General features: G+C 65.0%; 56 protein-coding genes and 3 pseudogenes (2 of these 59 running past the window's edge). 33 read left to right on the forward strand and 26 right to left on the reverse strand.

Features of this window, described 5'->3' with window-relative positions; translation table 11 throughout:
* The 3 genes in view from GFS60_RS31885 to GFS60_RS31895 are tightly spaced (at most 14 nt apart) and all read right to left on the reverse strand, a layout consistent with a single transcriptional unit that may run on beyond the window.
* A protein-coding gene (locus GFS60_RS31885; RefSeq protein WP_159928226.1) for an ImmA/IrrE family metallo-endopeptidase crosses the window boundary here: on the reverse strand, positions 1–29 show its start. Its footprint begins 532 nt before the window's first position; only the first 29 of its 561 coding nucleotides appear in the window; it begins with the start codon at positions 27–29; the stop codon falls past the left edge of the window.
* Positions 30–43: 14 nt separating this feature from the next.
* Entirely contained in the window at positions 44–478 is a 435-nt protein-coding gene (locus tag GFS60_RS31890) for a hypothetical protein (protein WP_159928228.1), read from the reverse strand.
* A gap of 6 nt (positions 479–484) precedes the next feature.
* Entirely contained in the window at positions 485–1,195 is a 711-nt protein-coding gene (locus GFS60_RS31895) for a helix-turn-helix domain-containing protein (protein ID WP_159928230.1), read from the reverse strand.
* Between the two features lie 389 nt (positions 1,196–1,584).
* Between GFS60_RS31895 and GFS60_RS31900 the strand changes: the two genes are divergently transcribed.
* The 20 genes from GFS60_RS31900 to GFS60_RS31995 all read left to right on the forward strand — a co-directional run bounded on the left by GFS60_RS31900 (position 1,585) and on the right by GFS60_RS31995 (position 21,103).
* Positions 1,585–2,913, forward strand: a complete 1,329-nt coding sequence (locus GFS60_RS31900; RefSeq protein WP_236603596.1) for a hypothetical protein — start codon at positions 1,585–1,587, stop codon at positions 2,911–2,913.
* Positions 2,914–2,999: 86 nt separating this feature from the next.
* Entirely contained in the window at positions 3,000–3,983 is a 984-nt protein-coding gene (locus tag GFS60_RS31905; RefSeq protein WP_159928232.1) for a hypothetical protein, read from the forward strand.
* Between the two features lie 70 nt (positions 3,984–4,053).
* Positions 4,054–5,754 carry a cutinase family protein gene (locus GFS60_RS31910; protein ID WP_159928234.1) on the forward strand — a complete coding sequence of 567 codons (1,701 nt, stop codon included), beginning with the start codon at positions 4,054–4,056 and terminating at the stop codon, positions 5,752–5,754.
* A gap of 90 nt (positions 5,755–5,844) precedes the next feature.
* Positions 5,845–6,504: a hypothetical protein gene (locus GFS60_RS31915; RefSeq protein WP_159928236.1), complete on the forward strand. Its 660-nt coding sequence runs from the start codon at positions 5,845–5,847 to the stop codon at positions 6,502–6,504.
* A 47-nt stretch (positions 6,505–6,551) separates the two neighbouring features.
* Positions 6,552–6,857: a hypothetical protein gene (locus tag GFS60_RS31920; protein ID WP_159928238.1), complete on the forward strand. Its 306-nt coding sequence runs from the start codon at positions 6,552–6,554 to the stop codon at positions 6,855–6,857.
* Positions 6,858–6,862: 5 nt separating this feature from the next.
* Complete coding sequence (locus tag GFS60_RS31925) at positions 6,863–7,132, forward strand: hypothetical protein (RefSeq protein WP_159928240.1); 270 nt, start codon at positions 6,863–6,865, stop codon at positions 7,130–7,132.
* A 17-nt stretch (positions 7,133–7,149) separates the two neighbouring features.
* Positions 7,150–7,788, forward strand: a complete 639-nt coding sequence (locus GFS60_RS31930; RefSeq protein ID WP_159928242.1) for a hypothetical protein — start codon at positions 7,150–7,152, stop codon at positions 7,786–7,788.
* Positions 7,788–8,600, forward strand: coding sequence for a hypothetical protein (locus GFS60_RS31935; RefSeq protein ID WP_159928244.1), 813 nt, complete (start codon positions 7,788–7,790; stop codon positions 8,598–8,600). The genes GFS60_RS31930 and GFS60_RS31935 overlap by 1 nt, the downstream gene beginning before the upstream one ends.
* Entirely contained in the window at positions 8,597–10,129 is a 1,533-nt protein-coding gene (locus tag GFS60_RS31940; RefSeq protein WP_159928246.1) for a hypothetical protein, read from the forward strand. The genes GFS60_RS31935 and GFS60_RS31940 overlap by 4 nt, the downstream gene beginning before the upstream one ends.
* 60 nt (positions 10,130–10,189) lie before the next feature.
* The gene (locus GFS60_RS31945; protein ID WP_159928248.1) at positions 10,190–10,933 is read left to right on the forward strand and encodes a hypothetical protein; all 744 of its coding nucleotides are present in this window, start codon (positions 10,190–10,192) and stop codon (positions 10,931–10,933) included.
* The gene (locus GFS60_RS31950) at positions 10,930–12,429 is read left to right on the forward strand and encodes an SCO6880 family protein (protein WP_159928250.1); all 1,500 of its coding nucleotides are present in this window, start codon (positions 10,930–10,932) and stop codon (positions 12,427–12,429) included. Before GFS60_RS31945 ends, GFS60_RS31950 begins: the two co-directional genes overlap by 4 nt.
* Before the next feature lie 16 nt (positions 12,430–12,445).
* A complete protein-coding gene (locus GFS60_RS31955; protein WP_159928252.1) occupies positions 12,446–14,272 on the forward strand; it encodes an ATP/GTP-binding protein in 1,827 nt (608 codons plus the stop codon).
* Positions 14,269–14,568, forward strand: coding sequence for a transposase (locus GFS60_RS31960; protein ID WP_109336454.1), 300 nt, complete (start codon positions 14,269–14,271; stop codon positions 14,566–14,568). The genes GFS60_RS31955 and GFS60_RS31960 overlap by 4 nt, the downstream gene beginning before the upstream one ends.
* Entirely contained in the window at positions 14,565–16,205 is a 1,641-nt protein-coding gene (locus tag GFS60_RS31965; protein ID WP_159928254.1) for a peptidoglycan DD-metalloendopeptidase family protein, read from the forward strand. The genes GFS60_RS31960 and GFS60_RS31965 overlap by 4 nt, the downstream gene beginning before the upstream one ends.
* A gap of 10 nt (positions 16,206–16,215) precedes the next feature.
* Positions 16,216–16,794, forward strand: coding sequence for a hypothetical protein (locus GFS60_RS31970; RefSeq protein ID WP_159928256.1), 579 nt, complete (start codon positions 16,216–16,218; stop codon positions 16,792–16,794).
* A gap of 54 nt (positions 16,795–16,848) precedes the next feature.
* On the forward strand, positions 16,849–18,657 hold the full coding sequence (locus GFS60_RS31975) for a type IV secretory system conjugative DNA transfer family protein (RefSeq protein ID WP_159928258.1): 1,809 nt from the start codon (positions 16,849–16,851) through the stop codon (positions 18,655–18,657).
* A 52-nt stretch (positions 18,658–18,709) separates the two neighbouring features.
* Positions 18,710–19,462 carry a hypothetical protein gene (locus tag GFS60_RS31980; RefSeq protein WP_159928260.1) on the forward strand — a complete coding sequence of 251 codons (753 nt, stop codon included), beginning with the start codon at positions 18,710–18,712 and terminating at the stop codon, positions 19,460–19,462.
* 91 nt (positions 19,463–19,553) lie between these two features.
* Positions 19,554–19,991 (forward strand): hypothetical protein, encoded by a 438-nt coding sequence (locus tag GFS60_RS31985; RefSeq protein ID WP_159928262.1) that lies wholly within the window; start codon positions 19,554–19,556, stop codon positions 19,989–19,991.
* Positions 19,992–20,091: 100 nt separating this feature from the next.
* Positions 20,092–20,289: an antitoxin VbhA family protein gene (locus tag GFS60_RS31990; RefSeq protein WP_159928264.1), complete on the forward strand. Its 198-nt coding sequence runs from the start codon at positions 20,092–20,094 to the stop codon at positions 20,287–20,289.
* Between the two features lie 7 nt (positions 20,290–20,296).
* A complete protein-coding gene (locus GFS60_RS31995) occupies positions 20,297–21,103 on the forward strand; it encodes a Fic/DOC family protein (protein ID WP_159928266.1) in 807 nt (268 codons plus the stop codon).
* 11 nt (positions 21,104–21,114) lie between these two features.
* Here GFS60_RS31995 and GFS60_RS32000 read toward each other — a convergent pair whose 3' ends face one another.
* The gene (locus GFS60_RS32000; protein WP_159928268.1) at positions 21,115–21,336 is read right to left on the reverse strand and encodes a hypothetical protein; all 222 of its coding nucleotides are present in this window, start codon (positions 21,334–21,336) and stop codon (positions 21,115–21,117) included.
* On the opposite strand from GFS60_RS32000, the gene GFS60_RS32005 reads away from it, so the two are divergent.
* Entirely contained in the window at positions 21,335–24,400 is a 3,066-nt protein-coding gene (locus tag GFS60_RS32005) for a DEAD/DEAH box helicase (protein WP_159928270.1), read from the forward strand. The genes GFS60_RS32000 and GFS60_RS32005 overlap by 2 nt on opposite strands.
* A 124-nt stretch (positions 24,401–24,524) precedes the next feature.
* Here GFS60_RS32005 and mobF read toward each other — a convergent pair whose 3' ends face one another.
* Positions 24,525–29,222, reverse strand: coding sequence for a MobF family relaxase (gene mobF, locus GFS60_RS32010; protein WP_159928272.1), 4,698 nt, complete (start codon positions 29,220–29,222; stop codon positions 24,525–24,527).
* Positions 29,223–29,610: 388 nt separating this feature from the next.
* On the opposite strand from mobF, the gene GFS60_RS32015 reads away from it, so the two are divergent.
* The gene (locus GFS60_RS32015) at positions 29,611–30,093 is read left to right on the forward strand and encodes a hypothetical protein (protein ID WP_159928274.1); all 483 of its coding nucleotides are present in this window, start codon (positions 29,611–29,613) and stop codon (positions 30,091–30,093) included.
* 762 nt (positions 30,094–30,855) lie between these two features.
* On the forward strand, positions 30,856–31,035 hold the full coding sequence (locus GFS60_RS32020) for a hypothetical protein (RefSeq protein WP_159928276.1): 180 nt from the start codon (positions 30,856–30,858) through the stop codon (positions 31,033–31,035).
* Between the two features lie 178 nt (positions 31,036–31,213).
* Here the strand turns inward: GFS60_RS32020 and GFS60_RS32025 are convergent, their stop codons facing one another.
* Positions 31,214–32,215 (reverse strand): DUF4192 domain-containing protein, encoded by a 1,002-nt coding sequence (locus GFS60_RS32025; protein ID WP_159928278.1) that lies wholly within the window; start codon positions 32,213–32,215, stop codon positions 31,214–31,216.
* Between the two features lie 535 nt (positions 32,216–32,750).
* Positions 32,751–33,278, reverse strand: coding sequence for a hypothetical protein (locus tag GFS60_RS32030; protein ID WP_159928280.1), 528 nt, complete (start codon positions 33,276–33,278; stop codon positions 32,751–32,753).
* A 577-nt stretch (positions 33,279–33,855) separates the two neighbouring features.
* Between GFS60_RS32030 and GFS60_RS32035 the strand changes: the two genes are divergently transcribed.
* Both GFS60_RS32035 and GFS60_RS32040 read left to right on the forward strand, forming a co-directional pair.
* Entirely contained in the window at positions 33,856–34,281 is a 426-nt protein-coding gene (locus tag GFS60_RS32035; protein ID WP_159928282.1) for a hypothetical protein, read from the forward strand.
* A 273-nt stretch (positions 34,282–34,554) separates the two neighbouring features.
* On the forward strand, positions 34,555–35,058 hold the full coding sequence (locus GFS60_RS32040; protein WP_159928284.1) for a hypothetical protein: 504 nt from the start codon (positions 34,555–34,557) through the stop codon (positions 35,056–35,058).
* Between the two features lie 8 nt (positions 35,059–35,066).
* Here GFS60_RS32040 and GFS60_RS32045 read toward each other — a convergent pair whose 3' ends face one another.
* Together GFS60_RS32045 and GFS60_RS32050 are read right to left on the reverse strand one after the other, a co-directional pair.
* Positions 35,067–35,789: a hypothetical protein gene (locus GFS60_RS32045; RefSeq protein WP_236603598.1), complete on the reverse strand. Its 723-nt coding sequence runs from the start codon at positions 35,787–35,789 to the stop codon at positions 35,067–35,069.
* A gap of 152 nt (positions 35,790–35,941) precedes the next feature.
* Positions 35,942–36,178: a hypothetical protein gene (locus GFS60_RS32050; RefSeq protein ID WP_159928288.1), complete on the reverse strand. Its 237-nt coding sequence runs from the start codon at positions 36,176–36,178 to the stop codon at positions 35,942–35,944.
* A gap of 129 nt (positions 36,179–36,307) precedes the next feature.
* On the opposite strand from GFS60_RS32050, the gene GFS60_RS32055 reads away from it, so the two are divergent.
* Positions 36,308–37,645, forward strand: a complete 1,338-nt coding sequence (locus GFS60_RS32055; protein ID WP_236603599.1) for a hypothetical protein — start codon at positions 36,308–36,310, stop codon at positions 37,643–37,645.
* Positions 37,646–37,899: 254 nt separating this feature from the next.
* Here the strand turns inward: GFS60_RS32055 and GFS60_RS32060 are convergent, their stop codons facing one another.
* The 14 genes and pseudogenes from GFS60_RS32060 to GFS60_RS32125 form a co-directional block, all read right to left on the reverse strand.
* Positions 37,900–38,304, reverse strand: coding sequence for an Lsr2 dimerization domain-containing protein (locus tag GFS60_RS32060; protein WP_159928290.1), 405 nt, complete (start codon positions 38,302–38,304; stop codon positions 37,900–37,902).
* Positions 38,305–38,427: 123 nt separating this feature from the next.
* Positions 38,428–38,668, reverse strand: a pseudogene (locus tag GFS60_RS32065) (transposase); the annotation flags it as partial.
* 90 nt (positions 38,669–38,758) lie between these two features.
* Entirely contained in the window at positions 38,759–39,091 is a 333-nt protein-coding gene (locus tag GFS60_RS32070; RefSeq protein WP_159928292.1) for a hypothetical protein, read from the reverse strand.
* Positions 39,092–39,230: 139 nt separating this feature from the next.
* Entirely contained in the window at positions 39,231–39,533 is a 303-nt protein-coding gene (locus GFS60_RS32075) for a hypothetical protein (RefSeq protein WP_159928294.1), read from the reverse strand.
* On the reverse strand, positions 39,523–39,681 hold the full coding sequence (locus GFS60_RS32080) for a hypothetical protein (protein WP_159928296.1): 159 nt from the start codon (positions 39,679–39,681) through the stop codon (positions 39,523–39,525). The genes GFS60_RS32075 and GFS60_RS32080 overlap by 11 nt, the downstream gene beginning before the upstream one ends.
* A gap of 127 nt (positions 39,682–39,808) precedes the next feature.
* Complete coding sequence (locus GFS60_RS32085; RefSeq protein WP_159928298.1) at positions 39,809–39,997, reverse strand: hypothetical protein; 189 nt, start codon at positions 39,995–39,997, stop codon at positions 39,809–39,811.
* Positions 39,994–40,548, reverse strand: a complete 555-nt coding sequence (locus tag GFS60_RS32090) for a DnaB-like helicase N-terminal domain-containing protein (protein WP_159928300.1) — start codon at positions 40,546–40,548, stop codon at positions 39,994–39,996. The genes GFS60_RS32085 and GFS60_RS32090 overlap by 4 nt, the downstream gene beginning before the upstream one ends.
* Positions 40,549–40,605: 57 nt before the next feature.
* The gene (gene nrdH / locus GFS60_RS32095) at positions 40,606–40,839 is read right to left on the reverse strand and encodes a glutaredoxin-like protein NrdH (protein ID WP_159929103.1); all 234 of its coding nucleotides are present in this window, start codon (positions 40,837–40,839) and stop codon (positions 40,606–40,608) included.
* A 491-nt stretch (positions 40,840–41,330) separates the two neighbouring features.
* Positions 41,331–41,696: a hypothetical protein gene (locus GFS60_RS32100; RefSeq protein WP_236603600.1), complete on the reverse strand. Its 366-nt coding sequence runs from the start codon at positions 41,694–41,696 to the stop codon at positions 41,331–41,333.
* Between the two features lie 271 nt (positions 41,697–41,967).
* On the reverse strand, positions 41,968–42,570 hold the full coding sequence (locus tag GFS60_RS32105; RefSeq protein WP_159927971.1) for a DUF6262 family protein: 603 nt from the start codon (positions 42,568–42,570) through the stop codon (positions 41,968–41,970).
* Complete coding sequence (locus GFS60_RS32110) at positions 42,567–45,188, reverse strand: tyrosine-type recombinase/integrase (protein WP_236603571.1); 2,622 nt, start codon at positions 45,186–45,188, stop codon at positions 42,567–42,569. The genes GFS60_RS32105 and GFS60_RS32110 overlap by 4 nt, the downstream gene beginning before the upstream one ends.
* On the reverse strand, positions 45,185–46,393 hold the full coding sequence (locus GFS60_RS32115; protein WP_201453678.1) for a tyrosine-type recombinase/integrase: 1,209 nt from the start codon (positions 46,391–46,393) through the stop codon (positions 45,185–45,187). The genes GFS60_RS32110 and GFS60_RS32115 overlap by 4 nt, the downstream gene beginning before the upstream one ends.
* A gap of 154 nt (positions 46,394–46,547) precedes the next feature.
* Positions 46,548–47,024 (reverse strand): hypothetical protein, encoded by a 477-nt coding sequence (locus GFS60_RS32120; protein ID WP_159928304.1) that lies wholly within the window; start codon positions 47,022–47,024, stop codon positions 46,548–46,550.
* 242 nt (positions 47,025–47,266) lie between these two features.
* Positions 47,267–48,157 carry a hypothetical protein gene (locus GFS60_RS32125; protein WP_201453689.1) on the reverse strand — a complete coding sequence of 297 codons (891 nt, stop codon included), beginning with the start codon at positions 48,155–48,157 and terminating at the stop codon, positions 47,267–47,269.
* Between the two features lie 318 nt (positions 48,158–48,475).
* Here GFS60_RS32125 and GFS60_RS32130 point away from each other — a divergent pair.
* From GFS60_RS32130 to GFS60_RS32145, 4 genes and pseudogenes are all read left to right on the forward strand, one after another.
* Positions 48,476–48,745 (forward strand): annotated as a pseudogene (locus tag GFS60_RS32130) (transposase); the annotation flags it as partial.
* Between the two features lie 305 nt (positions 48,746–49,050).
* Positions 49,051–50,112 (forward strand): LamG-like jellyroll fold domain-containing protein, encoded by a 1,062-nt coding sequence (locus tag GFS60_RS32135; RefSeq protein WP_159928306.1) that lies wholly within the window; start codon positions 49,051–49,053, stop codon positions 50,110–50,112.
* A 2-nt stretch (positions 50,113–50,114) separates the two neighbouring features.
* Entirely contained in the window at positions 50,115–52,214 is a 2,100-nt protein-coding gene (locus GFS60_RS32140) for a hypothetical protein (RefSeq protein ID WP_159928308.1), read from the forward strand.
* Positions 52,215–52,782: 568 nt separating this feature from the next.
* Positions 52,783–53,038: pseudogene (locus tag GFS60_RS32145) on the forward strand (recombinase family protein); the annotation flags it as partial.
* A 192-nt stretch (positions 53,039–53,230) separates the two neighbouring features.
* Here GFS60_RS32145 and GFS60_RS32150 read toward each other — a convergent pair.
* Positions 53,231–53,674 (reverse strand): hypothetical protein, encoded by a 444-nt coding sequence (locus GFS60_RS32150; RefSeq protein WP_159928310.1) that lies wholly within the window; start codon positions 53,672–53,674, stop codon positions 53,231–53,233.
* Positions 53,675–53,803: 129 nt separating this feature from the next.
* Between GFS60_RS32150 and GFS60_RS32155 the strand changes: the two genes are divergently transcribed.
* Positions 53,804–54,199, forward strand: a complete 396-nt coding sequence (locus tag GFS60_RS32155; protein ID WP_442972211.1) for a hypothetical protein — start codon at positions 53,804–53,806, stop codon at positions 54,197–54,199.
* Here GFS60_RS32155 and GFS60_RS32160 read toward each other — a convergent pair.
* Positions 54,196–55,069 (reverse strand): IS5 family transposase gene (locus GFS60_RS32160; RefSeq protein ID WP_236603601.1). Its coding sequence is split into 2 segments (ribosomal slippage): positions 54,196–54,703 and positions 54,702–55,069, totalling 876 coding nucleotides; the frame shifts between segments, so codons are not numbered across the junction. The two genes, GFS60_RS32155 and GFS60_RS32160, sit on opposite strands and share 4 nt — an antisense overlap.
* Before the next feature lie 206 nt (positions 55,070–55,275).
* Positions 55,276–55,824, reverse strand: coding sequence for a recombinase family protein (locus tag GFS60_RS32165; protein ID WP_328799842.1), 549 nt, complete (start codon positions 55,822–55,824; stop codon positions 55,276–55,278).
* A gap of 257 nt (positions 55,825–56,081) precedes the next feature.
* On the opposite strand from GFS60_RS32165, the gene GFS60_RS32170 reads away from it, so the two are divergent.
* The gene (locus GFS60_RS32170; protein WP_159928314.1) at positions 56,082–56,447 is read left to right on the forward strand and encodes a hypothetical protein; all 366 of its coding nucleotides are present in this window, start codon (positions 56,082–56,084) and stop codon (positions 56,445–56,447) included.
* A gap of 25 nt (positions 56,448–56,472) precedes the next feature.
* Positions 56,473–56,511, forward strand: the 5' portion of a protein-coding gene (locus GFS60_RS32175; protein ID WP_236603602.1) for a hypothetical protein. It continues 201 nt past the right edge of the window; the window shows 39 of its 240 coding nt (coding positions 1–39); it begins with the start codon at positions 56,473–56,475; its stop codon lies beyond the right edge, outside the window.

Below are 56,511 nucleotides of genomic sequence, written 5' to 3' on the forward strand. Positions count from 1 at the left end.
TCTTCGTCCTCGCCAGCAAGTTCGTTCACGATTCCCTCGTCGTCTACTTGGTTGTTCGGCGGCCATCTTCGGCGGCCTCGATCTCGCCAAGTAGCTCGTGGAGTTCGTCTCGCGCTTCCGGACTGAGATCCTCGGTAGACGAACGGAAGCCCCCGACTAGGACCGTCTTCGTGTCACGCTGCACTAGCAAGGTCTTGAGATTGTTGAAGTACTCGACGTACTGCGCCGGTTCATCGGAAAGGTAGACGGGTTCATCCCAGCCGAGCGCTTCCGCGATAGCGATTGCCACTGCGGGATCAGGTAAGCGGTGCCCGATGCGAATGTCTTCGACCTCGTCGGCGGTCAACGCCATGCCGGTACGTCGCGACACTTCTGCGGCAATATCTGCGTACGGTGCCGGGGAGTTCGCGCTCTTGCACCACAGGACGAACAACAGATCGAGGCGTTGAAACAACGGGATTTCACGATATTTGCTCATGGTTGTTCAGCTCTTTCTTGCTTGTAGTACTCGCTGCTTGGCATTCCAGCGCTGATGGAACGCGTCGCGGGTGACCTCGTCGAGGTCTTGTTCCTTGCCTGCGAGCCAACGGCGGTAGAGCTGTTCCTCTGCTACCTCGGGGTCAGCGCTCTGCACTGAGCTGGAGAGGTGCTCACGGTAGGCCATTTCGACAGCTGGAGTAAGCACGCGACCTGGCCCTCCAGCGCGTTCGAGAACCTCTGTCGCGTAGGCGGCACTGAGTTTTCGGATGATGCTAGCCAGTTCGTCGGCGGCCTTCTCGGCGGTCGGCAAACAGGATGCTGGCAGATCCTGGCGGGTAAGGACGTCGTAGACGACATCGGACGTGGTCAGCAGTCCTCGTACGAGTTCGACTGAAATCTCAAGCTTGCTGAAATTGAGCGGATTTGCCGGCGCAGAGAGTTCTGAGTTCTCTGCTGACTCGGTATCGAGTGGATCAGGTTCGCCACCCGCCAGTGTTCGGGCCGCGCTACCGGGGGCCCACCTCAGCCCCTCGTCTAACCGCCGCAGGGTCCGCGCCCTTGGCGGGGCCGTTTTCGAGGTCGGATTCTCGATTCGCGCCAGGGTCGTGTCGGCGGGACCGCCAGCTGCGTGTACCTGGTCCCGAGTCAGACCCAACCACCTTCTCCGTGCAGCGACGACAGCGCCGAATTTCTCGAGCTCACGGTGGTTGGGCATGCATTCACAGTAAATGCGGACCCGGCCCCAGAAGGAACCACCCGCCGAAGAAGCCATTCGACTACCCGTATGATGCCTATATGATGCTTGTAAATATACCAAACGTTGCTTCTGTGGGGTAGCTTGACGCAGGGGTTGTCCCTACCGACAGAGCCCTGCGGCCCTATTTCCACTGTGAGACCGGCTCGACCCCGCGTCGTTTTCACGTACGAGCGGCGGCACGTTAATGAGAAGGAGATCGACTGATGGCGGATCACGATGTGGCTCCAGAGCCTGTCTGCCTGGGGTCTGTAGCAGCTCGTCCCTCGAGATGGGCAGGGCCGTAGTACCCGTCCTCGTTCTCCTAGCAGCCCAATGGTGGTTGCACCACCGAAAGAGAAGGAAACAAGATGACGCATAACAGATATGGCGGCCGCCACCGTCACCGCATGGAGCGAGTGACGGTCGCGGGAACTATTCCAGTGGTCATCGCTTTGACGTTGGGCGGCGTTGCTCAAGCAGAACCGGACGCCCAGCCGGGTGTATCGGTGGAGCAGGCTCAGCCCGGTGTGAGTAGTGAGCAGTCGCAGCCAGGTGTGTCGACGCCGGCTCCGGCACCGCAGCGCGAGTATCTGGCCGGGTATCAGCCCTCTCCGGAGGTTGCAGCCTCTCCGGGCCGGTCTTACGAGGATTTCCAGAACGGGAATCAGTATGTCGAGGCACCGATCTACACGGAGCCGACGTATCCGCAGGCCTACTACGAGCCCGCCCCCTATCAGGAGCAGTACTACGGGAATCCGGGTACGCAGTGGACTGAACCACCGGCCGCGCCCGAAGCGGCCCCGGCTGCGCCACCGGTTCCGATGGTGAAGCGGAAGGTCATCGCTCCGGTCGATGCACCCGAGGGGTACATCTTCACCGGTGCCGGATTGATCCAGCAGCCGCCGTGGATGCCGGACGCGGACCGGGATCGGATCACGAACACGATCGCCGCCGTGCAGGCCGACGCGGGTAACGCCCTGATCAACGCTGGTGTCGACGCACCGCAGGCCGATCGGGTCACCGGCGGTGCGATCGGCGGCGGGTTACTCGGCGCGGGTATCGGACTCACCGCTTTGGGCGGGCCCGCCGCGGTTGTCGGAGCGGGCGGTGGTGCGTTGATCGGTGCCGGTATCGGTGCCGCTGTGACCGCCCCGACCGGCGGTTGGGGTGTGGGTCCGGGTGCGGCGATCGGCGCTGGAGTCGGCGCGGCCGTGATAGGGCTGCCCGCGGCCGCGGTCGGCGCCGGGGTGGGTGGTGCCGCCGGCGCTTTGGTCGGTGCCACGGTCTTCGGTGGCCAGGACCTCACGATCGAGGAACCGGCACCGGCGGTCCCTGCCGTCGAGGCAGCTCCGGCCGCACCTGCTCCGCTGTGGACACCGCCAGGGATCGATACCAGCGCTGTCACCACACAGACGGTGGCGGTGGTCGAGCAGGTTGAACAGTTCCCCACTGGCGCAGAGGTTGTCGAGCAGGCACGCAATTTCACGGAAACGGCACCGGCGTACTTCGAGCAGGCAGCACCCCAGGTGAACGCGACGCTCACGCAGGTGCGTGGCGCGGCGCTGGCACAGCAGGGCGGCGGCCAGGTCGTCGCCGCAGCGGACCAGGCCGGTGCGAACGCGGCGGCCGCGGCCGTACCAGTGATCGAGCAAGCATCAGCGTTCGCCGGTGCCGTGGTCGCCGGCCTGAACGCCTGATCACAGCAGTAGGAACCGGCACCCCGTTACGGGCGTGTCCGGGTGACCGGAATCCGACGACGAACACCGAACAGGAGATGGGACCGATGGTGGATTCGCGATTCGATGGAGACAACCGTTTGGACGAGAGTGCCATCGAAGATTGGTTCACCGCGCCGCCGTCGCCGGATTCCGGGAACACCGATGATGCTCCTGCCGACCCCGCGGACGGGGTCGGCAGGACGGCATTCTCCGTCGTAGAAGGCGGCAACGGGCTCGAGGATGCGAACGCCGAGGAAGACGACTGGTTCGATGTGACCAGCCCGATTCTCGGCGCCCGACCCGAGACCGAACCCATGCCGCACCAGCAGGGCGGCTCGGAGTGGAGCGATCCCGATTCGACCATGGGGAAGCCGTGGCCATCGGACCCTGCCGCTGACGGCGTGGGACCGGATTCATGGGTGGTGGACCAGCACCCGGGGGATACCGCAGCGAAGCCCGCGGACGAAACAGGCCGGTCATGGTTGTCTCGTCACCGCACCGCGGTGGCGGTCGGTGGATCGATTACGGCGGCCGTCGCTGTCCTCGCCGGTGTCGCTGCGACCGCGGTGGCCGCATTCTCAGCACCCGATAACCCTCTGCCGATCAGTGCGGTGATCACCGCGAGGCCGACGGTAGCGGTGACACCATCCCCGGCGCAGGCAGCGGCCGAGGGAGTTCGCCCGTGGTGTTTCGGCTTCACCGGGGGAGAGCCGATCGATGGGTCGTCCCCGGATGCCGGCGAAGCGGCGATTGCGAGGTTCCAGGCCGCGTACTACGTCGACCGCGATGCCGCCAAGGCCCGCTCGTTCGTGGCGGAGGGTGCGGTCGTGGGAACGGTCGAGCAGATGACCGAAGCGCTCGCCACCCTCGCACCGGGCACTGAGCATTGCCTGCTCGCGTCGGCGCGGGGTGGCGGTGCGTACGTGGTCGATCTGTTCGTGCGCCCACCCGGCGGTGCCTCAGCCCATTACCCGCAGAACGTGGCGACTACGCCGGGACCGAACGGCGGGGCGCTGATCACAGCGATCACGGTCAGGACAGGGGAGTAGCCCGTGACGAATCCGGACGGTTCCGGTGCCCGAATTGTTGCCATCCATCCTCGAGAGGGGCAGTAAAGATATGCACATTCATTCACCGACTCTTCTGCGCGCGGCCGCGGCCGCATCTACGGCGCTGATGCTGGTCGCTATGGCAGGGACCGGTGCCGCAGGAGCGCAGCCTGCGACGTCGACTCCATCCTCGCCGACGACCACGACCCCGGTTTCTGCGTCAGCAGCGGATTCGGGATGCACACCGTTGCATCTGCTGTTGGTCAACGGGACCACCGATTCCTCACCGACTGCGCCGACCGATCAGGACGGTGGTTTCTTCTCTCAAGTCGCGATCCCGGCCCTGCTGGCGGCGAACGGCGACAGCGGCAGCAAGAATGTGATCGATCGCTCGTACGTGAACTACTCGGCGAGTTTCGGTGGCAAACCCGGTGATCAGTCCACGGACACCTACGAGCAGTCCGTGCAGATGGGAATCACCAATGCTGCGGCGATGCTCACTGATTTGGCGAGCAAGTGCCCGGACACCCAGGTCTTCATCGGCGGATACAGCCAGGGCGGACAAGTAGCCTCGGCGCTCGCCCGTGAGATCGGTGCCGGTGACGGGCCTATCTCCGCGGACAGGTTCGCCGGCGCAGCATTGTTCTCGGACCCGACTCGCCCTGCAGGTGCGCCGGTCTTCGCGTCGTCGTCGCAGACAGCTCCTGCGACCGCACCCGGAGCCAAGGGTGATTCGGTCGAATCGGTCGAGGTCGCTGCGATACAAACCCCGGCCGGGGGAGGTATCGCTCCGGAGACGACGGGGGAGAGGTCCTTTGGCCAGGTCGCGGATCGGGTTGCCTCGTTCTGCACGCCGGGTGATCTTGCCTGCGATACCCCTACCGACGCCCCGTTGGCGCGCATGGTGGCCAATATCGCCGGTCAGTCCAACATGAACACGCAGGACCCGGTGGCGATCTTGACCAGTGTGGGTGCCGCGTTAGGACAGTCGGTGATCTACACCGGGGCCTCTGTCGTCAACGACAACATCAACTTCGATTCCAAGGCAGGCGTTTTCACTGTCAAGGACTCGGGCACCACGGTCCTCAATCGAATGGTCGCCTACAGTGATCCGTCCAAGCGGGCGGACGGCATCAGCGAAGCGGTGTCGGCGGTGACGAAGATCGCCGGTATGGGCATCGCCGCGGCCGTCACCGTGGCCAAGGATGTCCTCACGCCGCAGTCCATCGCACAGATCGCGGCGGCCGGGGTGGCTGGGCCGCAGGCGGCGATCGGTGTGCTGGGTGCCAAGATCCTCACCGCGACCGTCAAGCTCGTCCCGCCGGCCACGGTCGACAAGGCCGTCACCCTCGCATTCAACGAGGTCAAGTCCGGCATCGCGGACAACAAGGGTCTGGCGAAGATGGCGACCGACACCGCCTACTGGGACACCATCGCCAAGCACGGAAGCTACACCACGGTCCCCGTGGGAACCGGTGGCCAGACCCCGGTGGAGTTGGTGACGGAATGGATCGTCGCGCTCGCCCACGATCTGACCGGTGACCAGGTCCGCCGTACCGGGTCGACGACACCCGATCAGTCCGGGCCACTGCTGGCAGCGATCGGACAGCAGAGCCGTTCGGCATCGGAAATCCTCGGAACCAGCGCCACTGCAGGTTCGACATCGTCGACGAGGCCGTCAACGACCTCCACCTCGCCGAGCAGCCCCGCAACCAGCTCGCCGAGTTCCGCGACAGTCACCGCGACACCGACCCCAGCCGGAATCAACTGAGCCGCAGGTGAGGGGCACCCCCGGGTGTCCCTCACCCGGCCAGTAGTTCGCGGTGGTGGTGGCACCCGAAGTTGATGGAAGGACACGAAGATGGCTTCACCTCTCTCCCGCGAGGGTGATCCGGACAACGACCCCGGCAGCGTGACCGGTCGGGTCGTCGTTCCCGCTGGACTGCGGATTCCACCAACCGAATCGAGGGCTCCGGTATGGGATACGGCGATCGCGACGACAACTCCCAGGCCGGCGTTCTGGCTTCTCGGCGCGCACGACACCGCCGCCGGTGTGGCGACGTTGACGCGTACCTGGGCACCTGCCGGTGACTCCCGGATGGGATGGCCGGCCGCGGATCGCTATCGCAGTGTGGTCATCGTTGCCCGCACGCACCGTGAGGGATTGCAGAGTGCTCACGACCTGCTCTTGCAGTCAATCGCCGGATTGACCGGCGGCTGCGCACTGCTGGGACTGGTCAGCGTGCCCGATGCCCCCGGAAAGTTGCCCGCCACGCTGCGCCGGCAGCTCGACGTCGTCGAGTCGGCGGCCCCGCGGGTCTGGCGCCTGCCGTACCTACCGCACTACCGCACCTTGACCTACAAGCAGATGCCGGTGTGGTCACCGAACGATCCCGCGCCGCCGCCAGGTTCGAAGCTGCGGCGCGCAGACCCGACCGAATACCCGGACCCCAAACTCGTCGAGGTCGGGGCGGAGATATTCGACGCCGCCCGCCTCGCTGCGACCCGTCAGGCCCCCTGAATTTTCACCCCTGAAAAGTTCACCCTCGCCGAAAGAAAGGCACTCTCATGGTTGCAGTCCTCAGTTCCGTACAGGTCGCGTATCACGCTGCCAGCGTTGATGTTTTGGCACAGATCGGCACCGAGCCGCCGCAGCCGCCGCCCGGCGTCGACAAGTTCCTCATGCTGCTCTCCTGGGTCAAATGGGGTGGCGTCGTCCTCGCGATCGCCGGCCTGGTCATCGGCGGGGTGATGCTCGCTATGGAGCGCAGCGGCGCCCGCGACGGCGACGGCAAAAGCAAGATCGTCGGCGCGATGATCGGCGCGGTCGTCATCGGTCTCGCCCCTGCCGTCATCAATCAACTCGCCAGCTGACCGTGATGAGCCCAGCGGTGCTGATCGGCCAGCCTCCTGCCGATCGGCAACGGCTCCCCACGCAGGCGTGGGAGCCGTTGATGCTGGTGGTGCGGTACGTGAGCTGGATCGGCATCGTCGCGTGCATCGCGGCCCTCGTCACCTTCGGTGCGATGCTCGCCTACCAGCGTGTGACCGCAAGCCAAATCCTCGAGGACAAAACCCTGTTCCGGATCTGCGGCTGCGCGGTCCTCGTCGGCTCCGCCGCCGCCATCGCCAATCGCCTCATCGTCTGAGAAGAGAAGAGAAAACCATGCGCACTATCGGTCGCCGCTCGGTTGCCGCGCTCGTCCTGGCGGCGACCGTGCTCGCCGCCTCTGCGGGGTGTGGATCGGACCCGGATACGCCCGGCCCCGTCGTGCCGCCGGTGGACACCACCACCGCGCCAGCCCATCTGAGCTGGGAAAACTACAACGGTGTTCGGCTGCCTCGCTCACCCGAGGACGGCCCGAAGACCACCTCCACGATTCCCTCCGGCTACTCCAACACCCCGCAAGGCGCTGTCCTGGCCGCGATCCGCGGACAGGCGTACCTGGCGCTCACCCCGGATACGAGCTGGGGACAGATGGTCTCGGTTGTCACCGCCCCTGGCCCTGGCCGCGATGAATTCGCCGCGAACCGGGCGCTGGTCTCGGTGACCGGCCCGGTCCCAGCCGAGCAGGCACCGAAGTTCATCGCCTTCAAGGTCACCGAGTACACGCCCGGTGATTCCGCCACCGCCGCTGTCGACGTCGTGCAGGAAATCGGTTCCCCGCCAGCCCGCTTTGTGTACCCGGTCGCCTTGCAGTGGATCGGGGACTGGCGGCTGGTCCTTCCCACGGCCGCAGAGAACGTCGATGCCCGCGAGGCCCACAGCCTCGACGGCTACACCCTCATCGAGGAGAAGAGCTGATGAACGCCAAACAGAAATGGATGATCGGCGGGGCGTTCGCTCTGGTCGTCGTACTCGTCGCGGCCGCGTTCGCCTGGTTCGCCGGCAGTGACGCCACCGAACCCACGCCACCGGTAGCCGCCCCGCGGAGCCCCGAGCCTTCAGCGCAGGGCAACAACGGGGCAACCGGATTCGGGGACCCCACCACCGATCTGGCCGGCCGGAAAGTGATGATTCCGAACAATCCTGCGGGAATGATCCTTCCGCAGCGCGACCCCGGGCCGCGCACTGAATGCTCGACAGATCAGCCCACCACTTCACCTGGTGGAGTGATGATTCAACGCACCTTCAATGTCGCGACCTTGTTCTCCGAAACCGATGGCCCGACGACATCGGACGGAAACGTGATCTCCGGATACTCGAGAACCCCGCAGGGTGCGGCGCTGGCGGGGTGGAACGTGATCGCACGCTCGTACGTCGGCGGACAGGTGACGGTCGATTCGATTCGTCAGATGAGTGTCCCGAGCCCGGAACTCGACGCGCTGCTCGACAACCCCGATCGCGAGGGCGCCGACCCGAAGAACCTCCAATCGTTGCAAGCCCCGGATGCGTTCCGGGTATTGAGCTGTGACCCGGACTTCGTCTCTGTCGAGTGGGGCATGAAGCGCACCGTCGACGAGAACGGTGCCTTGCCTTCCCCGATCTGGAAGGGCATCCGAACGAACCTGCTCTGGCGCGATGGGGACTGGCGAGCACAGTTCAACCGCGAGTCGATCTCCGCCGGTCAGACCTATTCCGCGTTGGACGGCACCTGGACACGGTGGTCACTGTGAAGCGGATCGTCGCGGCAGTTGCTGCGTTGCTGTTCTTCTCGTTGAGCAGCGTCGGTGTCGCTGCCGCCCAGGACCGGCCGAGCGTTCCCCCTCCATCGGAAGGCCCGACACTGAACTTGCCGGACGACACCGGAGCACAGGGCAACGAGTTCCAACAAGCGCGGCGGGAATGCCTGGAAGAGGACCACATGGGTGGACCCTCAGGATGGCTCGACGACGCTACCGGCGGCCTCTTGAGCGAGGCGTTCTGCCTGGACAAGGCATCGACGGATCATCCGGGTGCCGCGTTCTCCACCGCATTGTCCTCGGCCGCATCGACCTTCTGGGACGACCCGGTGGGCAAGTTCGCCAAAGCGGTCATGGAAGGCAACATCGCCGCATTTTCGACGGTCATGACCTTTTGGATGTCCGTCCCGATTCCCGGGCTGACCGGTGGTGATGCGATGACCGGTATCCGGAACATCACCTGGGAGATCCAACTGGTGGCATTCGTCGTCGGCATGATCGTCGCGGCCGCGAAGTTGGCGATCGCCCGGCAGCAAGCCGTCGCGGAGGGTGCGGACGAAACCGCGAAAATGCTGACTCGGACCATCTTCGCGGCCGGTCTGCTCCCCACGCTCGTCATCATCTTCCATCTCACCGGTGACGTGTTCTCCACCTGGGTCCTCCAGCAGGCATCGGGCGGAGACCTGGGTGCCAAGGTCACGGCCATTGCGTGGATCGACGAGAAGACGGGCCTGGGACCAGTTCTGGCCCTGGTCCTCACTGGTCTCGGGTTACTCGGGTCCGTCTCGCAATTAATCGCATTGCTCGTCCGTGAGGCTGTGCTGGCGATTGTTGTCGGCTTGGCTCCGGTAGCGGCGGCGCAGTCGGCGACCGGAACGGGCCGTCAGAGTTGGGCAACGATGATGGGCTTCGTCGTCGCGGCGTTGCTGTTCAAGCCAGTCGCGTCACTGTTCTACGTGTTCGCCTTCTGGGCTTCGTCATCGAACGTTGCCTCCGCTGCGGTGATCGGCTCGGTTCTGCTGGCAGTGGCAGGTTTGTCGCTGCCCTCGCTCATGGCGGCTGTTGGACCTGTCGGCGCAGGTGGCGGCGGCGGAGCGCAGCAGGCCGCGGCGATGGCCGGTGCTACCGGAGCGGTGCTCGGCAGTGCGGCCGCACTGGGGACCCGGGGCGGATCCGGTGGTGTTCGCGCTGGGGGAGCCGGCGGCGGATCGACCGGCGGTGGCGGCGGCGGTAAGGGTTCTCCCGCCTCCGGTGCGGCGTCGTCGTACGGCGGCCGATTCAGTAGCGGGAAGTCGTCCGGTGGTGGTGCACCGGGTGCCCGCAGCTCCGCAGCAGCGGCAGGTCGTTCCCTTTCCGGTGTCGCCGGAGCTGTCGGCGCCGGCACACGAACGGCCGCGTCCGCAGCGGGAGCGCTCGGCCGCGGCGCTGCGGTCGCCGGTCAAGCGGCAAGCCAAGGCGCGGCAGCAGCGGCGAACATCGCTGGCGGCGCTGTCGGCAACTACCACGGTCACATTCCGAGATAAGGGTTCTTTCACCCTATTTCGCTACTTCTTCTCCTTTTCCTTCTCAGAAAGCGAGTTCTGATGAGTACCGAGGCCTCTGCCCGATCGTCGCTGGCAACCCGAATCGATTCCCTGTCCGCAGCCTTGACGAGCGCAAAATATTCCTCGGTGGGCGGGTTCATCCGGGAGATGTGGTGGACCCTTCGCCCCGTCGTCTTGTTCGCCGCTCACGTGACCCTTCTGACGTTCGTGCTCGGGTTTTCTCGGTGGGCTGCCCTCGACACGGTCCGCGGCGACATCTCCGAGGCCGGTACGTCGCATCCGACGCTGCTGAGCATCGTCGATGCCTGCGACGCTGTGATGCGGGCGGCGGAAGCGATCGGGTCGAGCAGCGTGGCGGCAACCTCCGCATTGTGGACCGCATGGATCGCCGCACTACTGGCGGCCGTCTTCACTGCGGTGTCGATCCGCCTCTCGCAGCGGCAGGATATGACCGTCACAAGCTCGTTGGCCCGACCCCCACGCCGCCTGGTTCGGGAGGTGTTCGCGGTATTGCTGGCGTGCGCGATTGTGGCGCAGGTTGCCGGCGAACCCAGTCATTTGGTTTCCGTGCCCGTGTGGGAATCGGCAGTGGTCATCGCGTTTCTGATGTGGACAACGGTGTACGCCGAGCGCCGCTGGATGGTTCCTCCGAAGCGATACACGCGCTTGACGGAGCTGCCGGTCGGGACACCGATCACGATCGGTCGGGACGCTCGCGCACTCGACCCGCTTGCCGATCGGGTGGTCGGTGCAGCAACTGGCACCACGGATACGACCCGATGAGCGCCGTGGCCGAGCGGACGAATGAACGTCCGCTGTACGGGTCGGGTTCGGTTCCCCGTCGCACTGGCATTTTCGGTTTGTCGATTTGGGCGAGCTCGTTCGCCGCCGTCGGCTTCCTGACCTCCCTGATTGTGGGCGTGAGCTCAGACGTTCTCAGAGGTTTCATCCTGGCCGCGGTGTTCGCGGTAGTGATCGCCCCCTTGGTGATCCGGTGGGGTCACCGCTCGATGTACGAGGTGATGCAGTTGAAGATTCAGTGGTGGAAGCGTGCGGCCACGGGGTCGACCGTGTACCGGTCCGGTCCGCATTCGCGTATTCCGGGGGGCCGCTTCCGCCTTCCCGGCCTGCTGGCATCGACGACGCTGCACGTCGGCGTCGACCGGTTGGGAAACCCGTTCGGGATGATCTACCGGCGCCGCGGTGCCGAGTACACGGTGGTCCTCGAATGCTGGCCCGGCGGCGACGAAGCGTTGACGACGCCGGAAAAGGACTTGATGACCGCCGACTGGGGCGCCTATCTCGCCGGTCTGGGCCTGCCCGGTGACATCGTCGCGGCGGTGGCGATCGTCGAATCGATTCCGGCCACGGGATACCGGTTGGGCCTCGAGGTCGAGCAGTCCATCAAGCAGTCCCGCTCGGAGATCGCCTCTCGGATTCAGCGCGAAGCGGCGGTGGAGTTCCCCTCGGGTAGGTCTCAGACGTTGTGCCGTTTGGCGATCACGTTCAAGGCGACGACGCGCGAACGCCGCACCGAGCCGGAGGAAATGGCGGCCGAGCTGGCGCGGCGCCTGCCCGCCGCGTACGAGGACCTGCTCAATGCCGGTGTCGAAGCCTCGCCGATGTCTGCTGAGCAGATCGTCGCGTTCGTGCACCGCAGCTACAACCCGTCCGCGGAGCGCGAGCTCGAGGAACTCGAGATCCTGGACGAGTCTCACGGTATCGATTGGGAGGATGCCGGTCCGGCTGCGGCGGTGACGAAGTGGGATTACTACCGGCACAACGGTGTCGTTTCGGTCGTGTACGAGATGAAGGCGCCGCCGGAGTCGGTGTTCACCGACGAGGTCCTCAAGCCGCTGTTGCGGCCGCACGACGACTTGGATCGTAAGCGTTTGACGCTCATCTACCGCCCCTTCTCGGCTGGGGATGCAACCAAGCAGGTCAACCGCGATCACAAGGATGCCCGCGCCGCGGTGAATCAGAAGTCGGGTCTGGTGTCGGCGGCGGCGGAAATGCGGGTGGAGACCACCGAGCAGGCCCGCCAGGAACAGGTCCGCGGTGCCGGTCTGGTGCGTTACTCAGCGCTGATGACGATCACCTGCGCCACCGGGTCGGAGGTACCGAATGCGTCGTCGATCCTCGAATCCTTGTCCGCCCGCGCGATGTTGAAGCTGGTTCGCGCCTACGGAATGCAAGATGCCGCGTTCGCGGCAGGACTCGGTGTCGGGGTGTTGCTGGGTGAGCACACAACCACCTCGAAGATCGCCCGCAACGGCTGAAGGAAGAGGATTCGACATGCAGTGGAAGACCGTGGACGCCCTCACCGGCGACGATCTCGCAAACATCATCGGCAAGTGGGAGTTCGCCGAGCTCGAGGCCCTGGCCGAAGCGATCGACAACGGTGCGGCCTCCGCGCCGTTCCCGCTCTCACCCAAGGCTCGTGCTCTCAAGAAGTGGCGCAAGGTCAACGAGGAGAGAGACGACGCCGACGAGCAGACTCCCGACCCGTCCTGGCGGCGTGCGTTCAGGGCTCTGCCTCGGCGCGGGTTCCGGGACAGCTACATTCGCAGTGACGGCGGCGGCGCGATGGAGACCGTACTCGCCCCGGTCGAATACCAGGTGTCGACGATGCACGCCTGTGGTCTCAATCCGTGGATGATCGGTGCCACGGCCCCTACGCTCGGCACTCCGATCGGGATGCATCAGATCACCGGCGATTCCGCCTCGTGCGATGTGCTGACCTGGTTCGCCGAGGGGTTGATCACGAACCCGTCTGCGTTCGTGCTCTCCCTGCCAGGTCTGGGTAAGTCCTCGTTCATCCGCAAGATGTTTCACGGTGCCGTGGCCCGCAATCAGTGCCCGATCGTCGCCGGCGACATGAAGGGCGAGTACGTCGGCGCTACCCAGGCGATGGGTGGTCAGGTCATCACGCTCGGGCACGGCAAGGGCCATCTCAATCCGCTCTCGGCCGGGGCGATGGGCGCCGTTCTCCCACGCCTCGAGCAGCACCTCACGCGACTGCGCAGAGCAGAGCAGACCGCCGCTGCCACCGGGCAGCCGCTGTCGGCAATCGACCCGTTCACGGGCCGCGAGCGGGTGAGCGCCGAGCACATCGAGTCGCTGATCGAGGAAACCAAGCTGGTCGTGCATTCGCGCCAGTTGCAGATGATCACCGCGCTGATCGAACTGATTCGTCAGGAGTCGATCAAGGACTTCGAAAGCTCACTGCTCTCGCGGGCATTGCGGGAGTTGCGCGACGGCGGCGAGTTCTCGTTCGTCGCTCCGCCTCTGGTCAAGGACTTGTCGAAGGCGATCATCGCGGGGTCGCCGCGTCTTCGTAAGGTCGTCTTCGCCCAGTCCGAGCAGCACTACATCGAGATCATCACCCGGTTGGTGCAGTCCCTCGAGGCGCTGCTCGACGGGCCGCTCGGCGACATCTTCGCCGATCACACCAGTGTTCCTCTCGACTTGGATTCGACGGCGATCTGCATCGATGTCTCCGCTATCAGTCGCGGTGACAAGAAGCTCAAGGCAGCGGTCATGCTGAGCTGCTGGTCCGATGCCTACGGGTCGATGGAGGCAGCACATCTGCTCGCCGACGCCGGCCTGGAACCACAGAAATATTTCCTCGCTATTTTGGACGAGCTCTGGCAGGTGCTCGGAGCTGGCGCGGGCATGGTCAACCGCATCGACGAACTCACCCGACTCAACCGCAGCGACGGAACGGGCCTGCTGCAGATCACGCACACCGGCCGTGACCTCGAAACGCTGCCCACCGAGGTCGACGTCAAGATCGCCAAGGGCTTCATCGAGCGTTCCGGAATGGTCATCTGCGGTGGGTTGCCGTCCGGTGAGCTCGATCGACTCTCCGACGTCCTCGAATTCACCACGGCCGAGCGTTCGATGATCACCTCCTGGTCTCGCGGCGCTCCGATGCGCCGAACCAGGCGTGGTCCGCGCCGCAACCCTCCTGGCCTGGGCAAATTCATGATCAAGATCTCCAAGGACAACGTGCCGGGCATACCCGTGCAGACGGTGTTCACCCAGACCGAAATCGAGTTGAAGTTGCACGACACCAACTCCCGCTTCACCGAACTGTTCGAACTCGAGGGAGTGGCGTGAGCAGCCGGTACGGGGACGAGACCCGCGCCTGGGCGGAGAAGACGTTCGCCGAAACCCGCCATCAGTACAACTCCCGCCTCGAATGCTGCCAAGCGATCGCGAAAGTTCTCGGCGCACACGTCAACACGGTGTCGCGGTGGATCGGTGAGAGCTACGGACCCGCACGTCAGGCACCGCCGGAGGAAGTGACCGCGAAAATGCGGGCCCTGGAAGAAGAAGTGCAGCGGCTACGCCGACAGAACCACGATCTCGCCTCCAGCCGTGGCATCGCCGGCAGAACCCTTGGGCTGGCGTGAAGAAGGGACTCGCTGCGGCGCTGGTATTGATCCTGCCGCTCCTCGTGGTGATCTTCGTCGTGACCTCGGAGGAACCGACGTCGACGGACTGCGTCCCCACAGGCGGCGGCGCGGGATCGTCGGTGGCGCAGGGAGTCCCTGCGGGGTCGATGTCAAAGCCGATGCGTTCGGTGGACGCTCACCTGACCTCCGGATGGCGCACACCGGACCGGCCTGATCACCACGGCATCGACCTGGCGGGCGCGGTCGGTGCACCGATCTTCTCGCTCGCCGACGGGGTGGTCGCCGCCGCAGGTGCCGCGACGGGATTCGGTCAGTGGATCGTGATCGATCACCAGATGGACGGGAAGATGTTCTCGACCGTCTACGGGCATATGAACGACGACGGCGTCCTCGTCGGGGCGGGGGACCAGGTCAAGGCTGGTCAGCACATCGCCAACGAAGGCTACAACGGGGAAGTGTCCCCTCCCGGCCCCGGCGGGGCTCACCTGCATTTCGAGGTGTGGGAAGGCGGCAGACTCACCGGCGGCCACGACGTGGACCCGATGCCGTACTACCAATCCGCCGCCGAACCCGGCACCGCCGGCCCCGCCCCCACCGCACCGACGACCCCGGGACCGTCGACTCCATCCACGCCTCCGGGTGCAGAAATGGCGGCGCTGCCGACCACCGTGGGATCCGAAGAGCATTGGCAGATCGACACCGTTCGTGTCGCCCGGGCCGTGCACGCGAAGTTCCCGCAGCTGACGGCGATCGGCGGATGGCGCCCGGTCGACTCCTTCCCTGACCATCCGTCCGGTCGCGGCGCCGACATCATGATCGACAACTACTCCAGCGGCGAGGGCCGCAAGCTCGGCGACGCGGTCAAGGACTACCTCTGGGCCCATCGCGAGTACTTCCAGATCGAGTTCATGATCTGGCGTCAGGAATACATTCCATCCGACGGCCCCCCGAACCTCATGGAGGACCGGGGCAGCCCCACACAGAATCACTTCGATCACGTTCACGTGACCACGGTCGGACACGGCATGCCCACCGCCGGTCAAAGCTACGGGCCTGCCCCCGACGTGGATGGCGGCGCCGCCCCGAAGGCTGCGGGAGACTGCACGATCGGCGGCGCCGATCTGGGCGACGCAGATCTCGCGGCAGGCACGGTGCCGCCGGAGTTCGAGAAATGGCTGGTCATCAGCGCGCAGCAGTGCCGGGAGATCACCCCACCGCTGCTGGCTGGTCAGCTCGAGCAGGAATCGAACTTCAAACCAGGTCAGATCAGCCCGGCCGGTGCCGCCGGTTACACCCAGTTCATGCCCGAGACCTGGAATGCCTTCGGGTATCCGGTCGACGAGAACGGCAACCGGAGCGGGCCAGCCGGCGCGGGGGATCCGAACGACATCGCCGATGCGGTGATGGCCCAGGGCGCCTACGACTGCTACGTCGCCGACTACCTACGGCCCTTGCACGGAAATGGGCAGGTCACAGGAGATCCGATCGACACCATGCTCGCCGGGTACAACGCCGGGCCCGGTGCGGTCGAGCAGTACGGCGGGATTCCCCCGTACGCCGAAACCCAGGCGTACGTCGCCGACATCAGAGAACGCATGACCCGCTACGACGCCGCCCTCGCGGGCAAGAACTAGGAGAACAGCGATGAGAGAGAACAAGGGCATCGCGATCGTCATCGGTGTCGTGGTGGCGCTCGTGTTGATCGTCGGAGTGGTGTTCGCGGTCCGCCAGAGCGTCGGCAACGATGCCGGCCCCGCAGCCGCGGAAGGCCACGACTCCAACCACCACCATGAGGACCCGCTGTCCCCGGAACACGCGGATCCGCAGACCGTGGCCACCAACGCCATGTCGATGATCTTCTCCTGGCAACCGGCCCGCGACCGGTCCGGGTGGGAGGCGCTGAACCGCGCCGGACAAGCGGATCTGCTGACCGGCGTGCTCGCGGAGGCCGCTACCACCGAACCGATCCCGCTTCCGAGGCCGGCGGCCGAGTGGGCGGCGTGGTCACGTAGCGGAGACACCCTCACCGCCGCGGCGACGGCGGAATCGGCGCCCTCGATCAACGGCACGACCGCCACGGTCGACGTCCGGATCCGGCAAGTCGTGCTTCACCCGGACGGCGGATCGACGCCGTACAAGACCTCGGCCGCGGAGGTGACCCTCGAGAAGGATGCTTCCGGGACCTGGCGGGCGGCGAACTACCGGATCGAAGAGACCGGATGACGAATGCCGCTGTAGCTGCACCCATTTGCCCTCGATGCACACAGGAAGTGACTCATGGCTGAGAAATTGCACACCCGCGATCCCCACAAGTCGGATCTCGGCATCTACCTCGTCGGCGGGCTCGTCGGGGTTGCGGTCGCCGCGGTCTCGGTGATCGGGATCTCGGTCCAGGTGGGATCGTCCTGGGCCGGTATCGACCAGCAGGTGCCGGGAAATCCGATCGACGCCGGGTTTGCCGTGATGAACGGCAAACTGATCTGGCCGACGCAGGCAACCGTGATCGCCGCCGCCGTGGCGGTGGTCGTGTTCGTTGTCATCGGCGTGTGCTCGTGGTGGTGGGCGGACCATAGGTCCAAGCGCCGCAGCAAGACGCCGGTCGGATTGGCGACGTTGAAAGACCTGCGGGTCGCCAAGCTTGACGAAGCCTCGGCGCGCAAGGAGGGCCGGTTCCTGCGCCCCTCACTCGAGGGCATCTCGGACAAGGACATCGAGACCGCGGAGCTGGCGTTGCGCCTGGGTTTCCTGCACAACTCCAAGCACCCGGTGTGGGTGTCGGCGAAGGACGCGATCTACGTCGAGGGTGCAGCACAGCAGGGTAAGTCGTCCCGTTTGGCGGTTCCGATGGTGCTTTCGGCTCCCGGTGGTTGCCTGATCACGTCGACGAAGGTCGACGTCTTGCATCAGACCTGGCTGCCGCGGTTTTTGCGCGGTGAGGTCGTCGTGTTCGATCCGGAGGACATTTCCGGGTGGCCGGATCGGATCACATGGTCGGTGATCGCCGGGTGTGAGGACGCGGACGTGGCGATCCGCCGCGCTGCTGCTTTGGTGGCGGCGAAGCCGAAGACCGCGAAGTCGAGCGGGGACGGGGATTTCTTCGATCAGAAGGCAGCGACCCTGCTGCGGTGCTATTTGCACGCGGCCGCGCTCGGGGGCATGCGCCTCTCGGACGTGGTGCAGTGGTGCGAGTCCACGGACGCGGAGGATGCCCGGGCGATCCTCGACGAGCGTCATCCGGAGTGGGCGCGCACGCTCGCCGAGATCTTGGATGCGAAGTCGGAGAAGACGACGTCGAGCATTCTGATGGTGCTGACCTCGGTGATGGAGCCGTTGGCCTCGCCGTCGTTGCTGGCGGCGGTCGATTGCCCGGCCGCGGAGTCGTTCGACGTGCGGGACTTCGTCGATAAGGGGACCGGCACCATGTATGTGCTCTCCGAAGGCGGTAACGGGTCGGTGGCACCGTTCGCGGCCGCGTTGGCTGCGGAGGTGTTCTTCGTGGCGAACAAGCTCTCGCAACGCCGCGCCGGCCGCAAGCTGGACCCGTCGCTGCGTCTGGTCTTGGACGAACTCAATAACGTTGCGCCGATTCCGGAACTGCCCGCCAAGATGTCGGACTCGGGGGGCCGCGGAATTCAGTTGGTCGCGTTCACCCACAACTTCTCGCAGACCGAACGTCGGTGGGGCCGCGAAGGGGCGAAGGAACTCGCTGGTAGTGCCAATATTCGGCTGATTCTGCCCGGTCTGCTCGATACCGCGACGCTCAAGGAAGTCTCGACGTTACTCGGCTCGATCGAAGAGTTCGTGCTCTCGGCGCCGTCGCCGCGTGGACGGGGAATGGGCGCTGCGCGGGGCGGAAGCCTGCACCGCCGCCAGGTGATGGAGGAATCGGCGATCCGCGAGCTCGAAGAGGGCACGGCGTTGATGATTCGCCGCAACAACAAAGCCGTCATGCTCGACCTTCCCGGTTTCTGGGAGGACCCCCAGATCAGTGAGGTCGTCGCCGCGTCGGAAAGGCAGGCGGCCGTCGTCATCGAGCAGGGTTTCGTGTCCACGTCCGCCCCGATCGAGGTCATCCCGCTCAGCTGAACAATTTCTCGCTTGCCCATCGAATTTCCTAGCCGAAGAAGGAGTTGTGCTCATGGTTCAAGGTCGTCGCAGTAGCACGAAGTCACGCAGTTCGTCCTCGTCGGCGCAGCAGTGGGACGAAGTCGGTAAAGCAGTCAAGGCCGGCGCGGACGAATTGCGTGCGTTGACCACCCACTCACAGCTGTACGAGTGGGCGAAGGAACACAAGTTCGCGACCGCGTCGATGTTCCCGAAGTTCAAGACCGAGCTGAACAAGCGGCTCGACATCGATTACGACGAACTGCGGTCGATCGCGCAGCGTGAGCGCCTCGCACAGATCGAGGCAGCCGCCGTAGACGGTCCGTTGGTGGAACTGTGGGCGGCCGGTGACGACGAAGTCTCCTCGTTTGCGGTGTGCGGGTCGGAGGGATTCGTGGCCTGGTACGGAGAGTTCTTCGCCGGCGACAAGATCCGCAAGGAAGGCGATCAGAACTCGGCGGACCTCTCGGCCGCCGGTAAAGCGGTGTTCCTGGCAGGCAAGGTCCGCGAAGAACTCGAGGTCGACGCACTGACCGTGCGGATTCACGTTCTCAATCATCACGTTCGCAGTGAGGACCTCATGCGGGCATCTCTCGGCGCGGGAGTGGTGGTGGAGATCGACGTCGATGACGACACCACTGCGTTGGACTGGTGCCGCGAACCGGGATCGAAGTCCTGGCGGGAAACGAAGCTCGAACGCCTCCTCGCCCGCGACACCGACACCGGCGAAGACACCGGTCACGGCGAGACGGACACGGTCGACGACAACGACGAGACCATCGAGTAAGAGTACGGATATTGTTGCGGCACAGGATGATGCCCGTATACGTCAGGTCGGTGTGTACGGGCCACCCTGCAACGGAAAGTGAGTCGAGACGGTGGATGACGAATTCGACGACGAGCAGCTCGAGGACGATGTCCCTGCGCGGGTGTACCGGTGGGCCGATCTCGACGGGGAGCAGGCGGCGGAGCTGTGGGCGGAGCTGATCGCTTGGGTGGGGTGGTTCCGGCGCCGGTATGCCGTGACCGGGTCGGATGCGGTGATTCCGCCGTGCTGGTTCCGCCATCCTGTGGCGGTCGAGGAGTTGACGGCGCTGATGGTCGCGCACCAGAGCGCCTACACCCTCGACGAGCCGGGATCGGAGCTTGCAGCGTTTCATGTGCAGTGGCTCTGGCCGACGTTGCGCGATCTCGCGGTCCGGGCCGGATACAAGCGGTGCTCGGACTTGAAGTGCTCGTTCAACGCGCCGGAAGTGGTCGATGACCTGGACGGTTTGGGGGAGTGGGTTAGCGACGACATTGCCGCCCGGCGATGACGTCTGCGCCACGGAAAGTGCCGTTGAGCTGCATTTATAGGCATTTTCCTGTAAGGTGATGGAAGCGATCGAACGTATCGCACGGGGAGGGCTGGGCCGCATGACGACTGCACACAAGGTCACCACACGCACCGCATCACGCGGTGTCGAAGAGTCGGTGCAGTTCGCGGTCGCGGGTGTTCGTCTTGCCGGCGGCACCGTCACCGAGGCCGACAAGGCGGCTGCGCGCCGCGTTGCTCGTGGTGTGAGCACTACGGAGCAAGAGTTGGCGGCGTTGCGCCAGGAACTCGAGCTCTAATCGTCCGTTGCCTGCGACAACTTCACAGTTCGGTTCCTGGGATGACTACTTCATCCCGGGAACGACTGTTTTACGGAACAAGCTGGTCAGCGCGGCGCACCCGTACGGGACGCCGGACGCGGAGAAACTGCGTCGATACGAGGAACAGGCTTCGTTGCTTCGTATGACCGAACTGAACAGGACCCCGATCGAGGGGAAGTTCGACTACGACCACTTCAAGGCCATCCATCGGGCATTGTTCCAGGATGTGTACGAGTGGGCTGGTCAGGAACGTGTTGGACCGGATCAGCAGATGGTGAAGAGCGGCCCGGATGTCGTTCATTTCGCGCCGGGGGATCCGAACGCGCCGATGGTGAATTACGGCTACTACCCCGGTGTGGGTGATCAGATCCGTGAAGCAGCAGAAAGGCAGTTCCGGAAGCTGGCTGCCGAGAACCTGTTGCGCGGCCGCGGCCGCGCAGAGTTCGTTGCCGGCCTCGCCGATCACTGGGGCGAAATCAATACCATCCACAGTTTCCGGGAAGGGAACACCCGGACACAGTTCGTGTTCTTCTCCGAACTGTCCCGTCAGGCCGGATACGAACTCGACGTCGCGCAGTTCGCCGAGCACGCACCCTTACGGACCGAATTCGTGTGGGCGCGTTTCTACAACCAAGCCACCACGAAGACGGATCGTCTCAAAGCCGTGTTGGACCAGGCGCTCACCGAAATCGTCCCTCCCGCACGGTCACTGGCCGATGCGCCGCCGACCGCGTTGGAACGCTTGGCACGCAAGCGCTTGCGTAGGGGTTCGGAGAACGAACTCGAAATGTGACGGTCCCGAAGTCACAAGGCGACGATGGCGGTGAGGCCACCGACACCCCAGTCGAGGGTGCCCGGACTGTCCCGGCGACCCAGGACGAGCATCGTGGCAGCGGCGGCGGCTACGGCGAGTATTCGTCCGTCCGACTCCACGGCGGTCGCGCTGACCTGCGCCGGCATCCGAGGGCGGGGTCGTACCGGATTCCGGCGTCGAACCGGGCGTCGCCTCGCTAGTGTGGTGCTCATGGCGGCGCTCGGTGAACTTCTGGCCGGGTGTGATCGCGAGCCGGGTCGGCGGAGACTGGAATTCGAGCGTATCTGCCAGTGGTATCTGACCCGTGATCCGGTCTACGCGTGTGCGCTTCGCCGGGTGTGGCTGTGGTCGCAGTGGCCTGGCCGGTGGGGTGACGATGCCGGTATCGGTCTCGTCGCCGAGGACCGTCGCGGACAGCTGTGGGCGATCGGGGTGAAAGCGTGCAGCGACGCCGCCTGGGTCACCCACCGTGACGTGGCGAATTTCCTGGCGGCGTCGGATCGGGCGGAGTTCTCCTTTCGTCTGTTCATCGCCCCGACCAACCTGATCGGGCGGGCGGCCCGGCACTCGATCGCGACCGAGCGCAGGCCGGCGGGTCTAGTGCTCCTCGATGACCTCGACGCCGCGGTGCAGTGGCCCGCCGACCCCGCGGACCTGCGGGCCCGGCGGCCGGCACCGACCAGGCCGCGCCGTCATCACCGGGACGCGGTCGAGGCGGTGGTGCAGGGCTTCGCGCGGGCCGACCGGGGTCAGCTGATGATGGCCCACGGGACCGGAAAAACTCTGACGGCGTTGCTGATCCGCGACACACTCGCCGTCGAACGCACACTGGTGCTGGTGCCGACGCTGTCGTTGCTGGCCCGAACAGTGCGTACCTGGGCCGCCGACACCACCGTGGGATTCGACGTCCTTGCCGTGTGCGCGGACGGGACCGTCGCCGAACCGGAGTCGGGGGTGGCGAATACGAGTGATCTCGGCCTGCCGGTGACGACCGACCCAGGGCAGATCGCGGCGTTCCTGCGGCGGCGCTCCGGCCCACGGGTGGTGTTCGCCACCTACCGGTCCGCTCCGGTGATAGCCCGGGCGTTCCGGCTCGGTAAGGTGCCGGCCTTCGACCTGGCCATCGCCGACGACGCCGAGGACCGCGCCGGACACGGCGGGGGCGCCACCCTGTTCGACACCGGTGCCATCACCGCGCGCCGCCGACTGTTCCTGACCGCCCCCGGCGCCCGCGTGAGGCGGGGCACGCAGGAAACGCAGGAGGCCGACGCCCCGGCCTATGCCGCGGGCGACCGGGAGGTGTTCGGCCCGGTGTTCCACCGCCTCGGCGTCGCCGAGGCGGTCGAGCGTGGTCTGCTCACCGACTACCGGGTGGTCGTCATCGTTGTCGATGGCGGCGCGGACCGTCACCGGCCGCGCAATCCATCCGTCGCCGCCGACGGGACCGAGGCCACCGACTCCCGCGTGCTGGCCGGTATCGGCGTGGCCCAGGCGATGCACCGCTACCACCTGCACCGCACCCTCACCGTTCACTCGGCGGTGGACCGTGCCCAGCAGTTCGCCCGCTGGTTCCCCGAGGTGATCGCGACGATGCCCGCGCACGCACGGCCCACGGGTCGAGTGTGGTCCGACTACGCCTCGGGTGAAATGCCGGCCCGGAAGCTGCACATGCTCGGGCAGCACCTCGGCGGCCTCGGCAACCGTGGGCGAGGACTGCTGGCTACCGCGCGGCCGCTCGGCGTCGACGTACCGGCCGTGGACAGTGTGGCGTTCATCGACCCGTGCCGGTCGGCCGCCGACACCGCCGTGGCCGTCGGCCACGCGGTCCGCCCCGCCCCGGGCAAGACCATCGGCACGATCGTGCTGCCCGTCTTCCTCGACGCAGGTACCGATCCCACCACCGCCCTGGAGGACTCGTCGTTCGAGCCGGTGTGGGACGTGCTCACGGTACTGCGCTCGATCGACGATCGACTCGCCGACCAACTCGATGAACTCCGACCCCTGCGGGGTCACGAGAGGCGCCAGCCCCGGCTTCCTCCCCAGATCAGGCTGCACCTGCCGGCCACGATCGGCAGAACGTTCGCCCGCGCGTTCACGGCGTACCTGCTCGAGCGCACCGCCGATGCCGCTCCGCTCGGCGGGTGGGTCGAGGGACAGGGTCCGCCGGACGGGAACGATGCACCCGGCCGCCGAACCCGACTCGCAGCGCTGTCCGGCAGCACAGCACAGGACCCGGTCGCCGACCCGTGGGAGGCCGGCTACCGGCACCTGCTGAACTACGCCGCCCACCACGGCGATGCCTGTATCCCGGTGTCTTACACCGTCGATGGTTACCGGCTCGGGGCGTGGGTCAATCGGCAACGCACCCAGTACACGCGAGGCGCCCTGGGCGCCGACCGCGCCCGCCGACTCGAGGCGGTACCGGGCTGGACGTGGGACGCCCGGGCCGATCAGTGGCAGAACGGTTACCGCGAACTCCTCGAGTACGTCGACCACCAGGGGCATGACCGGGTTCTGCCCTATGGCTCGCGACTGGGCAGCTGGGTCAGCCAGCAACGCCGTCACTACGCCCGAGGGATGTTGCGCGACGACCGGGCGCGGCGACTCGAGGCGGTGCCCGGGTGGACGTGGGATCCCGGCGCGGATCGGTGGGAGGAGGCATTCGGCCGGCTGGCCGAGTACGCCGACCACCACGGTCACGCTCGTGTCCCGCAGTCCTACACGGTCGACGGTTGCCAGCTCGGTCACTGGGTCCACAAGCAGCGCCGCACGTTCGCACACGGCGCCATGGATCTCGGCCGCGCCCGCCGGCTCGAGGCGGTGCCCGGGTGGGCGTGGGATAGCGCCGGGGGCCGGTGGGAGGAGTTGTGGGAGGAGGGTTTTCGACGACTGGAAACGTACGTGGAAACGATCGGTGACGCCCGCGTCCCCTATGCCTGCACCACCGGGAGCTACCGGCTGGGGGTGTGGGTCAGCATCCAACGCCGCCACCACGCCGAGGGCCACTTGGATTCCCCCCGTGCCCGCCGACTCGAGGCGGTCCCCGGGTGGGTGTGGGACCCCTTCGCGGATCAGTGGGAGCAGGGGTTCCGCCGGCTCGTGGACTATGCCGCCCACTTCGGTGACACCCGAGTCCCACGGTCGTACACCGTCGAGGACTACCGACTCGGCGCGTGGGTCACCAAGCAACGCACCAGACGCAAGGCCGGCGCTCTGGGCGCCGACCGCGCACGTCGACTACAGGCCCTGCCGGGCTGGACCTGGGCGGGGCACTAGAGATTCGAGCCTGGATTCAGGCGCTACCTGTTCACCGGTACGAGGATCAACTGATCCAGTGATGCCCTGCCGCGATCGTCTCTCCCCGAACGGAACATCCGTTCGGAGGTCCTTTGAGGGCCGGTCAGCGTTCGAGGTCGTGGCCGCGTTGCTTGTGCTGGTCGGCTTGTTCGCGTTGGCGGGCGAGCATCATGGCGCGGTTGTTGCGTTCCTTCGCCTTCGGCCCGGTGGTGTCCTTCTCGGCGGTCTGATCGCGCTGCGATATCTCGGCCGCAGCCTGCTCGGGGGTGAGGTCACGTCGGCGTTCTTGTTCGGCGGTGATCGCGGTGTCCTGCCCGGCGAGTTGCCTCTGCTGGATGTCGATCCGTTCCAGGGCTTTGTCGGCGGTGTTGAGAGCCTGACGGTCGCGCTCTTCGGCTTCGCGGAGCACCACGGGCAGCTGCTTGTCCGCTTCGGCGGCCGCAGCGGCAACCTGATCCCATTCGTGAGCGGGTGCAATCGCTTCGGCGTTGGTACGGGCCGTTTTGAGCTGCTCGACCGCGGCTGCACGTTCGGCCGCGAGAGCGCCGAGCTTAGCTTCGAGTTCGGCTCGTTTGCTGCGGGCGAGGCGTCCAGTGCCGGCGAGTTCGGTGCGGGCGCTGTCGATTGCGGTGTCGACGCGGCGCACTGCTTCAGTGCGGGTTTCGATCGCCGCGCGGGCTTGGGCAAGCGCATGTGCGGGCGCGGTGATGCGGCTGTGTTCGCGGCGCACGTTCTCGGTGCGGCTGCGCGCGATTGCTGCTGCGCGGGTCGCGGCGGTGAGGGTGCGGAGCTGTTCGAGGTGGCGTTGTTTCGCGGCGATATGGCGGCGGGCGGCGACAAGTTTGGCTCCGCTGAGTGCGCGTAGGCCGGTGAGCTGGTGGGCCGCTGCAGTGCGAGGTTCCCGGGCCGTGGTGGGTTCGGTCTCGTGGTCGCGCTGCGCCGGTGCGGCACGCGTCTTCCCGCGTTGGGTGATGGGTGCGGTCTCGACGGGACCGGGTTGGGCGGCGGTACGCGTCGTTTCCGGCGAGCGTTCCGGCTGCGGTGCAGGGGTGGGTGTGTCGAGGGTGTCGAGGTAGTCGCGTAGCTCGGTGGCGTAGGCGGCGAGGGCGCGGTCGGTGCGGCTGATCGGTTCCCGGGTGGCGGGCAGCGCAGCCGCGGTGGGGGCCTCGTCGAGGGTGCGGATGCGTTCGAGCAGAGCGGTTCCGTAGCCGTCGACGCGTTCGGGGCCTTGTTCGGTGATGGTGGCCACGAGGGTGTGGGGGTCGCGGCCGCCGTGGATCTCTGCGTCGGCGACGGCTGCTAGTAGTGGGGTCCACTGTCCGTCGTCGCGGATCGCGTCGACGACGTGAGCGGGGAGGGCCGATTCGAGCAGTGTCGCGGCGTCACCTTCGGCGATACGGGCAAGGGCAGCGTTGTAGGCGGCCTGCTGCGGGTGCGTGTACTCGAGGTCGACGGGGCGCAAGCCGTCGAAGTCCGTCGCGGTGACGGTGGGGGAGCTGCCGATCTGATCGCGCATCCGGGCGGCGAATTCTCGCAGGGATTGATCACTGCCGCGGTGAGTCGGCGGGAGGATCGCCAGCTGGTCGTCGGCGAGTTCAGGTGTCGGCACGCTCTTGAGTCGGCCGAGCAGGGCACCGGGAACGTTTCCGACGGTGGCTAGTTCACGGTCGGTGGCCGCGGTGAGAATGGGGGCGATGTCCGCGCCGTGGGTGGCGAGTTCCCGCACCCGTGCGACGAGGGAATCGAAGCCGTCCTGCTTCTTCGCGGTGGCCAGGATGGTCGCCGGCAAGGTGCGGTCGAGCAGGTGCAGAGCGTAGTCGGTGCCGAGTTTGACGGCGGCAACGTCGTAATAGGTCTGGAAGCGGCCGGGGTCGCTGGCGCGGTCGAGTGCTTCGCGTAGTTGTTCGGTCGCGGAGATCTCCTCGCCGCGGCGATCGAGGATCTCGGCGAACACACCGCCCCGGGTGGAGACGGGGTCCGGTTGGTGGTCGAGGTCGCCTTCGGGCAGCTCGTCGGTGACGAGGTAGGCGTAGTTTCCGTGGCGACCGCGGGTGAGCGCGACGTAGCCGGCTTCGCGGGTGACCGATGCTCCGAGTAGTGAGCGGGCCACGTCGACTGTCATGCCCTGGGCGCGGTGAATTGTGTGCGCGTAGCCGAGTTCGGTGTGCTTGGCCAGGTACCAGTTCGGGAGGGTGACGGTACCGCCGTGGCGTTTGTGGACGGCGATGACTCCGTGCTCGGTGACTGCCTGCACGGTCCACAGGTCACCGTTCTCGATGCGGCGGCCGGGGCGGGTTCCACCCGCCGAGGTGATGCTGGTTTCGTTGCGGCGGGTGACGATGTTGTCCCCGACGTAGGCGTGGTTGCCTGCCGCGAGAGCTGCGTGAGCCCCCTGCGTGACGGTGCCGTCGACCAGGTGGATCGCCTGCGCTGCTTGGTTGAGGGACTGCACGTCGGCGGTGGTCGGGGCGAGCATCACCGAAGTCGATCCGGCGGCGGTGTCGGCGAGGTGATCGCGCAGGAGTGTGTCGAGTAGTTCGTCTCGGCTGCCACCGAAGAGGCGGCCGCGGTCCTCGTACCACTCGATGACGGAGTGCTCTCCCTTGCGCAGTGTGAGGGAGATTTCGCGTTCGTCGGAGTCGCTGAAGCGGACGACTTCTTCGAGTTCGGGTGCTCGGGTATCGCGGGCGAGGAGTCCGAGTGCGCCGCCGGCGTTGACGGCAGACAGCTGCGCGGGGTCACCGATCAGTCGGACGACGGCACCGTGTTGGGCGGCGATCTGGACGAGGGTGTCGAGCTGGTGTGTCGATGCCATACCGGCTTCGTCGACGAGCAGCATCGTGCCGCGGCTGATCTGGACGTCGGCACCGTTGCGGGCGCGGGTGAGGATGTCGTCGATGGTGCGCCCGCGTACTCCGATGTCCTCTCCGAGCACGCTCGCCGCTGCTGCAGACGGTCCGAGCGCGATCACCTCGCGGCCCTGCGCCTGCCATGCGTCAGTGACCGCTTTCATGGCGGTGGTCTTGCCGGTTCCCGCGGGGCCGATACCGACGGCGAGAAGCGCTTCGGTGGTCGCGAGGTGACGTGCCAGGGCGATCTGTCCCTTGTTGAAGGGGCGGCCCTCGAGGTCTTCGCGGTAGGCGAGGGCGGTCTCGAATGCGGTGTCGGAGATGGTGAACACGGTCGGGGTGTGGGCGGCGTTGAGGAGTCGTTGTTCGGCGTCGAGCATTGCGTTGCTGGTGTAGCGGGCCTTCTGGTGATCGGTGAGAGTGGATTCGCCGTTGGCGCGTGTCAGTGCCGTGGGCATCTCGTCGAGGGAGATGTCGATGAGGAGGGAGTCGCGGTGCAGGGCGCGGTTGACGACGATCTCGACCGCTGCGCTGGCTTGTTGCTCGGACGGAAATCTCACGCGCGCGAGCATGTCTTCGGCGACGGTGCGGACGTTCGCCTCGGTCCACGTACTGCGGTGCAGTGACACGCGTTCGACGACGGCTTTGGCCATGTCGTCGGCGTCGAACTGGTTGACGTCGATGAACGTTTCGTCCTGTGAGAGGGCAGCCGCGAGTACGGTGTCGATGCCGTCGGGGCCGAGTATGTTCTCGGCCTGCTGACGCCATTCCTCGCGCATCGCGGCCAACGATTTGGGGGTTTGCTTGCCGGATCGGGTTTCCAGGGTGGCGCGTTGCACCAGGGATACCTGCACAACTTTCGACGGATTCTTGCCGTGTTCGGCGCGGTATTCGGCCATCAGTTCGTTGGCGCGTTCCATGATCTGTGGGCGGCGAGAGAATCCCTCGAGAAGCTCTTGGGGCATCCCGGCGATATCGCGGACGGGTTGCTTGTTCTCGCCGCGTGAGCGGTCCTCGAACGCGACGGGGAGTGCGCGGCTGATCTTGTCCGCAACGATGCGGTTGTAGCGGGCAGCGCCTGCGACGGCGATACGGTGCAGAGGTCTGGCGTCGAGGGACGACCAGTTTCCGTCGATGCCGCGGACCTTGTTCGCGACGGCGCAGTGGGTGTGCAGGTTGGGGTCACCGTTGCGGTTGTCGAAGTGGTCGAACTGGGCGATGACCAGTCCGTGAGTGTCGACTTGCTCGACGCCGGCGGTTCCGCGGCGGGTCAGCGCGGCTTCGGATTCGATCCACGCGATGGTCTCGTTGACCGCCTCTTTGTGGGCCTTCTCGATGGCGATCCGTACGTCGTCGCCGCCGAGTCCCCACAGGACCGAGACGCTCTTCGCGGGTGTGAACACGAGGTCGTATCCGGCGACGGGCTGGCGGATCTTCGACTCTTGGGCGGCCATGAAGCGGACGAGTTCGCCTTTGGTCGGCGCTGATTCTCCGTGCTGCTGGTGGAAGTGTTTCGCGGCGATCTGGAAGCGCATTGCGTCGCGTTCGTCGCGGGTCGGCGCCTTGCCGGTCTCTTTGCGGTGTGCGTCCAGGGCGGCATTCAGCTCGTTGACGAAGGGGACATCGTTCTTGAATCTCGGGAAGGCGCGGCCAAGTTTCTGCGCTTCGAGCGCAGCGTGTGGGGCCATCCCCGCGGCGATGGCTTGATCGAAAAGTAGGTCGGCATTGGGGTGCAGTCCTTCGCCGAACAGGGCGCGCATCTGCTCTTCCGAGACCTGCCCGGACAAACCGAGATCGTCGATTCCTTTGCCCATCCAGAGGCCCGGTGGCGTGCCTTCGGCGACGTAGTAGTCGGCCAAATTCTGTCCTCGGCCGATCTCGCGGTCACCGCTGGCGACTTGTCGGGTGAGGTAGGTATAGCCGTCGCCGGCATGTAGGCGGTGGAGCGTCATCACGACGACATCACGCTCAGATCGCGTCGCGGAACACGCCCTTCGGCACGCTGACGGAGCGGTCGCGGGAGCCGCCAGCGGCCATCTTTGACGCCACTCAAGTCCGCGCTACCGGCACCGCCGGAGAGCGACTTGAGCGTCATCATGAGGTACAGCTTCCCCTAGGCCCAGGGCAAGTGCAAATGGTGTGTGCGGTTCGTCGGTTGAGGCTTTGAGCTGAGGCACGAAGTAGAGCTGAGGCACGAAGTAGAGCTGAGGCACGAAGTAGAGCTGAGGCACGAAGTAGAGCTGAGGCACGAAGTAGAGCTGAGGCACGAAGTAGAGCTGAGGCACGAAGTAGAGCGTGTGCACCAGGACGATTGAGACCAAGCGGTCTAGGATGATGCACATGACGTCTACCGCGAACAAAGTAAGCGCGAGAGAACGTGCTCGCTCCGCCACTTCCGCGCGCCTTGCTCGCGAGCAGGAACGCATCAAGCAGAACGAAGATGACCTCGCTGCGTTCTTCAAGGCGCAGGAGACCAGTGAGAAGGTTGAGTCGGATGCCGAGACGCGAATTGCGCGGATCCGCGACGAGACGAAGACGAAGCTGGTTCAGTCGGAATCCACTCAAGCGCTGGCGCTGCTCGCATTGAAGAACCGTGGCGAGTCCGTGGCCGCGATTGCTGAGATGGCGGGACTGTCGAGCTCGGAGGTAAACCGGCTACTGAAGATCGCGCGTCAGAGCGCGGCCGCGGAGTTTGGCGACGGTCCGCGGCCACTGAAGGGCGCGGACGGTGACACGCCTTCGACCACAGCCGCCACCGATCCGGAAGCATCACAGCCTTCGGAGCGCTCGTCCGATGAGACTCCGTCCGCAGTGGCATCCTGACCACCAGTTACGAGTGATGCGATGTCGACCCGCACGCGATTGTCCCCAGTGGGGTGTCAGCGACCGATTGTGCGTTGCATGAGATCGAGCGGAGCGGGCCAGGAATGTCGGGCATCCACATGAGGGATGTCGCTGTCCCCGATTGGGGGCAACCGCCCGCGCCGCAGTCGTGGAGTCCGGAAGCGTTAGGTGCGGAGAAGTGGAACCCTGATGCCTGAGCCCCTAACGCTTCCGGCGCCGGGTGACCCGGAGCTGGCGAGGTTCGACAGTTTCGTTGTTCGTGGACCCAGGGCGACCGACTGCTGGTTGTGGCGGGGTGCCGTGGCTGACGATTCCTACGCGAGATTTTGGCTCATGCGTGGCGGGCGACAGCGGGTGGTTCGTCCGCACCGGTACGCCCTGTCCCTCGAGCTCGGGCGTCCCCTCACCGATGACGAGGTCGCGTTGCACGAAGTGTGTGACAACCCGATCTGCGTTCGGGCGTCCTCGCAAGCGTTAGGTCCTCCACATGTGGTGCTGGGAACGCAGGCACAGAATCTCGCCGGGATGGGTGCAAAGGGTCGTGGTGGCGGCCGCGGGCAGACATGGCGTTGGTACGGGCCGGACCGTGCAGCTCGGGTCTCTCGTTCGCGGGCGTTACGGGATGCGGTGCGTAACGGGTGGGACGACGATGCAGTGCAAGCAGCGCTGCGAATGTCGGATGAACCAACACTGTTCTGACAGAGCACCAATGATGAAAACCGATGATGGGGAGCGTGTGTAGTGGAGGAATCGCAGATCGAAACCCGGCTCCGGGCGTTGGTCGTGAACTCGGCCAACCCGAGCGGGGCGGACCTCACCGCCATCGTCGAGGGCACACCAATCGAGGACGTCCGGCCCGAAGCGCCGACGGTCGACCTGGTGTACCCGCCGGCAGAAATAAGTCGGCACTTTCGGTACTGACCGTCACGTCCCGCCGCGCCACAAGTAGCCGCGTGGGCTCTGTGTCGCGCAGTGGGTTGTCGGGCTCGATGCCCGTCAACCCACCACAGGGGTCGGGACCCGCGCGACCACAGCGACGCACGCACCGGTGCCCTGCCTCTTCGTGGTGAAGGGGCAGGGCACCGGTGTGTGTTGTGTGTCAGTCGATGTCGACACCAAGCTCTTGTGCCTTGGCCACGCCGATGTCGATGAGCTCGGAAAGGTGAACGGGGTTCAGCCCGTGCCGGATGCTGTGCTCGAGCAGTCGCAGCAACTTCATTCCCAGCTCGTGGCCACCGGCGGCGGAGTCGGCTCGCTCGCAAGCTATGCGGGCCTCGACGCCGTGTCCGGCCATGTAGGCGAATAGTCCGGCGATGGTGAGCATGTGAGCGCGAGCCACGCCCCGCAGGTGACGGGAAATGTGCACGGTCGCGGCGGTGGCGTCCTCGAGTCCGTGACGACCGGCCGCGATGATCGCATCGCGGCGCTCGCCGCCCAGTGTCGCAACCATTCCGACGCGTCCGGCGAGGTCGGCGCTCGGCTGATCGCCTGTGCGGACAACCTCGAGCAGTTCGGCGAGGGTGGCGCGCACGAAGTCGTCGCCCTGTTCGACGCTGGCGGTGTGGGCGCCGCGCATGTCAGCCTCGGCCGCGAGACCATAGCGGGCGTAGAGGGCGGCGGCCGACGATGCGACGTTGCGCCCGTACAGCACTGCGGCCACGGACACATCGCTGAATCGGTGATCTGCGGTCACACCCATCTCGAGGGTGTCGAGGTCGGTCCACGTTGCGCCCTCCTCGATGTTGGCCGTGTGCAGCATCCGCACTGTGGGGATGTTGTGGTGCGCGAGGTGTTCGCGTATGGCGAGCGCGTTGCTGATCGCCTCGTCGATCACCACGGGCGAGCCGTCGACGATCACGACGGTGATCGCGCCGGTGACGTTCTCCCGGTGCCCGATCGCGGCCAGTGTTCCGCTGTGGCGGTCGATGCCTCGGTCGTCCGCGTCGGTGCGAGCGGCGAGGAGGATCCGCGTCTCGGTGTGGTCGTCCACGATGCTCTCGGTGAGCAGAAGCATCACGATCGAGAAGACTGGAACGAAACCGAGCAGAGCAGGAATTGACGCGACAACATCGGTGGCGGTGGTAAGGCGAATGGACTGCATGACGCTCCTTCGATCGAACACGGTGACCGGGCCACGTGGCCCGCCAATTTTTTTGCCCTTCTGGCGAAGGAGAATCGGATCGGCATGAGGGGGCCGGAGTGCAACTTCTGAGCCGGGAAAGTTTCTCGTCGAGCGCAGCGAGTCGAGAGAAGTTTCCCGGAGCCGTAGGCCGGAGCGCAGCGGAGTCAGGGGTTGCGCGCAGGTCACCGCCGATCAGAATCGGAAGGCCAGAAGGGCAAACAAATCAATGCTCTTCCCGGGCGGAGCGCAGCGCAGCTCCTCTTGGGGGACACCGCAGGTGGCCGGCCGCCGAGCAGGCGCCATCCCCACCGGCGGCAAAGGATCCAGAACTGACCGCCTATGACCCTCGAATGCCCGGCTCTAGATCGTTCGGGGTGTCCCGATTGACGCCCCGGAAGCAGAATCATCACCGGACGGGTCAAACGGGAACGCGCAGCTCAGGGAGTCTCGGTCAACGCCCCGCTTCCGGAGATGTGCCGATCAACGTTCGGCTTGCGGGGAACCGGTCGCGGGTTTACTCGGGCTCGAGCTTGAGTGCTTCGAGTCGCGGATCGGACAAGACCGCCTCGGCGAGTGCACCATCGTTCGTGGCTAACAGGGTGCTGTCGGAGTCAATTCCGGTTGCAACACACCAGGTGTGGTCGTCCGGCCACCAGAAGTTGGGGCACAGGAACGGATGGGGAAAATCCGGGAGATCATTTTCCGCCTGAGCCGTGCGATAGGTAAAGTCGGCGCCTTTCACGCTCGCGGCATGCTTCCACTCGACGCTGACCTCGGCGATTCCTTCCCAGATGAGGCCGAACCGAGCGCTGTCCGCCAGGAGTTCTTCGAGAGGACGCAGAACCTCGGGTGGCGGGCCGCCCAGGCTCGGGTCCCGGTCGTAGACATCGTCGAACACACTGGCAGGCCGGATGCCGACAAGGTCACCAAATTGGGATCGGTGAGACAGCGAGGTTCCGTAGAAGGCTGCGACGTCACCCCAGCGAACGACGGATTGACCGTAGTGGGCAGGATGCAGAATCCGAATAGTCGTGCCGAACACGCACCCCATCCATGGTCGCCCGTCTGCGTCGTATAGGTGCGGATACGAAAACGGTGCGAGCCAGCGATCTGGCTCGATGGCCGAAGACTCGGCCCACGAGAGCAACCTCTCCCCACTCATGGGACTCGGTCCTCGCTCACCAGTCCATTGTGTCCGACGAACCAATCCACTGTCTGACGGATCTGCTCGTTCACGTTTCGGCAGACTGGGTACAAGCTCGACCGGTCAAGGAGGAAGAGGGCACCGGTCGCCGATCATCAACCAGGACTGGCGAACACACGAGCGTCCCGTCCGTTGTCGTTATGAATCGCCGTCGATGCGCCGGATCCGCGCCACCCTTTGAATTCGCGACAAGCGGATCACAGCCTGCCGACGCGGCCGCCGATGACCCGACGGCTGACAATCCCTAACACCGATTTCCACGTTGCCGGCCCCAGGGCACCGGGACCCTGCCAGCAAACCCAGGCCGAGACCGCCCACGGCCCCGGCTGGAGCCTTTACTTCGCGATGCCGCCAGAGCACCCTGGCAGGTGCATCCCGCATCCTCTTTCGAACCACAGACCCGGGAGATTCCTCGATGCGAACACACGACCGACTCCCCGGCACCTCGCTCGTCGTCGGCTCCGCCATCGGAGTCGCGGCCGTGCTGCTGTTTGGGGCGCCGCCGGCCACCGCGGCGCCGACCGACACCGTCTTCCCCATTCCGGTCGCCGGGATCGGAGTTGGTGTGACCGGACTCCCTAACGCGGGCCACTTCTACATGACCGCCACCACAGACCCGGACATGCCAGGAGTCACCCGCGTGGGCCCCTACACCGGAGTCTTCGTCCACTGGCGGAACATCTCGACCGGCGAGGGCGGCATCACGTACCTCGACAACCCCGGCGGCACGCAGATCCGGACCGGTTCCGGGATGGTGGTTGCAGCGGTCACCGTGCCCGACCAGGCGGGAACCCGAGTACTCGCCCTCGTACCCGGCGCCGGCGCCTGGTCCGTGCCGTAACTGTCTGACACCCGCGCCAGGGTCGCGGCAAATAGGACGCCCGATACCAGATCTTCACCGGTGAGACCCGATGAGCACCTCCGCGGGTGGCCTATTACCGATCCGTCAATGGGTCGGATCGCCTTGTCGAGGGACTCTCGTCTGCCGGGTTTCACGGCGTGATGGCGTCGATGAGGCTAACGTCCTGACCATGCCTATCCGGGTCGGTGTCGCGTCTCTGAGCTGGTTTTCGGGTATGTGCCGCCGTCGAGCTACGTCCACATCGGGAGAGCCATGTCGTGGCACATAGGCATGCTTCCACCGGAAACATCCGACCTCGGCGCCATCGCGCACGGGCCTGCCATTCTGGCGCGCAGCCAAGGCCTGGAGGTGGGCCTCCGCACGATCATCGCGTACAAGGGTGGGCTGGAAATCGCTGTGGTGGTCGTCGCCACGGGCGCGCATGCCGACGTCGCCGAACGCCAGTACAGGGCGCCGGCCGAGATCGACCCGGTCACCGGACGCCCGAACCCCCAACCGGTCTTCGGGGTGGCCTTCCGGTTCAGTGCCGCCGACGACTCGACCGAGCAACCCTTTCCCCGCCGCAGTACCGCCGCAAGGTCGAAGCCCGGCGTGTTCCGTCGCGAATTCTTGTACACCACGACTGAACTTCCGCGCTCCACCCTTCTGCGATATCTCGTCGCCTGGCCACAGGTCGGGCTTTCCGCCACCACAGTCGAACTCACACTCCCTGACCCGGATGATCTGCGTCGCCACATCATCCCCATGCCGAACTAAGCCGGTCATCAGGGGATGTCGGGTTCCATCAGGACGAGCGTGCCCGGAGGTGACTGCAACTGAAGGTCGAGTAGTTCGGCTACGACCCGGTAGCGTCCAGCCGCAAAATCCTCGATGTCCGATGCGAGGTTCACCTGCAGGGACATGCGGTCGCCCGGCGCAAGGTCGGGCAGTGGAGGTGCGTGGGTGAAGAACAGCACGCCCGTTCCCGTTCGTTCGCCGTCCGGTCCGAGCACCCACCCGTGGACGGTCATGTGATCGCCGACGTCGTTCATCCAAAGGTGGTCGGCGGTATTGAGCAGATCGATCGACACGTTCGGCTGTGTGCCCACCGTGGCGGTCTGCTCGGCTGGCCACCGCAGTTCCAGCCCCGCCCGCCGGGCTGCACAGGGCCGCCGCACCGGGACCGGGCCGGGATCGGTGCTGACGGTCCAGGCTTCTCCGATCCAGTGCAGGAACACCAGTACCCACGCATTTCGCTGGTGGGGGTGTGGCGCGGCGAAGACGTCTCGTGGGTTGTCGATGAACTCCCAGCTGGGGAAGATCGGTCGCCATCCCTGGCGGGGGAGATCGAGCAGGTCGTCGGGAGAGCGCAGGGTGAGCTTGCGGCCACTGATCAGGTCCCACAGCGACGAACCGGGTCCTTCGAGCGTCGCCGGATCGACTTCGAGGGAGCCGAGCTGAACCAGCCCCGGGTCTGACCGGTTCTCTTCGGAATCCGACCTCGTCATCATCGAATTATCGCGCGCTGTCGAACCTTTTGTTCACATGATGCCCACCGACGAAAGCAGGTCACCGGTCAGCGATCGGCAAACAGGGCAGCTCGCTGATCGGAGGGCCGATGTCGACGAGCGCAGGTCGAGGTCCGAGTTGCTGGTGGGACTTACGCCCCGCCGCCGCCGGCTCCGCCGCCGCTGCTGTTGAAGGGAAAGATGTCGGTATGCGTGCCGTCCATGCGTCGCGGCGAGAGTGACGAGTACGGGCTCGGTTTCCGATCATGCAGCAATCCCCGCAGGGTGATTCCCAGCCCTCGGAGAGTTCTCGTGAACCAGTTTCCCGAACGAGCCGGTGCGGTGGCGGACTCGTACGGGATGGGCTCCTTGCGGACGTAGTGCTCCATACGCCCAGCGTAGTCAGCATGGATACCGATGTCGTCGGCTTTCTGGCCTTGACGGATCGTCGGCTTGCGGGCTCGCTCGCGGTTCGAACGAGAGACAGAGCTGCGTGGGTTACCGTGAATCGTGACTCGATGAGGGGGGTGCTTGTGGTCGAGGACGGGGCCCGGAGATGGCGCGACAGCACGTGGTTCGACGTGGTCGTCATCGTCTCGATCGTTGCGGCCGGAACCGTGGTGGCCGGCTTGCTGAACGACTACGAGGCCGGTGAGCCGGGTGCCGACCGTGCGTACTCCTATGTGTCCGAACCCGTGCCGTACCCGGTGCGGATACCGGGGTGCGATGCGGTCGAACCGCCCTCGGAGCCGAAACGCCTCACCTTCGCCACCGTCGGTCCTCAGGGCTACGACGACCCGAGGTATCCGTGGTTCTCGGGGGCGAAGGCGGCGGCGATGACAGAGGCCGCCGTTGATGCGCTACCGGACTCGGTGGAGTTGGTCTTCGCCAGTCCAAGCCAGTCTCTGCAGTTCGAGCCGATCACCGATGTCGACCCCTCCGCCTTCCCGCAGGAGGAGGATGCGGACCTGTTCAACGGGTCGACCAACGCTCGCGGCTCGCTGATCCGAGACGGCCACGTCGGCACCGTGACGGTCGATGTTCAGGCATGGGACCGCCCCGTCCTGCCGTGCGTGGCAGGGGCGTTGGATCGACGCGACACCCGCCCGGACGGCACGGTGCTCGACTCGCTGGATACCTGGTATGAGGTCAACGGTGTACGCACCCTCGAACGCAGGGTCGTTGCGTACCTTCCCGACGGCACTCGGATCATGGCTACGGCCAGCGACGCCGACAACACCGACCCGAGGGCGGGCAGCCGGCACAGCGGGCAGGTCCCGTTGACCCTCGACGAGTTGACCGCGATCGTGACCACCCCGGCATTGACGGTGACCGCGCCGGTCATCCCGGCCGTGCCATTGATGCCATCCTGCGGGGCCTTCACCGATTGGAACGGGCCGGAGCTGACCCGGGAGAAAGTGGCCCGGCTCGACCGTGCGCTCGAAGCGCGGTGGGCGAGCATGCCGGGAAGCAGCGACCTCATCCTGGATCGGCCGATCGGATCACTCCGGTTGACCGACTTCGGTAAGGACACCGTCTGCGAGGTGGTCACCGTGACATCGGCTGTCGGGGCAGGGCGCCTGGAGATCGTCGTCGTCAGTGGTCAACCCGCGTCGTCACGCCAGGATGCGTACCTCAACGACATCGACCCGAATCGCATCACCGCCGTGTCCCCGGACGGGGCCACCGTCACTCGCGGGTTCTACCCCGATGACGGCAGCGCCTACTTCTCGATCACTCGTCCCTCCACCCAACAGATCATCATCAGCACCACTCCGATCAGGGGCTCCACCGTGCCGGTGACACTGGAGCAGATCGAATACCTGGCCACCGCACCCGAACTCGACCTGGACTGAAACCCGCGGACCAAAATCCACACGCCGATGGGCAGCCGATGGCACTGCGAGCGGTGACCAGAGGGGGAGAGGCAGCCTGGCCGCTTCAGCACACCGGATCAGCTCGTCGATGCTGTCGGGATTGTCGCCGCAGGCGATGCCGGTGCGGATTGCCAACCGCCCGATCGTCGGTAGGTCTTCGCTTCGGATCGGGCAACGACGGTGGGGTCGCCGAGCCAGGACCGCGATAGTCGTTCGGGGATGGTTGAGGGCTATTACCCCAGTGCGCGTGGCCGCACCCCTCGCGGACGAGTAGTCACCTTCGAGGGCAGCCAAAGCCTGAATGCTTCGGCCGTCGCTTCCTGCAAAGTCGTCCCACGGGTGGCTACTTCGATTTTCACCTGCTGCAGCAAGTCTGGGTCCAAGCGGGCGGAGAACTGTGCACGCGTCGTAGCACCTACGGACGGGGCAGCAGACCTGGACGAAGTCGTCGGTTCGAGTGATCGGGTGGCATGCTCGATGAAGTAACCGATCTTCCTGTGGAACTCGCTGGCGTGCTCGTCCTTCAGGTCGATTTCGTACTCGACACCGTTGACCGCGAAGGTGATTTTCTCACCTTCGTCGCCGAACACTGTCCCGTCGATGTCGTCAACGAGTTCGACAACCCTCTTACGAGCCACAGTGCCCCCGATTCCTCGTGTGTGTCTCGATACAGTTCTAGCGCACAGTACTGGGAGCTGCGCGAAAAGGGGGTGAACGTCGTCGAGCGCCCGGGTCCGTCCGCCAAAGCGGTGTTGCCGTCGCTACCCGATCGCCAGCGAAGTCGGTTCGGTAAGGCGTCGGAAGATGCCTTGGCCTGAGTCGATCAGTGTGGCGAGTCGTTCCGCCGGGGTGTCCCATCCGAGGACTTTCCTGCCCGTTGGTGTTCTCGTTGGTTCCTCGCTGCCAGGGCGAGTGCGGCTCACAGAAGTACACGGGTATGCCGGTGGCGGCGGTGAATTCGTGGTGGCGGGCCAGCTCGGAGCCCTGATCCCAGGTCACCGAGCAGGCAGCCGCCATCCCCACCGGCGGCGGAGGGTCCAGACCCGACCAACTGCTGCCGTGGTGCGTGCGCCAGGTGGTGTAGTTGACCGCTTAGGACTCTCGCGGCCGCTCGGGTGCCCACTTGGAGGGCTTGCGTGTGTGGTTGGTCGCGATGGGGGCGAGGTGGTGTAGCCCAGGGAGGCTGTAGACGTTCAGGGCGAGCTGGGATCGCCAGAGCTTGTGTTTGATCGCCCAGAGCCAGTGTCCGGCGAGCCACAGCCCGATACCGGCTGCCAGGGTGGGGATCGCTCGTGGATCGGCTGTGTGGGTTGCGAGCCGGAGGAGGCTGATGAGGATGAGGACGGCTCCTGCGAATCGGGCGAGTCCTGAGCCGAATAACCACACGGCCCATGCAGCAAGTGCGGCGAGTGCTAGTGCTCCCATTGCGGCACCCTTTCTGGGTTGTTCGTGTGGGGCGGGCTGACACAGTTCTGCGGGGCTATTGCGGTGTGTGGGTGTAGAAGTTCCGGAGGATGAACCGCTGCGGGTGCCCGTCATACACCGCGGCCGATCGCGTCGGTGTTTATCGCGCGTTGCGTAGGGCGTCGAGGAGTCTATCCACGAGTGTGAAGGCGTCGTCGCGGTCGAGGATCACGCTCTGGCCGTAGGTCCAGATCTCGACGCCGTCGACGAGTCCGTCGATGGTGGAGGAGATCGGGTTCGCTTCGATTCCGATGGGCCTGTCGGTGCTGCCCGTATTCGCTTGTTCGGTGTGGTCGTCGAACCCAGTAGCTTCCGGCTGTTCACGGGATCGGGGACCGCCGGACGGGACGGTTCCTCCGTCGATCTGCTGATGAAGGTTGGTGCTGGACTGTTCAGTGGTCATCGTTGTGGTGGTCCTGCCCGGTGGTGAGGGAGTGAAGTAGATGTGCGCGTAGGAAGTTCATCAGGATGGTGTTTCCCTCGGTGTCGAGTGCGGTGGTGAGGTCGATCCGCTCGTGCTGGGAGTGGGGGTTGTGCGCGGTGTCAGTCACAGGTTCCTCCGGTTGAGCTACCGGCCGCGTCGTGGATGATCGTGGGGCACTGCTGGTGGTGCCCGACCGCTGCGCGTCCGGCCATGGATGTGGGTGTGGGTGTGGGTGTGGGTGCGTGAGGGGTCCGTCAGAACAAGGTGATCTGAGATTGGGCGGCGGCGTCATCGGTGCGTTGCTGGTAGGCGGTGGCGAAGGCTTGCGCGGTCCCTTCGGTGCATCCCAACTCCCTGGCGACCTGTGTCCAGGTGAGTCCGGAGTTGTGGAGTTGGAAGGCGTCGCGTTCGTCGTCGGTGCACAGTTCGGGGTGGATGCTCACTGGTTGTCTCCTTCGATGGCGTTGCGGCGGTCGGTGAGTGCGCGTTGGCGTCGGCCGAGGTCGCACATGTGCGCGTAGAGCTGGTCCTCGGAAAGTTCCCGAGCGGCCTGGGTGAGTGCGGTTGCTGCGGTGGCGAAGCTGCGCCGGTATGCCTGGCTGAACAGGGCGCGGGCGTAGTGATCGATCGCGGCGTGTTCGGCGCCGAGGGTGGTGATGTTGGCGAGGTGGCGGGAGCGTTCGGATCCGTGATGACCGGCGAGGTCACCGGATCGCTCGAGCGCTGCCCCGACCATCGCCGCATTGTGGGGTGCCCCGCTCTCGATCAGGCCGCGGATCAGGATGAAGAACTCGCGGTGGATGGGGCGCGCGAAGTCGGTGGGTTCGAGGATGCCGACGGAGTGTTTCGCAGCTGCCGGGGGTGCCCACAACAGTGCGCACAGGAAGAGCGCTTCCACGTCTGCGTGGAGGTCGTCGGCGAAGTCTTGTGGTTGGAGGGGCTCGGTGTCGGCGGCCTGCGTCTGTCCGGGGACGAGTGCGAGTGCTGCGCTCACGGGGCGGTCCTTTCGTGTGGGCATGGTGTCGGCTGGCCGGGATCAGGGATTGCGGTCTCAGGCGGCGGCCGCGATGACGTCCTTAATGTGTCGAATTCGGAAGCCGGACCAGCGCTGGTCGCCGGCCACGACGACGGGCGCCTGGAGGTAGCCGAGGCTCCGCACGTAGTCGCGGGCTTCGGGGTTCTCGGTGATGTCGACAGCCGTGTACTCGATCCCTGCTTTGTCGAATTGCATAAACGTCGCGTTGCACTGATCGCAGCCCGGTTTGGTGTACACGGTGATTACCACAATTTTCCCCTCTGCCCGAATTTCGATTACGTTTATCTTATCGAATTGAGCGCCCATATCCAAGCCTTCCGAAGTAGTTATTGCGGTAATTACACCAGCCATTCATATAACACTTTCCGCGTCATTTTTCGGCACCGCCAGCACGCTTCCCAACAGCGCTTACCTGGAGATCTACCATCTCCTCACCTGGCCTCGGAGCCGCTTTCCCCTGGTACTGGCGAATGTTCTGGCGGGGCGGCGGTGCGTCAAGGTGAGCGGGGAAAGTTTTCCGCGATATAAGGGAGCGTGCGACCGCGTGGAGAAGTTTTGCGAGCGACCTTGATGCGTGGTCGTGCCGGTAGGAGAATGAGAAAAATAAGGGGATGGTGCCGGAATTGTTTTGGGTTTCTCCGACCTCTCGGCGTTTTATCTTTTTTGACCCATTTATTTCGGTGGTGCGGTGCATGGCGGTTACGCTTCCCCGCCATGCACCGCGTTTGTGGGCTCCTGGGTCAGACGTCGGTTATCTGGGCGCTGGCCGCGGCGGCGGCGACGTCGATCGTCACCTTCTCCAGCGCGGTTCGTGGCACATTCCAGTACCGGCCGTCGTCGCCGCCCAGCTCGGCGATCTTCACCGTGGCACCGTTCGAGAGGACCACGAATAGCGTGGTCGGATCGATCTTCCGGGCCTGCTTCACCCGCACCGTGGACCCGGTCGACAAGGGCGCGACCGCGACGATCGGTTTCGCCAGCAATTCCTCGGGAGCGGGCATCAGCACGGCGGGCTGTGCCCTCACTCCGGGGCCGATACCGTCGAGTGGCTTGAGCTCGTAGTTCACCTTCAACCGGCGCACCACCTCGAAAACGCGCCCCTTCATGTCCTTGTTCGCGACCGCGGGGTCGATGATGACGCGGTCGCCAGCCTGGAAGATGTTCCTCGACTTTACCGACCGCGGACACCGCATTTTGCTTCTGGCCTGCGCGTATTCGAAGCGTACATGTGCGCGATGATGTCACGGGTTGTTGATGCTGGCGTGTCGGACCACTTTCTCGTTCGAGCTCAGCCCAGCGGTGCGTCCACCGTCCCCAGGTATCCGGGCGCCGTTCGGTCGACAACGTCCCGTGGAGTTGAATCAGATTGTGCTGGAGCTAGATCGGTGATCGCTGGATGGTGGTCGGATCTGCCAGGCGGGTCTCGAGGTCGGCGATACGCCGATCTTGGAACCGCAGGTTGGAACGGGCAGCAGTCAACCGCTCATCGAGGTTGCGGTTGTCGGTGGTGAGTTGGCGGACCCGCTGTTTGAGTGTGGTGTTCTCGGTAGTGATGCGGTGGATGGCTTCCTCGCTCCATTCGGCTTCCATGTCGCGGATTCGGCCGAGGAGTTCGCCGATGCGGTTGCGTTGGGCCAGGATTTCGGCGTTCGCGGTCTTGAGCCCGTTTTCGGCGTTGAGAGCGCGCTCTCGCCAGGTCGCCTCGTGCTGGTCGTGCTGGTGGACAGCCGGGTGGCGGGACTGTTGGCCGGTGTCGGCTTTCGCGGTTTCTACTGCCGTTCTGGCCGCAGGGTTGGTGTAGAGAAACGTCCGAGAGACACCTGCGCGGCGGGCGACGGCGGCGACGGTGACCGGGGCCGGTTCTCGGTGCAGTCGGGCAATGGCCTCATGAACGCGGTCGACCGCGGCCTGAGCGTCGCGGCGCCGGGAGACCAGCGCGGCGGCGGTGCGGGTTTGGGGTGGGTTTTGGCTACTGCTCATGCGCTGGCTTCTCCGTCGGTCTCGTCGGTCTCGTCGGGTGCTGCTGTTATGGCATCGGTGAGGTCGGTGGCACGGAAGGCGGTTGACCAGACCCGGTGAAAGTAGTCCTGGGGTTTGCGAAGGTCCAGCGCGAGCGCCTGGTCGAGCAGGCCAAGCCCGGCCAGGGCCTTCTCGAGTCCGTCGATGGCGCGGGCGGTGGGCTCGAAGTGCTGGTGCAGGTAGTCGGCGGTGGCGTCGTCGGGTGCACCCTCGGCGAGTTGTCGCCATTGCTCGCGTTTGCGTCGCCAATACAGCAAGTCCGCTCCGGACAGGACGAACTTGTCGCAGCCGTGGCAGTTCAGCGCCCAGGGACAGGCACCGCCGTCGACGACGGGTTGGAAGGTGCAGAAGCCGCCTTCGGCAGGGGTGCTGCGCCGGGACAGGTCGATCGCCAGCGTCTGGGCCTGCGTGCGGGTCATCGGTGCGGTGTCGCCGGCGAGGAGTTCGCCGGGGTGGGCGGCGCCGGGACCGGCGACCCAGACCTGTTGCAGTACGTCCTCGAGATCCGAATGCGACAGGTGCACATAGTGTTCGGCCATCCGATCGCTGACCTGGCCCAGATAGGTGCGGATGTGAGTCAAGCTTGCGCCGGCGCGCAGCAAATTCGTGGCCAGCGTATGGCGGGCCTGGTGGGGCACCCATCGGCCGATTTCGAGCGAATCGACCCACGCGCTGAAGTTTCTGTGAAAAAAGGAATGGGTCAACGCGACGGTGCCTTCGGGGTTGCGCTGCGGCGTCGGGAACAGCGCCAGGCGACCGCGTTCGGTGTCGGTGGGTCGGCGCCCGTGCTCGGCGACGAATCGATCCAGGGTCTTGCGTTGGCGTTCAGCCAGCACCTCGTGGAGACGCTCGGGGATCCGGATCGCGACGTCATAGTTGCCGACCTTGGTCTGGTCGTGCCAGAACATCGGTAGGCCGCCGTAGCGGCCCAGACAGTCCCAACGGAGCTGCAGCACCTCTCCAATGCGACGACCGGTGGTGACGGTCGTTTCCCACATATCACGCAGCCCGCGGTCCAGCGGATCGTGGACCTCGTCGAGTCGCCGCAGATTCTCCGGATCGGCGAGCGCGCGAGCGACCTCGTCGGGAAATGGTCGCCGCGCGGTCCGGCCCGTTGATGCCCCGGCCGTAGGAAGTGCGACGATGAACTCCCGCCCCAGACCGATCCGGTCGGCGGCACCGCTGTCCATCGCGGCGCGCAGCATCTTGCGTAGCGCATTGAATACCGTCGACCGTGTCGTAGTGGTGACGACGCTGGCAGTCCCGTCAGGTCGCTTGATGGCCAGCGACGGCGACCCGTCGCGTTCACGGCGGCGTTGGTCGGTGACGAATCGACGCATGTGATCGCCCTGCAACAGGGTGGGATCGTTCCCGCCGTCGGGGGCATCGTGTTGCAGGAATGTGCCCAGTTCCATTGCTGCCCTGAGCAGCCCATCGTGAACGTGGCCGGAACGTGGGCAGCGCGGCGATTGCAGCAGGTCGGCGAGGTAGTCCCAGACCAGATCCCGCAACCAAGTTGGGCCGATGCCGGTGAGGTCGATGTGACTGGCCCGCCGCTTGAACCGCACCCCGAAGTGCTCGGTCTCGAGGAATCCGGCCTCTTTCGCCTGGGCAGGGGTGAAGTAGACCATCCGAAGCTCGTGCAGGATCTCCTTGACCATGGAGCCGGGAAACTCCACCGATCCACCGGCGCCGATCTCGAACCCGATCAACGACTCCACTTCGAGGGTTCGGCACGTCGCCACTAGTGAGCGAAGCCAGCCCAGTTCCCACCGGCTGGGTCGGACTCGCTGCGTGTGGATGAACAGGCCCCATTGAATTTCGGCCCGCACCAGTGGCCGCAACCCGAGCAGGTTGATCTGTCCCGGCCACGGGGATGCGCGCACGGTGGCGCACCAGCGACCGAACGCCTCCTCGTCGTCGTATCCGACCGGGACCGGCCGGCCGTACCGCTCGTAGCGGTGCCACCACGTCGGCGGCAACACCGCCGCGCCGGGTCGGTGCTCACGCTGGTACCGCCGACTGTGCCAGAGACACAACCCCAGCGGCGACTCGGCGAGGTTCACACACACCGCCACCAGGCAGGATCCGTAGCCCGGCAGCGGCCGCTGCCCGGAGAGCCATCCGTCGAAGTCGTCGGACTCACCGGCGGACTTCCGGTGCTCGCGCCACCGACTCATGTGTCGCTGGCACAGCAGCAGGTCGGACTGCGCGGCGGGCCGGTCTGGGCACACCCGGCAAATCAGCTCCTCGATCCGCACGTATCGCTCCAATCCCTCTGCGGCGGTGAGGAACGCGGCCTTACCGCCGCCACGTTCTCGGTCCTTCGCTCGCAACAAGAGATGTTCCGTGCAAAAGTCCGTGGAGTTGGCGCGGGTCCGCTCGCACCGCTCGACAACGCACTCCCACCGGTAGACAGGGTGTTGCTGCGGAATCCGGATCACGTCCAACCGGAAGATCGGGTCGAAGTCGGGGCCGCCGATCAGCGCCGTGAGAATCTCGAGCCGGTCGCGGCCGCCCCGGTCCGGACGATCCCGACACGAGTGCGGCGATCCGGCACGGGTTCTCCCGGCCGTCATCGCCCTTCTCCCCACACCCGCCGCAACGCCGCGTCAAAGGCCGGGTCGTGGACATCGACGTGCCCGTAAACCTCGTCGACCATCGTCGCCGAGGCCCAGCCGCCTGCGTCACGGGCGATCAACAGGTTGCCGCCGGAGGCGTCGAGCACGGCCGAGGTGAACGAATGCCGAAACGCATGGGGTTTCACCGGTCCCAGGCCGGCGCGGTCTCCGGCCCGGCGCAGCACCCGCCGGGCGGCGACCGGAGCCCACGGCCGCCCGACGGCCCTGCCGTGCAGCTGAACCAGCAGCATTCCGTGATCGGTTCGTCCACGCGGATATTCGGTGGTGATGTAGTCGAAGTAGGAGTGGATCATGGCGGGGCTGACCCGCTTGATCAGCCCGCCGGTCACCGTGCCGTTCTCGAGGCGCCAGGGATGCTTGGTCTTGGCCTCGGCCCGATTCGGGTTGCCGGGGCGGTAACAAACGTGCAGATGCGGGGAACGGCACTGGCCGCAGGCCGCGTTCTCCCGCAGGTGCAGGTCGACCAGGTGCAGCCCGCACAACTCGCCGATCCGCAGCCCGCCGTCGGCCAACCAGGTCACCACCATGCGGTCGCGGGCCGAGTTCACCGTCTCGAGCAGTTTCTCCCGTGCGCCGTCGGGCAGCATCTTCGGATGTCGGCGGCGAGGTCCCGTCGGCGCGAGCGGATTTGCCGGTATCGACGTCGTCGTGTGCCCCAAGAATGTGCGGCGTCGATCCGCCCGCGTCGGCAGCCGACTTCTATCCAGTCTCCGACCGAGCTCGGCGTTCACCCCGAGCGCCGCCTGATGCAGATAGAAGCCCTTCAGACAGGCTGCCGTGGTCGACAGCGCCGCATGCCCGTACGGGCGTTTCCCGACCCGCCACGGCTCGCCCAACGGCATCGCCACCTCGGCGCCGACGATGCCCATGTACCGCTCGAGATCCCGCAGCACCACTCTGTCCAACGCCAGGCACTCGCGCTCGAGCCAGCGCAGGTGATCCACCAACAAGTAGGAATAGGTCCGTTGGGTGCCCGACCCGTCGTGCTCGCGCAGGAACCGGTCCGCCTCGCGATGCTCCGTTCCCTCCGGCCAGACGATCGTCCACGACCGCCTCCCATTTCGCCGGTCGATCCGCTGAACCCGGAGGTCCCCTACCACCACTCGCATCGCCACACGCCCTTCGAGTCTCTGTCTGAACATGACGAACATCCCGAACCCTGGTCGGTAAACAACCACGGGACATCCCGAAAGTCGCGCAGGACGAACGGCGTGTACGGATATATCTGCGGTCGGTAAATTCGACATAGTCTTTTGTTCTCCTTCGGTAGTGGATACGTGGGGGGTGGTGTGGTGGTTATGCGGGGATCCAGGTCACGCCCTGGTCTCCGATGAGGGCGAACTTCCCGGCCGGTGCACCGCCGGTGTACTGGTGCAGTGCCGTGCGGGCGCGGGTGACCGCGCAGCCGAGTGCATCGGGGGAGTCGCCGGGCGCGACGACGCTGGCCTCGCCCATTGCCAGGGCGACCGAGTCGCCTCGCGTGTCGTAGAGGCCGACGGCCCAGCTCGTGACGGGTTCCCCGGCCGCCACGGCGGGATCACCGTTGGTGGTGGCAAGGAGGTAGATCGATCGGCCGTCGGGGGCGTAACCGGCATTGCCGGTGAGGGCGTAGCAGTTGCCGCCGGTTGAGGCCACGTCGGGATCGGTGACGCCGATTGCCGCGAGTCGGGTCAGCTCGCGGGCGTAGATTTCCTTCAAGGTGCCGTAGTGGGGGTAGTCGATCAGCTCGGATGTCTCTTCGACGGGAGCCACGGGTGATGTTGATGTGCCCATGTGAGAGGACCTTTCGTTCGGAGCCGGACCGCTTGCAGCGGCCCGGGTTGTTGGGGTGCGCCGAGCGGGTGGCCGGCGGAATGCGGGAGTCCGTCTCTTCGGCCACACCCCGCGCCGCCGGGTGCCGGTGGTGAGTGGTGTGGGGATGTTCGGCGCGGGGTGTGGCCGACCGCGTTTTCGCGGTGACCGGCTGGCCCACGGGCCGGGGCGGTGGTGTTCCGTCCCGGCCGGTGGGGGGTCGGTCAGTCGAGGGTGACCTGATCGGCGGTGCGGGTGCGGGCGATGACTTCCTCGACCTCGGTCAGGGTGTGCCCGTTCTCGGCGAGGAACGCGAAGTATCCGGCGCTGCCCTGCGGACGCCACCGCCACGCATCCTTCACCATCCGCGCTTCCAGACCGGCGAGGACCAGGGCCAGGGTGATCACCTGGGCGCGGTTGTCGCTGGCCTTGTCCACCATCGTCACGAGCGCCTCGGACGTGGCGATACCGGAGTTTCCGAGGATTTCCCCGACTACCTCACCGGCCTTGTGCTCGGTCAGCAATCGCGGATCGGCGGCAAGAGTCGCCGCGACGAACTTCGCTGCCGACTTCGGTGGGGTCTTCCGGGTCAGGAGAGTCCGCAGGAAGTCGCGGCGGACGGTGGTCGCCGCAACGGCTTGCTTGTTCAACGCGATGACCTGCCGACGCTCCTTGCGGGCCTGCGCCTTCTCCTCCGTCTCTCGGCGGGCCGCTGCCACGGCCGCGTCCTCGCCGCTCATGCCATCCTCGGCGGGTGCGACGGTGCGGGCGGCGGCGAGGATCGGGGAGAGGGCCACCCCGGCACCCTCTGAATCCAGGCACACGTACTCCGGCACCCACACCTGGCGCACCTGCACGGTGTTCGCGTGCCGGTAGCCCTCTGCCGGGGTGGCCTCGTCTTCGTCCTCGGTTCCCCAATCGACACTCTCGGCGTCGATCTCCTCACCGCTGGCGGTATCGACGTAGTGTTCGGCCTGGGTCAGCCACACCGCCCACTTGGTCGGGTCGTTCTCGGTGTCGGCTTCGGTGACCTCGCCGCCTTCCGTGTGGACCAGGTCCGTGAGCAGCAAGTCGCGGGCGTAGCCGGGTTCCTCGGTGAGGATCGTGTATCCCATCACCGCGTAGGGCTGGGCGGCGTCGGCGCGTGCGGCCTTCTCGGCGCGGTCGTTGCGCAGGCGCTCGGCGGTGAAGCGGAAGTTCCACCGGCCGTTGTTCAGCAGCTCCTCGACGGCGTCGCTGTCGCCCGCAGCTTCGATTATGTGGACAACTCCAGCGGGTCAAACTTCAGTTGATCTCGTGGAGTTCTGGGTTGCGTCCATGAAGATGGTGTACGGACCCGATTCGGATCTGACCGGCGTGTCGTAGCCCAATAAGGCGGCCATCGCGTGACTCTTCGAGAGACCGACCAAAGTCACTCGATGAAGGACCACGCGATGACCACTGCCCACGATATCGACCTGCACCAGTTCCTGACCGACCGGCTCACCGACGCCAGCCCGGACCTGCTGCGCAGTCTGCTGTCTACGTTCATCGACGCGCTGATGGGCGCCGAGGTCGACAGCCTGTGCGGCGCCGGCTTCGGTGAACGCTCCGACGACCGCGTCAACAGCGGCAACGGCTATCGGCACCGGGATTTCGATACCCGTGCCGGCACATTCGATATCGCGATCCCCAAGCTCCGTCAGGGCTCGTACTTTCCGGACAGTGAGAATGACGGGTGCGAGTTCACGGGTCGTTCGCAGCGGTCAAGGATCGACACGCCGCGCGGAGGGTGTGGCATGTGCGCCGCCGCCGCGGCTCTCGCGTACTCGCGCGGGCTGGCGGCAAGCGCGGTCCGGACACGGTTGGCGGAAGGCACGCGAAAGTACCAACCAGTTTGGAGTTGCTCCAATGAGGACACTTTCACCAAGCTGAGATCTACATCAGACTTAGAATTGAGTTGATTCTTTCGTGCTTGGGTTATTGATGTCCGGGTATCAACAAGTCCGATTGTGAAACGGGGATGGCGATGGCCGATCCGTGGGAGCTGATTCTTCACCACACATACGCCGGCACGCCTGGCGTCATCTACGACCTGTCGCCGGCACACGGCAGCCACGGCGTTGTTCAAGGTCCTGTGCTTTTCCTTGCCGACGGCGCACAACCAGGAACTGGTGCAATAACGAGAGGTTTCGGCAAAGGAAGGGTGCGCGTCAAAGGCGGTCGAGGCTGGGAGAAGCTGGACGCAATACGCGGAGAGATCGTATTCTCGGGCGTATCGTTCGTCGTGCTGTCGGGTATGAAGTATCTCATCGACTGCGAACAGTTCACGGTGGTTTTCTCGCGACCGAAACCAAATGTGACGTCCTTCACCGTTGTCTTCAGGGCCGGTGCCTGGTCCAGTGCGGTCACTGCCGAAGGCACCCTGGCAGAGGGCCAGTGGACTCGGTTGGAGTTCGAGTACGACGGCGTTTCCCGTGCGACCCTCTCCATGGACGGCAAACTCGCGGCAGTCAAAACAGGGGTGTTTCCTCCGCTTCCCGGTGCATCACCAACCTGGCTCACGATCGGTTCGAATCCAGACATGGATTGGTGGTCGGAGTACGAAGGCCTAATCGACGAGATAAAGATATGGCGGCGAAATCCGCAGGTACTGGGCGCCAACTTCCTTGAGAGACCCTACGACAAGGAAACCGCCGACTGTTGGGCGAACTGGGGCCGGGCTTTCGCTGAATGGCTGCAACAAAATGCCCAGTGTGGACAATTGTTCGAGAGTGTCACTCATGATCTTGTTGGGGCATTCCGTACAGTTTCCGCCGACCCTGTTTTACGTGAGCGGCTCGACAATGCTGTTAAAAAGTACCTGACGCAATGGCATTCTGGGAATCTGAACAGTGACGAGATGATCCAGGCGCTCCGCGAAATCGCGAATATTCTGGACGCCGTCGGTATCGACATGCACGCAACCCTGGACTCCCTCTTCGGGTCAGAGTGTTGGAAGCAGCTCATAGCCGAGGTGCCGCGTCCGGACTGTGACAAGCAACTGACCGGAATGCTTACCGCACTCGCTCAGACGCTCGAAACGGAGTAGTCATGGTGGGAACCAAACTCGCAGTCGCCTCCAGCACTGCGCTGGCCAGCAAGTATTCGACAGCGGCGTTCACGCCGACGCAAAACAGACTCTTACTGGCCTTCGTGATGAGCGGCGGGTTCCCAACATTCGGTGAGGACCCAACTGTCGAGCCGACAGCGAGCAGCGGCAATGGCGTCTCATGGATCGTGCTTGATACGCAAAAGCACCCTACTGCTGCGCATCGTTTGACGTGCTTCCGTGCGATGACGAAAAATTCGGTCGCGGCTGCGCCGCTGACGTTAACGTTCGCGAGACAGCAGCGGTGGTGCGCCTGGGCTATCTATGAGTACGACGGGGTTGACGCCACCGGAGTCGACGGCGTCACTGCGATCGGCGGATTCTCGCGAATCACAGTCACCGGCACCCTTCTCGACACGAGCTTCGCGTCCCCCGACAAGCTCGCGGTGGGTGCAATTGCATTGGACGGCCCAGTCACCAATCTGGCAACTGGCAGCGGTGCCACCGTGCTCGACACCCAACAAACGAATGTGTACATCGGCGGAAACGGCATGCTCCACACGCAAGAACGGGCCGGCAACACCGGATCCGAAAGCCTGCGCTGGACCTGGAAGGAAACCGCGAACGCCGTCGCAATGGCGGTCGTGTTGAACGCGCCGATCATCGGGGGACCGCCGCGAGACCCCAATGAAAGTCTTATCCGACAATACGAACCAATCCTGTTCCTCCATGCTCAAGAGAGCTTCGTTCCTTCGGACGCTAAGCGCTACATCGAGCACTGCGCACTGTGGCGGGCTCAGGCACCTTTCAACGTCAAAGACAGCTGGGGAGGTGCAGGGTCACCGTATCCGCGCTCACCAATGCTGGCCAAAAACGGAATCGGCACAACAATGGGTGAACCCGGGTTCATTGGTGATGTCGCTAACATCGTCGACACAGCGACCGAAGAGCGCTTCCTCGAATTGGCTGGATGGAAGGACAAGGCCGAGGCGAACCAACCGGTCGTCACCGCTTCCAGCGCCCACCCATATGCAAACAGGGGCGAGATCTTCAATCGTTACGACACTGAACAGGCCTTGGTCGACAGCAAGTTCTGGTACCACGCCGAGATTTTCGACTCGAACCGGTTGCGCACGCTGCTGCTGAACGAAGACGCCGCTCCCAACCTTGGTCCAATACTTGAATCGTTCAATTCTCCGATACTGTTATGTTATTATCTATTCTTTCCCGCACACGAACAGCACAGCATGGAAGGAACCTGCGGTGGCGACACCGTGGCTCGCGAAGTCGGCTCCTGTGGAGGCGATTGGGCGTGTATCGCGCTCTTGCTCGACCGGGTCGACAGCGGAAAGCCCTATACCCCTGAATATATCGGGCTGACCGGTGACCAGACCCCGTTCACGGAACCGCGTGGCCCCCATTACTTCGATGATGCCAACCGAATTAACCTAAACGTCGAACGCTGGACCCCTTCGCTACCAGCTACTGTCGGATCACACCCTCGGATCCATGTCGCACTGGGGTCTCACAGCCTCGGGATGACCGCTGGATTTATACCGGGCAACCCATTTCCGGACAATGCCCAACCGCAATGGTGTGGCCGGTTCGACACGCCATCGCTATTGCCTGCTCCACCCGAAGAACCAAGCATCTGGGAAGACCTGGCCATAATTTTCGGCAAGATCTACATCGGCGGCTTCATCGGAGGTGTGGCCGCGATTGCCGAGTACGGAGGCATGGGCTTAGACGTCGTGGGCGTCGCGGTTCCGCCGCCGACCGCCAATTATCCTGCCGCCGGCTCCGGAACGACCATAAAACCGAGTGACATCGCCTTTGCGGACCAAGGTACAAAGGTCGAAAACTGGAAAAGCCAGAACGCATTGATGATCAACGGCCGCCGCTACGACTTCATCGTCGACCGCCGCCAACAGAAGTGGTGGCCGAGCGATCCCACCGACCAAATACCAACCGGATTTAACGGCCGGTGGGGACCACGTGTAGAGGATGACCCAATCGCCAGGCGCGCCGGCATGCGATTCCCAGACTTCTGCAAAATGTTCTTCCAGGCAATCAACGACGGCCAAAACAAAAACTTGTTGTGATGCGCGGTCCAGGGCGTTGGTGTGTGAGTGTGCGCTAGGGGTCCGTCAGAACAAGGTGATCTGAGATTGGGCGGCGGCGTCATCGGTGGTTGCTGGTAGGCGGTGGCGAAGGCTTGCGCGGTCACCTCGGTGCAGCCGATTTCTCTGGCGACCTGCGCCCAGGTCAGCCCTGAGTCGTGAGTTGGTAGGCGTCGCGTTCATCGTCTGTGCGCTGGTCGGGGTGGATGCTCACTGACTGTCTCCTTCGATGGCGTTGCGGCCGGTTGGTGAGGGACTTTCGGGGCCATCCCGCGACTATCGTCGGGCCCGCGCCCGGCGGCAGGTCCCCGTCGCGGAAAGTGGGTGGTCCGGTCACCCGGATCCGCGCCGGCTCCGAGCGACTGGTCTTCCTATCAAAGACACCCCCAACCGGACAGAAGGCGACCGCCGTCCCACACCCTTGGAAATGAGACGCCCCCGGCGCCGCGTCCGGATACCACAAACCCCCAGGTCAATGTGTCTCAAAAGTTAGTTCCACAACGTCGTGTCAAAACGGTCGTACAGAACTGACTTTCGGTACGCTCCATAGGTGGAATTGGGATACGCCCGGGTGTCGACGAGCAAGCAGGACCTGACGCGGCAGATCGACGCGCTCCGCAAGACCGGGGTCGACCAGGCGAACATCTACGTGGACAAGAAGTCCGGGGCCACCACCGAACGTCCCGGATTGCAGGCACTGCTGGGCTACCGCCCGCAAGGGCGACGTGATCGTGGTGCACACCCTCGACCGGCTCGGCCGCACCGTCCGCGACACCCTCAACCTGATCCACGACCTGCACCGGCGGCATCCGCTTGCGGGATCGCCAACCACTCCTGACGTCACTGCTGGGACGCTGGGGCCCAGTCCGCTTCGCTTTCGCGGAAGGAGCGGTCTGCGCCGCATCGGCACCCCGACGAGAGCGCGGCCCTGGCACCCCATTCGGCTGCCGATGCGCCCAAAAATACCCTGATCCAGACGATGAAGCGTGGATCCAGGTTTAAGGCACTGCCCAAACGCCGGCGCCCGGTAGAAGCGTGGTGGGGGTGCCCGGGTAACCGGGTATACCGCCCGCTGTGAAGGCAGCGATTACCGTCCCGGATCCAGTCTGGGCGACCCCGGGGGAAGGTCCGTACACGAGGTCCGCAGCGCCACTCGCGCCGGTCGATAGGTTGCGCCAGTGGACGACAAGATCGCAGTAGAGGTATGCGCCGCACCGGAATCGAGTGATCCCCGGCTCCTCTGGGTCGGTCCGGACAGTGATGTACGTATTCGACGGCGGGTTAGTCAATCCAGTCGGTCCGTTGGTCAGTCCCGCGAAGGGGATCGGCAGGACCGTGTCGGTCGGGGCTGCGCTCACGGGCTGGGCGGCGAGCAGCAATGCCGCGAGGGCGATCCCGACGAGAGTAGTCATGCTGCGGGGCATCGAAGCGGTTCGGAACATGGTTCCACCTCCTGCAAGACGTCGAGCTGAGCGTAGCCCGGACGGATCCGTTGGTGTGTCTACCGCCGGATGGGCCGATCATCGTCGTGTCGCACGCATTTGTCGGCAGGCAGGGGCACGATGCGGGTCGTGACTTGGACACAGAATGACCTCTCGGACGCCGGGTTCTCCGGATTCGTTCGATTCGCCGAGTTACCAGGGACGGGCGTCCCCGCCGATCCCGGCGTGTACGTAATCGTCAGGCCGACGCGCACGGATCCCGCATTCCTCGACAAGAGCTCTGCAGGTTGGTTCAAGGGCAAGGACCCGTCGGTCCCTCTCGCCGCGCTCGAGAACGCCTGGGTGCCGAGGTCAGAACTGGTGTACATCGGCAAGGCCAGCGGAGGAAGCACCGGCAGACGGGGACTGCGTAAGCGCCTCGACGAATACCGGCGGCACGGAGCGGGGGAGCCGGTCGGGCATTGGGGTGGCCGCTACATCTGGCAGCTCGCCGACAGCGAGGAGCTACTAGGTTCTGTCTGCTAATTGCGCAGACGGTGCGTTGTGACTGTTGAGGCGAGGAGTACGCCACCGAGGTAAGTGATGGCGTACTTGTCATACCGAGTGGCTATACCGCGCCAGTGCTTGAGTCGATTGAAACCCCGCTCAACGGTGTTGCGGTGTCGGTAGAGCGCCGGGTCGAAGGCCGGTGGTCGCCCGCCTCGGGAACCTTTCTCCTTCCGTCGTGCAATCTGATCGGATCGTTCCGGAATCGTGTGCGAGATGCGCTTTTCCCGCAGGAAGTTTCGAGTCGAAGGATGGGAGTACGCCTTGTCTGCCAGCAACCGCATCGTGCCACCGTGCCGATCCGGATAGATCTCGAGCAGCGGCGCCAGCTGTGGGTTATCGCCGACCTGCCCGGCAGTCAGCAACAGGGCGACCGGAGCGCAGGTGCCGTCGATGAGGGCGTGGATCTTGGTCGTCCACCCGCCTCGGGACCGTCCCAGGGCGTGATCGGTGGGCTCGCCCGCAAACGTGTAATTCGACTCAGCCCCCTGTGGATCTGGGAGCTGGAGCACCCGCCGCATGCTGATGGGCACGCACGCTGGTCGAGTCGATCGAGACCAGAGCCGCCAACGCCTCATCGTCGACATCACGGACCGCATGCACGGCGCGGAACATTGCCTCGTAGGTTCCGTCGATCGACCAGCGCTTGTGTCGTTCCCAGATCGACTGCCAGGCACCGAACTCGTCGGGAATATCCCGCCATGGGGAACCGGTCCGGAACCGCCAGCAGATCGCCTCGAGTGTCACGCGGTGGTCGTTCCATGGCCGACCACGCCGCGGACACGACGTGGGCATCACTTCCGCGAGCACCTCCCACAAGTCATCGGAAATCACACCTGAACGAGTCACCTGTCCACCATGAACCATCTTCGCCTCGCGATTTAGCAGACACGCCCTAGTCGGATGGAGACCGACTGCCGAGGAGGATGCGCGCACGCTCGAACGAACGATGATCGCCGAGTTCTCTGCGGCGCACAGCAAACGTCCGTTCGCGAACCTGACCGGATAGCAGGAGAGACTCCGCATCCAGGGGTCAGGATCAGTTTCAGCACGTGTTACTTCAGGTGCCGGTATAGCGTCGTACGTCCGACGCCGAGGATCTCTGCGATGTCGACGAGAGGCATTCCGTTCTCGCGCATCTTGTGCGCCTGCCGGATCTTGTTGGCGGTCATCTTCGGTGGCCGGCCGCCGATGCGGCCGCGCGCACGGGCGGCTGCGAGGCCGACCTCGGTGCGTTCCCGGATCAAGTTCCGTTCGAACTCGGCGAGCGCACCGAAGATCGAGAAGATCAGCTTGCCTCCGGAGGTGGTGGTGTCAATCGACTCTGTGAGCGAGCGGAATCCGACGCCGCGCTCGTCGAGGTCCTCCACCGTCTGCAACAGGTGGGGGAGTGAACGGCCGAGCCGGTCGAGCCGCCACACCACCAGGGTGTCTCCTTCCCGCAGGTGCGAGAGGAGATCGTTGAGCTGCGGGCGTGATGTTGTCGCCCCGCTCGCGGTGTCCGTCCACACGCGAGAGCAGCCGGCAGCGCTCAGGGCGTCCCTCTGCGAATCGGCGGTCTGCTCGGCGGTCGAGACCCTCGCGTAGCCCAAAAGTTCGTTCACGAGCCAGGAGTGTTCCATAACTCACCGACAAGCGAACTTGTGAAACATTGGTTTCCGACACGAGTTTCGGAACATATCCGGTCCCAGGTTGACCATCGGCGCCACGGACGTTTCAAAAACGGTCATTTTTGCAACACTGCCGCTAGTCGGGACCTCCGTCATGGAAATTCCCGCGATCGACCGCCGCACGGGAAAGTTCCGACCGACACCGACCAAACTTGGTCGGTGCAGTGGGTTTAGTGTGCTTGCACCTCCCCATGGGATTTGCGAAGGAACAGCAACTACAGGATTCGACCAGAGGCTTCGTCTCAAGCGGGAAGGCCATATGCCCTGACCACATTCCTGATGAGGCGCTGAAGCAACACATCCAGGATTACGCTTTAGAGGCGGCGTGTAGTTTCTGCCCCGCTATGGGAACGGATGATGGGGAACCCATTGCGGCAGCTTTTGACGATTTTATGTCCGGGTTCATGGTCGGTGTTCATCTTCACTATCGAAGGGCGAATGACGAAGGCACACCCTTCGAAGATGGGGACTTCAAGATAGAACATTTTGATTCAGATGCAATCGCCGTAGAACTATTCTACGAAACCAGCCAGGGAGTCGATTTAAAGAGAAAGTAAAGTATGAAACACTCGATTCTTGTTTATGACAGATGAAAAGGAAAGCGAATACGATCCCGAAGAT

This window comes from Rhodococcus sp. WAY2 (assembly GCF_009859915.1).
Lineage (GTDB): Bacteria > Actinomycetota > Actinomycetes > Mycobacteriales > Mycobacteriaceae > Rhodococcus_F > Rhodococcus_F oxybenzonivorans.

Excerpts from the sequence above, each read along its gene's own strand:
- GFS60_RS31890 (WP_159928228.1), bottom strand. The coding sequence starts at position 478 with ATGAGCAAATATCGTGAAATCCCGTTGTTTCAACGCCTCGATCTGTTG.
- GFS60_RS31895 (WP_159928230.1), bottom strand. The coding sequence starts at position 1,195 with ATGCCCAACCACCGTGAGCTCGAGAAATTCGGCGCTGTCGTCGCTGCA.
- GFS60_RS31900 (WP_236603596.1), top strand. The coding sequence starts at position 1,585 with ATGACGCATAACAGATATGGCGGCCGCCACCGTCACCGCATGGAGCGA.
- GFS60_RS31905 (WP_159928232.1), top strand. The coding sequence starts at position 3,000 with ATGGTGGATTCGCGATTCGATGGAGACAACCGTTTGGACGAGAGTGCC.
- GFS60_RS31910 (WP_159928234.1), top strand. The coding sequence starts at position 4,054 with ATGCACATTCATTCACCGACTCTTCTGCGCGCGGCCGCGGCCGCATCT.
- GFS60_RS31915 (WP_159928236.1), top strand. The coding sequence starts at position 5,845 with ATGGCTTCACCTCTCTCCCGCGAGGGTGATCCGGACAACGACCCCGGC.
- GFS60_RS31920 (WP_159928238.1), top strand. The coding sequence starts at position 6,552 with ATGGTTGCAGTCCTCAGTTCCGTACAGGTCGCGTATCACGCTGCCAGC.
- GFS60_RS31925 (WP_159928240.1), top strand. The coding sequence starts at position 6,863 with ATGAGCCCAGCGGTGCTGATCGGCCAGCCTCCTGCCGATCGGCAACGG.
- GFS60_RS31930 (WP_159928242.1), top strand. The coding sequence starts at position 7,150 with ATGCGCACTATCGGTCGCCGCTCGGTTGCCGCGCTCGTCCTGGCGGCG.
- GFS60_RS31935 (WP_159928244.1), top strand. The coding sequence starts at position 7,788 with ATGAACGCCAAACAGAAATGGATGATCGGCGGGGCGTTCGCTCTGGTC.
- GFS60_RS31945 (WP_159928248.1), top strand. The coding sequence starts at position 10,190 with ATGAGTACCGAGGCCTCTGCCCGATCGTCGCTGGCAACCCGAATCGAT.
- GFS60_RS31950 (WP_159928250.1), top strand. The coding sequence starts at position 10,930 with ATGAGCGCCGTGGCCGAGCGGACGAATGAACGTCCGCTGTACGGGTCG.
- GFS60_RS31955 (WP_159928252.1), top strand. The coding sequence starts at position 12,446 with ATGCAGTGGAAGACCGTGGACGCCCTCACCGGCGACGATCTCGCAAAC.
- GFS60_RS31970 (WP_159928256.1), top strand. The coding sequence starts at position 16,216 with ATGAGAGAGAACAAGGGCATCGCGATCGTCATCGGTGTCGTGGTGGCG.
- GFS60_RS31975 (WP_159928258.1), top strand. The coding sequence starts at position 16,849 with ATGGCTGAGAAATTGCACACCCGCGATCCCCACAAGTCGGATCTCGGC.
- GFS60_RS31980 (WP_159928260.1), top strand. The coding sequence starts at position 18,710 with ATGGTTCAAGGTCGTCGCAGTAGCACGAAGTCACGCAGTTCGTCCTCG.
- GFS60_RS31990 (WP_159928264.1), top strand. The coding sequence starts at position 20,092 with ATGACGACTGCACACAAGGTCACCACACGCACCGCATCACGCGGTGTC.
- GFS60_RS32005 (WP_159928270.1), top strand. The coding sequence starts at position 21,335 with ATGGCGGCGCTCGGTGAACTTCTGGCCGGGTGTGATCGCGAGCCGGGT.
- GFS60_RS32000 (WP_159928268.1), bottom strand. The coding sequence starts at position 21,336 with ATGAGCACCACACTAGCGAGGCGACGCCCGGTTCGACGCCGGAATCCG.
- mobF (WP_159928272.1), bottom strand. The coding sequence starts at position 29,222 with ATGACGCTCCACCGCCTACATGCCGGCGACGGCTATACCTACCTCACC.
- GFS60_RS32015 (WP_159928274.1), top strand. The coding sequence starts at position 29,611 with ATGACGTCTACCGCGAACAAAGTAAGCGCGAGAGAACGTGCTCGCTCC.
- GFS60_RS32025 (WP_159928278.1), bottom strand. The coding sequence starts at position 32,215 with ATGCAGTCCATTCGCCTTACCACCGCCACCGATGTTGTCGCGTCAATT.
- GFS60_RS32035 (WP_159928282.1), top strand. The coding sequence starts at position 33,856 with ATGCGAACACACGACCGACTCCCCGGCACCTCGCTCGTCGTCGGCTCC.
- GFS60_RS32040 (WP_159928284.1), top strand. The coding sequence starts at position 34,555 with ATGTCGTGGCACATAGGCATGCTTCCACCGGAAACATCCGACCTCGGC.
- GFS60_RS32045 (WP_236603598.1), bottom strand. The coding sequence starts at position 35,789 with ATGACGAGGTCGGATTCCGAAGAGAACCGGTCAGACCCGGGGCTGGTT.
- GFS60_RS32050 (WP_159928288.1), bottom strand. The coding sequence starts at position 36,178 with ATGGAGCACTACGTCCGCAAGGAGCCCATCCCGTACGAGTCCGCCACC.
- GFS60_RS32055 (WP_236603599.1), top strand. The coding sequence starts at position 36,308 with ATGAGGGGGGTGCTTGTGGTCGAGGACGGGGCCCGGAGATGGCGCGAC.
- GFS60_RS32070 (WP_159928292.1), bottom strand. The coding sequence starts at position 39,091 with ATGGGAGCACTAGCACTCGCCGCACTTGCTGCATGGGCCGTGTGGTTA.
- GFS60_RS32075 (WP_159928294.1), bottom strand. The coding sequence starts at position 39,533 with ATGACCACTGAACAGTCCAGCACCAACCTTCATCAGCAGATCGACGGA.
- GFS60_RS32100 (WP_236603600.1), bottom strand. The coding sequence starts at position 41,696 with ATGAAGGGGCGCGTTTTCGAGGTGGTGCGCCGGTTGAAGGTGAACTAC.
- GFS60_RS32105 (WP_159927971.1), bottom strand. The coding sequence starts at position 42,570 with ATGAGCAGTAGCCAAAACCCACCCCAAACCCGCACCGCCGCCGCGCTG.
- GFS60_RS32110 (WP_236603571.1), bottom strand. The coding sequence starts at position 45,188 with ATGACGGCCGGGAGAACCCGTGCCGGATCGCCGCACTCGTGTCGGGAT.
- GFS60_RS32115 (WP_201453678.1), bottom strand. The coding sequence starts at position 46,393 with ATGTTCAGACAGAGACTCGAAGGGCGTGTGGCGATGCGAGTGGTGGTA.
- GFS60_RS32120 (WP_159928304.1), bottom strand. The coding sequence starts at position 47,024 with ATGGGCACATCAACATCACCCGTGGCTCCCGTCGAAGAGACATCCGAG.
- GFS60_RS32125 (WP_201453689.1), bottom strand. The coding sequence starts at position 48,157 with ATGGGATACACGATCCTCACCGAGGAACCCGGCTACGCCCGCGACTTG.
- GFS60_RS32135 (WP_159928306.1), top strand. The coding sequence starts at position 49,051 with ATGGCCGATCCGTGGGAGCTGATTCTTCACCACACATACGCCGGCACG.
- GFS60_RS32140 (WP_159928308.1), top strand. The coding sequence starts at position 50,115 with ATGGTGGGAACCAAACTCGCAGTCGCCTCCAGCACTGCGCTGGCCAGC.
- GFS60_RS32150 (WP_159928310.1), bottom strand. The coding sequence starts at position 53,674 with ATGTTCCGAACCGCTTCGATGCCCCGCAGCATGACTACTCTCGTCGGG.
- GFS60_RS32170 (WP_159928314.1), top strand. The coding sequence starts at position 56,082 with ATGGGATTTGCGAAGGAACAGCAACTACAGGATTCGACCAGAGGCTTC.